Annotated in this window: 37 protein-coding genes and 1 tRNA gene; 21 read left to right on the top strand and 17 right to left on the bottom strand. The window is 64.6% G+C overall.

Annotated elements, in window-relative coordinates:
* The first annotated feature begins 1,013 nt into the window (after nucleotides 1-1,013).
* Complete coding sequence (locus ACE3TY_RS20635) at nucleotides 1,014-2,423, top strand: amidase (RefSeq protein WP_374656550.1); 1,410 nt, start codon at nucleotides 1,014-1,016, stop codon at nucleotides 2,421-2,423.
* 51 nt (nucleotides 2,424-2,474) lie between these two features.
* Here ACE3TY_RS20635 and ACE3TY_RS20630 read toward each other — a convergent pair whose 3' ends face one another.
* Complete coding sequence (locus ACE3TY_RS20630) at nucleotides 2,475-2,972, bottom strand: winged helix-turn-helix transcriptional regulator (protein WP_374656548.1); 498 nt, start codon at nucleotides 2,970-2,972, stop codon at nucleotides 2,475-2,477.
* A gap of 189 nt (nucleotides 2,973-3,161) precedes the next feature.
* Here ACE3TY_RS20630 and ACE3TY_RS20625 point away from each other — a divergent pair, with 189 nt between their 5' ends.
* The 8 genes from ACE3TY_RS20625 (at nucleotide 3,162) to ACE3TY_RS20590 (ending at nucleotide 12,983) form a co-directional block, all read left to right on the top strand.
* Nucleotides 3,162-3,608 carry a MaoC family dehydratase gene (locus tag ACE3TY_RS20625; protein WP_374656546.1) on the top strand — a complete coding sequence of 149 codons (447 nt, stop codon included), beginning with the start codon at nucleotides 3,162-3,164 and terminating at the stop codon, nucleotides 3,606-3,608.
* 153 nt (nucleotides 3,609-3,761) lie between these two features.
* Nucleotides 3,762-4,748, top strand: coding sequence for a bifunctional riboflavin kinase/FAD synthetase (locus ACE3TY_RS20620; protein ID WP_374656544.1), 987 nt, complete (start codon nucleotides 3,762-3,764; stop codon nucleotides 4,746-4,748).
* 27 nt (nucleotides 4,749-4,775) lie between these two features.
* On the top strand, nucleotides 4,776-7,634 hold the full coding sequence (ileS, locus tag ACE3TY_RS20615) for an isoleucine--tRNA ligase (RefSeq protein ID WP_374656542.1): 2,859 nt from the start codon (nucleotides 4,776-4,778) through the stop codon (nucleotides 7,632-7,634).
* A gap of 157 nt (nucleotides 7,635-7,791) precedes the next feature.
* Entirely contained in the window at nucleotides 7,792-8,310 is a 519-nt protein-coding gene (lspA, locus tag ACE3TY_RS20610) for a signal peptidase II (protein ID WP_374656540.1), read from the top strand.
* 2 nt (nucleotides 8,311-8,312) lie between these two features.
* A complete protein-coding gene (locus ACE3TY_RS20605) occupies nucleotides 8,313-8,909 on the top strand; it encodes a DUF3035 domain-containing protein (protein ID WP_374656538.1) in 597 nt (198 codons plus the stop codon).
* A 7-nt stretch (nucleotides 8,910-8,916) separates the two neighbouring features.
* A complete protein-coding gene (locus ACE3TY_RS20600) occupies nucleotides 8,917-10,299 on the top strand; it encodes a M16 family metallopeptidase (protein WP_374656536.1) in 1,383 nt (460 codons plus the stop codon).
* Nucleotides 10,296-11,642, top strand: coding sequence for a M16 family metallopeptidase (locus ACE3TY_RS20595; protein WP_374656534.1), 1,347 nt, complete (start codon nucleotides 10,296-10,298; stop codon nucleotides 11,640-11,642). The genes ACE3TY_RS20600 and ACE3TY_RS20595 overlap by 4 nt, the downstream gene beginning before the upstream one ends.
* Before the next feature lie 129 nt (nucleotides 11,643-11,771).
* A complete protein-coding gene (locus tag ACE3TY_RS20590; RefSeq protein ID WP_374656532.1) occupies nucleotides 11,772-12,983 on the top strand; it encodes a multidrug effflux MFS transporter in 1,212 nt (403 codons plus the stop codon).
* A gap of 11 nt (nucleotides 12,984-12,994) precedes the next feature.
* Here the strand turns inward: ACE3TY_RS20590 and ACE3TY_RS20585 are convergent, their stop codons facing one another.
* Together ACE3TY_RS20585 and ACE3TY_RS20580 are read right to left on the bottom strand one after the other, a co-directional pair.
* Nucleotides 12,995-15,061: a transglycosylase domain-containing protein gene (locus tag ACE3TY_RS20585; RefSeq protein WP_374656530.1), complete on the bottom strand. Its 2,067-nt coding sequence runs from the start codon at nucleotides 15,059-15,061 to the stop codon at nucleotides 12,995-12,997.
* A gap of 139 nt (nucleotides 15,062-15,200) precedes the next feature.
* Nucleotides 15,201-16,328, bottom strand: a complete 1,128-nt coding sequence (locus ACE3TY_RS20580) for a DUF2336 domain-containing protein (protein ID WP_374656528.1) — start codon at nucleotides 16,326-16,328, stop codon at nucleotides 15,201-15,203.
* Nucleotides 16,329-16,895: 567 nt separating this feature from the next.
* Between ACE3TY_RS20580 and ACE3TY_RS20575 the strand changes: the two genes are divergently transcribed.
* Both ACE3TY_RS20575 and ACE3TY_RS20570 read left to right on the top strand, forming a co-directional pair.
* A tRNA-Leu gene (locus ACE3TY_RS20575) sits at nucleotides 16,896-16,981 on the top strand.
* A 143-nt stretch (nucleotides 16,982-17,124) separates the two neighbouring features.
* Entirely contained in the window at nucleotides 17,125-17,466 is a 342-nt protein-coding gene (locus ACE3TY_RS20570; protein WP_374656526.1) for a hypothetical protein, read from the top strand.
* Between the two features lie 352 nt (nucleotides 17,467-17,818).
* Here the strand turns inward: ACE3TY_RS20570 and ACE3TY_RS20565 are convergent, their stop codons facing one another.
* The 3 genes from ACE3TY_RS20565 to ACE3TY_RS20555 are packed head-to-tail and all read right to left on the bottom strand — an operon-like array spanning nucleotide 17,819 to nucleotide 20,559.
* Nucleotides 17,819-19,171 carry a sensor histidine kinase gene (locus tag ACE3TY_RS20565; RefSeq protein ID WP_374656524.1) on the bottom strand — a complete coding sequence of 451 codons (1,353 nt, stop codon included), beginning with the start codon at nucleotides 19,169-19,171 and terminating at the stop codon, nucleotides 17,819-17,821.
* Nucleotides 19,168-19,824 carry a response regulator gene (locus ACE3TY_RS20560; protein ID WP_374656522.1) on the bottom strand — a complete coding sequence of 219 codons (657 nt, stop codon included), beginning with the start codon at nucleotides 19,822-19,824 and terminating at the stop codon, nucleotides 19,168-19,170. Before ACE3TY_RS20560 ends, ACE3TY_RS20565 begins: the two co-directional genes overlap by 4 nt.
* 12 nt (nucleotides 19,825-19,836) lie before the next feature.
* Entirely contained in the window at nucleotides 19,837-20,559 is a 723-nt protein-coding gene (locus ACE3TY_RS20555) for a hypothetical protein (protein WP_374656520.1), read from the bottom strand.
* 173 nt (nucleotides 20,560-20,732) lie between these two features.
* Here ACE3TY_RS20555 and ACE3TY_RS20550 point away from each other — a divergent pair, with 173 nt between their 5' ends.
* Entirely contained in the window at nucleotides 20,733-21,188 is a 456-nt protein-coding gene (locus ACE3TY_RS20550; RefSeq protein ID WP_374656518.1) for a hypothetical protein, read from the top strand.
* Nucleotides 21,189-21,262: 74 nt separating this feature from the next.
* Here ACE3TY_RS20550 and ACE3TY_RS20545 read toward each other — a convergent pair whose 3' ends face one another.
* Nucleotides 21,263-22,177, bottom strand: coding sequence for a dihydrodipicolinate synthase family protein (locus tag ACE3TY_RS20545; protein ID WP_374656516.1), 915 nt, complete (start codon nucleotides 22,175-22,177; stop codon nucleotides 21,263-21,265).
* A gap of 163 nt (nucleotides 22,178-22,340) precedes the next feature.
* Between ACE3TY_RS20545 and ACE3TY_RS20540 the strand changes: the two genes are divergently transcribed.
* Nucleotides 22,341-22,997: a GntR family transcriptional regulator gene (locus ACE3TY_RS20540; protein WP_374656514.1), complete on the top strand. Its 657-nt coding sequence runs from the start codon at nucleotides 22,341-22,343 to the stop codon at nucleotides 22,995-22,997.
* Here ACE3TY_RS20540 and ACE3TY_RS20535 read toward each other — a convergent pair.
* Nucleotides 22,932-23,297 (bottom strand): hypothetical protein, encoded by a 366-nt coding sequence (locus ACE3TY_RS20535; protein ID WP_374656512.1) that lies wholly within the window; start codon nucleotides 23,295-23,297, stop codon nucleotides 22,932-22,934. The two genes, ACE3TY_RS20540 and ACE3TY_RS20535, sit on opposite strands and share 66 nt — an antisense overlap.
* Here ACE3TY_RS20535 and ACE3TY_RS20530 point away from each other — a divergent pair.
* The 3 genes from ACE3TY_RS20530 to ACE3TY_RS20520 all read left to right on the top strand — a co-directional run bounded on the left by ACE3TY_RS20530 (nucleotide 23,296) and on the right by ACE3TY_RS20520 (nucleotide 25,851).
* The gene (locus tag ACE3TY_RS20530) at nucleotides 23,296-23,910 is read left to right on the top strand and encodes a DUF2062 domain-containing protein (protein WP_374656510.1); all 615 of its coding nucleotides are present in this window, start codon (nucleotides 23,296-23,298) and stop codon (nucleotides 23,908-23,910) included. The two genes, ACE3TY_RS20535 and ACE3TY_RS20530, sit on opposite strands and share 2 nt — an antisense overlap.
* Before the next feature lie 58 nt (nucleotides 23,911-23,968).
* Nucleotides 23,969-25,390, top strand: a complete 1,422-nt coding sequence (locus ACE3TY_RS20525) for a glutamine synthetase family protein (protein WP_374656508.1) — start codon at nucleotides 23,969-23,971, stop codon at nucleotides 25,388-25,390.
* 137 nt (nucleotides 25,391-25,527) lie between these two features.
* Nucleotides 25,528-25,851, top strand: a complete 324-nt coding sequence (locus tag ACE3TY_RS20520) for a hypothetical protein (RefSeq protein WP_374656506.1) — start codon at nucleotides 25,528-25,530, stop codon at nucleotides 25,849-25,851.
* 18 nt (nucleotides 25,852-25,869) lie between these two features.
* On the opposite strand, the gene ACE3TY_RS20515 is transcribed toward ACE3TY_RS20520, so the two are convergent.
* The 6 genes from ACE3TY_RS20515 to ACE3TY_RS20490 form a co-directional block, all read right to left on the bottom strand.
* Nucleotides 25,870-26,811: a hypothetical protein gene (locus ACE3TY_RS20515; RefSeq protein WP_374656504.1), complete on the bottom strand. Its 942-nt coding sequence runs from the start codon at nucleotides 26,809-26,811 to the stop codon at nucleotides 25,870-25,872.
* Between the two features lie 10 nt (nucleotides 26,812-26,821).
* A complete protein-coding gene (locus ACE3TY_RS20510; RefSeq protein ID WP_374656502.1) occupies nucleotides 26,822-28,693 on the bottom strand; it encodes a hypothetical protein in 1,872 nt (623 codons plus the stop codon).
* Nucleotides 28,694-28,790: 97 nt separating this feature from the next.
* Nucleotides 28,791-30,572, bottom strand: a complete 1,782-nt coding sequence (gene recJ, locus ACE3TY_RS20505) for a single-stranded-DNA-specific exonuclease RecJ (RefSeq protein WP_374656500.1) — start codon at nucleotides 30,570-30,572, stop codon at nucleotides 28,791-28,793.
* 165 nt (nucleotides 30,573-30,737) lie between these two features.
* A complete protein-coding gene (gene glpX / locus ACE3TY_RS20500; protein WP_374656498.1) occupies nucleotides 30,738-31,697 on the bottom strand; it encodes a class II fructose-bisphosphatase in 960 nt (319 codons plus the stop codon).
* 14 nt (nucleotides 31,698-31,711) lie between these two features.
* Nucleotides 31,712-33,016, bottom strand: a complete 1,305-nt coding sequence (locus ACE3TY_RS20495; RefSeq protein ID WP_374656496.1) for a homoserine dehydrogenase — start codon at nucleotides 33,014-33,016, stop codon at nucleotides 31,712-31,714.
* 56 nt (nucleotides 33,017-33,072) lie between these two features.
* Complete coding sequence (locus ACE3TY_RS20490) at nucleotides 33,073-34,434, bottom strand: OmpA family protein (protein WP_374656494.1); 1,362 nt, start codon at nucleotides 34,432-34,434, stop codon at nucleotides 33,073-33,075.
* A 397-nt stretch (nucleotides 34,435-34,831) separates the two neighbouring features.
* Here ACE3TY_RS20490 and ACE3TY_RS20485 point away from each other — a divergent pair, with 397 nt between their 5' ends.
* Nucleotides 34,832-36,574 carry a PHA/PHB synthase family protein gene (locus ACE3TY_RS20485; RefSeq protein ID WP_374656552.1) on the top strand — a complete coding sequence of 581 codons (1,743 nt, stop codon included), beginning with the start codon at nucleotides 34,832-34,834 and terminating at the stop codon, nucleotides 36,572-36,574.
* 3 nt (nucleotides 36,575-36,577) lie between these two features.
* Here the strand turns inward: ACE3TY_RS20485 and ACE3TY_RS20480 are convergent, their stop codons facing one another.
* Complete coding sequence (locus tag ACE3TY_RS20480; protein ID WP_374656492.1) at nucleotides 36,578-38,659, bottom strand: elongation factor G; 2,082 nt, start codon at nucleotides 38,657-38,659, stop codon at nucleotides 36,578-36,580.
* Nucleotides 38,660-38,890: 231 nt separating this feature from the next.
* Here ACE3TY_RS20480 and ACE3TY_RS20475 point away from each other — a divergent pair, with 231 nt between their 5' ends.
* Both ACE3TY_RS20475 and ACE3TY_RS20470 read left to right on the top strand, forming a co-directional pair.
* Nucleotides 38,891-39,580 (top strand): TetR/AcrR family transcriptional regulator, encoded by a 690-nt coding sequence (locus ACE3TY_RS20475; protein WP_374656490.1) that lies wholly within the window; start codon nucleotides 38,891-38,893, stop codon nucleotides 39,578-39,580.
* A complete protein-coding gene (locus ACE3TY_RS20470) occupies nucleotides 39,577-40,725 on the top strand; it encodes a glycosyltransferase family 2 protein (protein WP_374656488.1) in 1,149 nt (382 codons plus the stop codon). Before ACE3TY_RS20475 ends, ACE3TY_RS20470 begins: the two co-directional genes overlap by 4 nt.
* Nucleotides 40,726-40,840: 115 nt before the next feature.
* On the opposite strand, the gene ACE3TY_RS20465 is transcribed toward ACE3TY_RS20470, so the two are convergent.
* Nucleotides 40,841-41,308: a hypothetical protein gene (locus tag ACE3TY_RS20465; RefSeq protein ID WP_374656486.1), complete on the bottom strand. Its 468-nt coding sequence runs from the start codon at nucleotides 41,306-41,308 to the stop codon at nucleotides 40,841-40,843.
* 100 nt (nucleotides 41,309-41,408) lie between these two features.
* On the opposite strand from ACE3TY_RS20465, the gene ACE3TY_RS20460 reads away from it, so the two are divergent.
* Nucleotides 41,409-42,659, top strand: a complete 1,251-nt coding sequence (locus ACE3TY_RS20460) for a D-amino acid dehydrogenase (protein ID WP_374656484.1) — start codon at nucleotides 41,409-41,411, stop codon at nucleotides 42,657-42,659.
* A 49-nt stretch (nucleotides 42,660-42,708) separates the two neighbouring features.
* Here the strand turns inward: ACE3TY_RS20460 and ACE3TY_RS20455 are convergent, their stop codons facing one another.
* On the bottom strand, nucleotides 42,709-43,512 hold the full coding sequence (locus tag ACE3TY_RS20455; protein WP_374656482.1) for an Asp/Glu racemase: 804 nt from the start codon (nucleotides 43,510-43,512) through the stop codon (nucleotides 42,709-42,711).
* A 191-nt stretch (nucleotides 43,513-43,703) separates the two neighbouring features.
* Between ACE3TY_RS20455 and ACE3TY_RS20450 the strand changes: the two genes are divergently transcribed.
* On the top strand, nucleotides 43,704-44,297 hold the full coding sequence (locus tag ACE3TY_RS20450) for a hypothetical protein (RefSeq protein ID WP_374656480.1): 594 nt from the start codon (nucleotides 43,704-43,706) through the stop codon (nucleotides 44,295-44,297).
* Nucleotides 44,298-44,472: the final 175 nt, after the last annotated feature.

The following is a 44,472-nucleotide window of genomic DNA, read 5'->3' as shown; positions in this document are numbered from 1 at the left end:
AGACCAAGAAACTGCGACGCTTTACATCGGCCCGGCCGGGCCGATGTAAAGCGGATTAGAACAGAACCGGAAAACTGTTACCCATGTCTCCGGTCTAAAATGTCACCTATCTTTCCGGTCGCACATCAGTCTCGCTCTCTCTCATCTACAATCACGCTCATCTGCAATCGCTCGGGCAGCCATGGTCGGCTTCGGGTTCCGCGCCGATGGGCGGTTGCATCGGGATGTACCTGCCCGGCCAGTGACCGGCTTTCACCCGTCCGGTCGGGGGAATCGCGTGTCCATGGCGATCCACAGGGGACGTGTTTGGCCGCCCAACGTCCAGGCAGAACCGCTTCACCCGGTGCGGTCGCGGGAGCCGGTCGTAACACCGCCGGCTAGAGGCGGGGGCGGCGGCCTCCGGGAATCCTGAAGGCCACAACCCCACCGGCCTGCGCCCCCCAAGAAGAGAGCTTGCACCGGCGACAACCGAGCGATTGCAGATGAGCGGAGCGACCGACCCATCCAAGATAATGCGCGCTTCGGTATTAGTAGCAAATTCCTAGGTCGTTGTCAAGAACAAAATAGGAACTATATGCTTCTCCGTTACTTTTGGTTGTAACATTATGTTTCACGCTACCTGAAGAAGTTCCGCGCGTTTTGAAGAACCGGGCTTTCGCACGCTGGGTAAAGGCAATGACCTTGGCGCTGGCGGGCACGATCGCAGACGGGTTGCTGCGGCGGCATGAGATGAAGGTGAAGGGGATGCGTGTCGCAGACGCGGGGAGAATCTTCACTTCCGCCCCCCACCCAACCCTCCCCCCTGAAGGTGGGAGGGCTTTCCAGCCGAGTTCGCAGAAACAGCTCGCTCTACCTCCTCCCACCTTCAGGGGGGGCCGGTTCAGGTTCTGTCCGCGCCGAAACTTGAATCATTACGACATTGCTTGCGTTCGCGCCGCTGTGCAGAGTGCGGCGGGTTTTTCGCGGCATGCGGCGGCGTGAGTGCCGCAGGCAAAGGGAAGGTGGAGACCGTCATGACCGATTATTGGCGCCTCAGCGCGCTGCGGACCGTCGAGCTGCTGAAAAGCGAAGCGGTGACCCCGCTGGAACTCATCGACCATGCGCTCCAGCGCATCGAGGCCGTCAATCCGAAGGTCAATGCGATGGTGACACTCTGCGACGAGCGCGCCCGCGATCATGCGCGGCGGCTGATGCAGAAGCCTGTCGCGCGGCGCGGGCTGCTCTGCGGGCTGCCCTTCGGCGTCAAGGAACTGAATGACGTTGCCGGGGTGCGCACCACTTACGGTTCGCCGATCTTCACCGACAATGTGCCGGAAAAATCCGACATCATGGTCGAGCGGCTGGAAGAAAATGGCGGCATCGTACTCGGCATGACCAACACGCCCGAATTCGGCGCCGGGGCCAACACCTTCAACGAGGTGCATGGCGAGACCTGCAACCCGTGGAACGTGAAGCTCAATGCCGGCGGCTCGTCGGGCGGTGCGGCGGTTGCCTTGGCGACCGGCGAGGTGTGGCTGGCGACGGGGTCCGATCTTGGCGGCAGCTTGCGGACACCGGCGGCCTTCTGCTCGGTGGTGGGTCTGCGGCCCTCGCCCGGCCGCGTGCCCGCCGGCCCCGGCGAGCTGCGCTTCGACACGCTAGCGGTCGACGGGCCGATGGCGCGCGACGTCGCCGACACGGCCCTGATGCTGGATGCGATGGCCGGCTGGCATATCGACATCCCCATCTCGTACCCGGCGCCCGAAGAGCCGTTCCTCGCCACCGCGCTGAAACGGCTGAAGCCCAGGCGCGTCGCCTTCTGCCTGGACCCGGCGGCCCTGCCGATCGAGGCGGAGGTGAAGGCGCTGTGCCGCGCGGCACTGGAGAAACTGGCCGGCGCCGGCATCGCCGTCGAGGAGGCTACCCCCGATTTCAGCGGTGTCGGCAACGCCTTCCAGACCCTGCGCGCGGCCGATTACGCCGCCACGATGCGGCCGCTGCTCAACCGGCATCGCGACAAGCTGAAGCCGGACGTGATCTGGAATGCCGAGAAGGGTTTGGCGCTCACGGCGGAAGAGATCGGCAAGGCGCATCTCAGGCGCTCGCGGCTCTATGCCGACATGGTCAGGTTCTTCGAACGCTATGATTTGCTGGTTCTGCCGGCGGCACCGATCCTGCCGCGCGACATCAAGGAACGCTGGCCGCGCGAGATCGCCGGAGAGACCCTCGACAACTACGTCGAATGGCTGAAGCTCGCGGCCCTCATCACCATGACCTCGTGCCCGGTCCTGTCTCTTCCTTGCGGCTTCTCGCCGGACGGGCGGCCGATGGGCCTGCAGATCGTGGGCAAACCTCGCGGCGAGGGCGCGCTGCTGTCGCATGCCATGCTGTTCGAGGAGATTCTGGGCGTCCGCGACGCGGTGCCGATCGACCCGAAGGGGTAAACTGTACCGGGCCGTCATCCCCGGGCTTGACGATGTTTTATGAACGCGGGCTTAGTCTTCCTCCGCCAGCGCCGCCAGATAGGCGTCGCGCATCTGGTCGCTGGCCTTGGGGCCGGTCCCCGGGCGTGGGATGCCCAGATGCGCCTCGCGCAGTTCAGCCATGAAGTCGGCCCAGAGCGCCGGCCCGCCTTCTTCCAATATTTCGGCGCGCACCGAGAGGGTCCGGGTGGCTGGCAAGTGCCGGCGGCCCCAGGCGCCCATGGCGGCGAGCAGCGGCACCAGCTGGATCGCTTTTTCGGTCAAGGAATAGATCGCCTTCTGCTTATGGCTGGGATCGTCGGCGCGGGTGATGAAGCCGCCTTCGGTGAGGCGCTTCAGGCGGTCGGCGAGGATGTTGGAGGCGATGCCTTCTTCCGAATTGTTGAGGAGTTCGCGGAAATGGCGGCGGTTGCCGAACATCAGGTCGCGGATGACGATGAGGGACCAGCGGTCGCCCAGGGCCTCGAGGGTCAGGTTGATCGGGCAGCCGGACCTTTGCGTCTCGCTCAAATGCGCGCTCCTCACGTAACTGATTGCAATTTAGGAGCGGTAAGGAGTTGAGGCAACAGATTTGATGCTCACAATCTTGCGCCGCCTGTTCTTGAGGCGCTGGGGGGCGGTCGCTATAGTGCCGCGCGATTGTGCGGTGCGAAGCCTCCTTGGCGGCGTGCCGGCGCGGATCCCAAGGAGAAACCGGGTATGAGCGTTGCTTACGCGGATGAGTTGCGCGGAAAATACATCGATGAAATCGATACGGGCATGTCGGCGGTCTTCTCGAAGACGGTGACCGAGGCCGATATCATCCTTTTTGCCGGCATTTCGGGCGACACCAACCCGGTGCATCTCGACGAGGATTTCGCCAAGCCCAGCCTGTTCAAGGGCCGCATCGCCCATGGCATGCTGACCGCCGGCTTCATCTCGGCCGTGTTCGGCACCAAGCTGCCGGGGCCGGGCTGCATCTATCTTTCGCAGAGCCTGAAGTTCAAGGCGCCGGTCAGGATCGGCGACACGGTGGTGGCGCGCTGCACCGCGACCGCCATCGACAAGGAAAAGGGCCGCGCCACCTTCGCCACCGTGGCCACGGTCGGCGACACGGTGGTGCTGGAGGGCGAAGCCATGCTGCTGGTGCCGAAACGGCCGGCGTGAGTTTCAGTCCATGACGGCCGGAATCCGACCAAGATCCCCTCACCCTAACCCTCTCCCCACAATGTGGGGCGAGGGGACATTGGCGCGCGCCGCATTTCGATCGGCCCCCTCGCCCCGCGGCAGCGGGGAGAGGGTCGGGGTGAGGGGCCTCTCATGCGGCTGATCCGGCATCTGGAGGATGTGCCGTTCGAGGCGCAGGGGGCCGTGGTCGCTTTGGGCAATTTCGATGGCGTGCATCTGGGTCACCAGGCGGTCATTCGCCAGGCGGCGGAGATCGCGCGTTCGAAGAATGCGCCGCTGGCGGTGCTCACTTTCGAGCCGCATCCCAGATCCTTCATTCGCCCGCAGGATCCCATCTTCCGCCTGACGCCGTTCCGCATCAAGACGCGGCACCTGCAGGCGCTGGGCGTCGATTTCGTCTTCGAACTGACCTTCGATGCCGAGATGATGGCGCGGAGCGCCGAGACTTTCGTGACCGAGATCCTGGTCGGCGGCTTCCACATCGCGCATGTCGTGGTGGGTTACGATTTCTGTTTCGGCAAGGGCCGCGCCGGGAATGCCGCGATGCTCACCGAGTTCGGCGGGCGGCATGGGTTCGGCGTCACCTCGGTCGCCGCCGCCAAGAAAGGTGATGGGCCGGCTTATTCGTCGACCCTGGTGCGCGAGCAGCTGCAGGCGGGCGATCCCAAGAGCGCCGCCGCCACCTTGGGCCGGCCCTGGGAGATCGAGGGCCGCGTCGAGCATGGCGATGCGCGCGGACGCCAGCTGGGCTTTCCCACCGCCAATATCGCCATCGGCGAATATCTGGAGCCCAGGCTCGGCGTCTATGCGGTGATGGCGATCGACGACAATGACGAGAAACAAGGCTGGATCAAGGGCGTCGCCAATCTGGGGCGCCGGCCCACGGTGGGCGGCACGCGCGTGCAGCTCGAGGTGCATCTCTTCGATTTCGACGGCGATCTTTACGGCAAGCATATGCGCGTGGCGCTGATCGATTTCATCCGGCCGGAGATGAAGTTCAACGGCCTCGATGCCCTGAAGGCGCAGATCGCCGCCGACAGCACGGTGGCGCGCGGGATCCTGGCCGACTATCACGGCCCGCAGCCCGGCGCGCATCCGGGCAGCGCGAAACTGACGTAAAGCTTTTCACGATTGGACCAAGTGACGATGAGTGCCGACAAACCCACGCCCGATTACAAGAACACCGTCTTCCTGCCGAAGACCGATTTTCCCATGCGCGGCGATCTCCCGAAGAAGGAACCCGCGATCCTGGAAAGCTGGGAGAAGGGCGAACTCTACGGCAAGCTGCGCGCGGCATCGAAAGGCCACGAGAAATTCGTGCTGCATGACGGCCCGCCTTACGCCAACGGCAACATCCATATCGGCCACGCGCTCAACAAGATCCTCAAGGACGTCATCAACCGCTCGCAGCAGATGCTGGGCAAGGATGCGCATTACGTGCCGGGCTGGGACTGCCACGGCCTGCCCATCGAATGGATGATCGAGGAGCAATACCGGAAGGCCGGCAAGAACAAGGACGAGGTGGAGATCAACGAGTTCCGCCGCCAGTGCCGCGAGTTCGCCGCCAAATGGATCGACGTGCAGCGCGAGGAGTTCAAGCGCTTAGGGGTCTTCGGCGATTGGGCACACCCTTACACCACCATGGCCTTTGCGGCGGAAGCGCAGATCGTGCGCGAGATCGGCAAGTTCCTGATGAATGGCGGCCTCTTCCGCGGCTCGAAGCCCGTGATGTGGTCGGTGGTCGAGAAGACCGCGCTGGCCGAAGCCGAGGTCGAATATCACGACCATGAGAGCAACACGATCTGGGTCAAGTTCCCGATCGTCACGGGACCCGCGGCGCTCGAAGGTGGCGCCATCGTCATCTGGACGACGACGCCCTGGACCATCCCGGGCAACCGCGCCATCGCCTTCGGCAAGGATATAGACTATGTCGGCATCGAGGTCGGCGCTGTCGGCGACGAAGCCCATGTGAAGGCGGGCGATCGGCTGGTCGTGGCAAGCGATCTCAAGGCCGCGTTCGAGGAGAAGGCCGGCATCGCGGCATCGAGGGAAATCTGGTCCGGCAAGGGCTCAGACCTTGCCGGGACGGTGACGCATCATCCGTTCCATGGGTCGGGCTACGATTTCGACGTGCGCCCCTTCCCCGGCGATTTCGTTTCGACCGAGGCCGGCACCGGCTTCGTGCATATCGCCCCCGGCCATGGCGCGGACGACTATGAACTGGGCATGGCCAACGGCATCGAGGTGCCGCAGACGGTGGGGCCGGACGGCGCCTATTACGACCATGTGCCGCTTTTTGCCGGCAAGCGCGTGATGAACCAATACGGCAAGAAGGGCGATGCCGACGATGCGGTGATCGCGGCGCTGAAGGAACGCGGCATGCTGGTGGCGGCGGCCAAGATCAAGCATTCCTATCCGCATTCCTGGCGGTCGAAGGCGCCGATCATTTTCCGCAACACGCCGCAATGGTTCATCTCGATGGAGAAGAACGACCTCCGCAAGACGGCGCTGGCCGAGATCGAGCAAACCAAGTTCGTGCCGGAAGGCGGCAAGAACCGGCTCTATTCGATGATCGAGAACCGGCCCGACTGGTGCATCAGCCGCCAGCGCGCCTGGGGTGTGCCCATCGCCGTCTTCGTCAACAAGAAGACGCAGGAACCCTTGCGCGACCAGAAGGTGGTGGACCGCATCGTCGAGGCGTTCATGGCGGAGGGCGCCGATGCCTGGTATGCGAGCCCGCCCTCGCGCTTCCTCGGCAATGAATACAGCCCCGACGATTTCGAGCAGATCAAGGACGTGGTCGATGTCTGGTTCGATTCCGGCTCGACCCATGCCTTCGTGCTGGAGGAAGCGACCCGCGCCGATCCCAGCTGGGACATGACGAGCCCGGCCGACCTCTATCTCGAAGGATCGGACCAGCACAGGGGCTGGTTCCATTCCTCGCTGCTGGAAAGTGTCGGCACGCGCGGGGTGGCGCCCTTCAAGGGCGTGCTGACCCACGGCTTCGTGCTGGACGAGCAGGCCCGCAAGATGTCGAAGTCGCTCGGCAACGTCGTGGCGCCGCAGAAGGTGATGGAACAATACGGCGCCGACATCCTCCGCCTCTGGGTCACCGCCTCGGATTATTCGGACGATCTGCGGATCGGCAATGAGATCCTGAAATTCATGGCCGATCATTACCGGCGCCTGCGCAACACGTTCCGCTATGTGCTGGGGGCGCTCGACGGCTGGTCCGAAGCCGAGCGGCTCGATGCAAGCGAGATGCCGGAGCTTGACCGCTGGGTGCTGCACCGCCTCTCCGAGCTTGACGCATGCGTGCGCGCGACGGCGGAGAGCTACGACTTCCACGGCCTCTTCACCGAGCTGCATAATTTCTGCGCGGTGGATCTCTCGGCCTTCTATTTCGACATCCGCAAGGACGCGCTCTATTGCGACCGGACGGATTCGACGCGCCGGCGTGCCACGCGCACGGTGCTCCATGAAGTCTTCTCCTGCCTCACCGCGTGGCTGGCGCCGATCCTGTGCTTCACCGCCGAGGAAGCCTGGCGCGCGCGGCCGTGGAAAGAAGGGGAAGAAAGCGTGCACCTGCGCGTGATCCCGACCCTGCCCGAAGCCTGGAAGGATGCGGCGCTGGCCGAGAAATGGGGCAAGATCCGCGACATCCGCCGCGTCGTCACCGGCGCGCTGGAACTGGCGCGCGCCGAGAAGAAGATCGGCGCCAGCCTGCAGGCGCATCCCAAGGTCCATCTGTCGCCGGAACGGGAAGCCGAATTGACGGGCCTCGATCTTGCCGAGATCGCCATCACCTCCGATATCACGCTCCTGCGCGACGCGGCACCCGACGGCGCCTTCACGCAGAACGATGTGACGGGGGTTGCGGTGACGGTCGAACTGGCCCAGGGCGAGAAATGCGAACGCTGCTGGCAGGTGCTGCCCGAGGTGGGCGAGGATCCCGGCCATCCCACGCTCTGCCACCGCTGCACGCAAGCGGTCGAGGCGGCGTGATGCGTTTGGTGAAATTTGCGGCAGCTTCCCCCCTCACCCCAACCCCTCTCCCGCGAGGGGAGAGGGGCTATAGCACCTCATTCCCTCTCCCCGCGCGGGAGAGGGTCAGGGTGAGGGGGCGGTTGCGACTGATGAAATTTGGGGCGGGGGAATGAAAATGCGCATCGCTTCCGCCGCCCTCTTCCGCTATGCGACCCTGCTGGCGGGCCTCGTCATCGTCGCCGACCAGTTCAGCAAATGGCTGGTGATGGTCGAGATCATGAACCCGCCGCGGGTCATTCCGATCCTGCCCGTGGGCCAGGCCGGCCTCAACCTGGTCATGGCCTGGAATACGGGGGTGAGCTTCAGCATGCTGCGGGGGACGGGGCCCTGGCTGCTGTCGGGACTCGCGGTCGCGGTGAGCGTCGGTCTCCTCGTCTGGCTCTCGCGGCTCACCAGCCGGCTGCCGGCCTATGCGGTCGGGCTCATCGTCGGCGGAGCGCTCGGCAATGTGATCGACCGGCTTCGTTTCGGGGCGGTCTTTGATTTCATAGACTTTTATGTGGGTAGCTGGCACTGGCCGGCCTTCAACCTCGCGGATTCCGCCATCACGGTGGGCGTCGTTCTGCTGTTGTTCGACGCCTTGTTTCAGTCATCGGATAAGGGTAAAAATAGCGCCGGATCGGAGGCCCCCTAACCATGCACGCCAAACACATACTCACGGCCATTGGCCTGCTGGCCCTGCCCGCCTTGGCCGGCGGCTGCTCGACAGCCACCAAGGAAGCGCTGGGGCTGACCAAGCGCTCGCCCGATGAATTCGAAGTCGTGTCGAACGCGCCGCTGTCGATGCCGCCCGATTACAACCTGCGCCCGCCGGCGCCGGGCTCGCCCCGCCCCCAGGAAGGGACGGCGCGCGATCAGGCCCAGCAGGTGGTCTTCGGCTATCCGGGTGCGGGCGGCGTGCCGTCGAAGCTGCCGGAAATCGGCGTCGGCGAAGCCTCGTCCGCCCAGTCGGCCGGCGAAGCCTCGTTGCTGCAATCGGTCGGCATGGCCGGCGTAGATCCCAATATCCGCCAGGTGGTGGATGCGGAAACGGCCGAGGACGAGGCGGATTCGAAACAGCTGGTGGACAGCATCGTCTTCTGGCGCAAGCCCGAACCCTATGGCACCGTGGTCGACCCGACCGAGGAGCAGAAGCGCCTGCAGGAAAATGCGGCGCTGGGGAACGCGCCGACCCAGGGCGACGTTCCCATCATCGAACGCAAACAGAAAGGCCTGCTGGAAGGCCTGTTCTAGGAACTCGATGCCAAAAGCCCGTAAAGTCCGCTTAAGGCCGGCAGCGTTATGCGCCGGCCTTAGTTTTTCGCTTTCCCTCCTCGCCGCCAACCCGGCCGGGGCGGAACTCTTCGAAGCCAAGACCTATACGCTGAAGAACGGCATGGAGGTGGTGGTGCTGCCGCGCCACCTCGCCCCCGTCGTGTTCCAGGTCGTGGTCTATAAGGTGGGCGCCGCCGACGGCGACAAGGCCAAGAACGGCATCGCCCATTTCCTCGAACATCTGATGTTCAAGGCCACCAGGAAAATGGCGGCCGGCCAGTTCAGCCAGGATGTCGACAAGGTGGGCGGCACGGACAATGCCTTCACCAACCAGGACATGACCGCCTACCACCAGGAATTCGCCGCCGAGCACCTGCCGCAATTCATGGCGGCGGAGGCGGACCGCATGGTCAATCTGCAGCTCGACGACGGCGTCGTGCTGCCGGAGCGCGACGTCATCCTCAACGAGCGCGGGCAGACGGTGGAAAGCGATCCGGGAAGCCGCATCGCCGAGGCGATGAACGCGGCCGTCTTCCAGAACCATCCTTACGGCCTGCCCATCATCGGCTGGCGGCATGAGATGGAGCAATACTCGACCGAGGATGCGCTGGGCTTCTATCGCCGCTGGTACGCGCCCAACAATGCCATCCTGGTGGTGGCGGGCGATGTGGAGCCGGACGCGGTCAGGGACCTGGCCGAAAGGAATTTCGGTCCCCTGCCCGCGCGCGCGATTCCCGAACGCGACCGGCTGATGGAACCGCCGCCGGAAGCACCGCGGCGCCTGTCGCTCGCCAGCCCCGAGGTGGAACATCCGGCGGTCTGGCGGCGCTACCTGACGGAGAGCTACCGCACGGCGGCGCTGGGCGAGGATAAGGCGGCGCCTTACGCGCTGAGCCTGCTTTCCGAAATCATGGGCGGCGGCGCCGTGGGCCGGCTCTACCGGCAGATGGTGATCAAGGACGGCGTCGCCATCAGCGCCGGGGCCCGCTTCAACGGCGATCCGCGTGATTATGGCAGCTTCACCTTCTATGCCAGCCCGCGCGACCCGGCGGATCTTCCCAAGGCCGAACAGGCGATCGATGCGGAAATCGCCAGGCTGCTCGAGGACGGCATCACCGAGGAGGAGCTGGCTGCGGCCAAGAAGCGGCTGCTGATGGATGCCGCCAAGTCGCGCGACAGCCTCAACGGCCCGGCTTTGCTGGTGGCCGAGGCGCTGGCCAGCGGCGAAACGATGGCCGACATCCAGGCCTGGCCGGAGCGGATCGAGGCCGTCAAGGTGGCCGACGTGATGCTGGCCGCCAGGGAAATCTTCAGGACCGAGAACAGCGTCACCTCGACCCTGCTGCCGGAAACGGAGACGGCGCCATGATGACGAGATTCTTCCGCCCCACCATTTTATCCGCCATTTTATGCGTGGCGCTGGCGCTGCTGCCGCGTGTTGCGGCGGCAACCGACATCCAGAAGGTCGTGAGCCCCGCCGGCATCGAGGTCTGGCTGATCGAGGACCATACGGTGCCGGTGGTCTCGCTTTCCTTCGGTTTCAAGGGCGGCACCGCCGCCGATCCCAAGGGCAAGGAAGGGGTGGCCAAGCTGGCTTCCGGCCTCTTCGACGAAGGGGCGGGCGAACTCGATTCCTCCGCCTTCCAGCAGCGCATCGCCGATCTCGGCCTCGATTACGGCTTCGAAGCCAGCGCCGACAGTTTCAGCGGATCCTTGCGCTCGCTCACGCAGAACAAGGATGCGGCGGCCGATCTGCTGGCCCTGGCGTTGACCCAGCCCCGCTTCGATCCGGAGCCGGTCGAGCGCATGCGCCGGCAGTTCCTCATCGCCATCGAGGGCGAAGAGCGCGACCCCGGTTCCGCCGCCTATCGCATGCTGGAGACGAAACTGCTGGGCGAACATCCTTACGCGCGCTCGAATTACGGCACCAGGGAAACCATGTCGGCGCTGGGTGCCGACGATCTCAAGCAGTTCGTCAAGGATCGCCTGACGCGCGACCAGCTTCATGTCGCGGCGGCCGGCGATATCGATGCGGCGGCCCTGGGCAAGCTGGTCGACCGGGCCTTCGCGGGCCTGCCGGCGACAGGCGCGCCGCTCGACGTGGCGGAGGCCGATGTGGCGCCGGCGGGGTCGCTCAGCGTCGTCAGCCGCGACATCCCGCAGGCGACCGTCCTCTTCGCGCAGAAAGGCGTCAAGCGCGAGGACAAGGATTTCTTCGCCGTCTATCTGATGAATTACGTGCTGGGCGGCGGCGGCTTCTCCTCGCGCCTGATGACGGAGCTGCGCGAGAAACGCGGGCTCACCTACGGCATCAGCACCGACCTGGTGACGCTCGACCATGTGGGCTTCCTCACCGGCCGGTTCGAGACGCCCAACGCCAAGGTCCGTGAAACGCTGGAGCTGCTGCGTGCCGAGTGGCGCCGCATGGCGGCGGAAGGACCGACGCCGGAAGAGCTTGAGGCGGCACGCACCTATCTGCTGGGCTATTACCCGCGCAACCTGACCACGACCTCGAAAGCCGCCGACACCTTGCTCGGCATCCAGATGAACGATCTGGGGATCGACTATATCGAACGGCGCAAGACGGAGATCGAGGCAGTCACGATCGCGGATGTGAAACGCGTGGCCGGCGCGCTGCTCGACGAAAAGGCGCTGACCATTGTCGTGGCGGGAAAGCCGGAGGGGATCGAGGGGACCGTGCCGGTGCAGTGAGGTGGGTGGCGCCCTGTTCTGACTTGTCATGGCCCGCTTTAGGCGGGCCATCCACGAGTTTCGATCGATCTATTGAAAGTGGCTCGTGGATCCTCCGCCTTCGCGGCGGATGACAATAGAGAATAAGAAATGACCCCCGCTTCCCCCGCCCCCATCAGCCGCGCAATCCTCGCCACCCTCACCGCCCTGGTGGCGCTGGGGCCGTTGTCGACGGATTTCTATCTGCCGGCGCTGCCGGTGCTGGCGAAGTATTTCGGCGTCACGGAAGCGGGCGCGCAGGCGACGCTGTCGGCCTATCTCATCGGCTTTGCCGGCGCCATCCTGGTCTATGGACCGCTCTCCGACCGGTTCGGGCGGCGCCCCGTTTTGGCCGGGGGCGTCGTCATCTTCACCCTGGCGAGCCTTGGCTGCGCCATGGCCGAGAGCATCGGCAGCCTGATCGCGTTCCGCTTCGTGCAAGCGGTCGGCGCCTGTGCCGGGCCGGTCATCTCGCGCGCGATGGTGCGCGACCTGGTGGGGGCGAACGGTGCCGCAAGGGTCTTTTCCTATTTGAGCGCCGCGGTGGCGCTGGCGCCGGCGATCGCCCCCATCATCGGCGGCTTCCTCACCGACGCCTTCGGCTGGCGCGCCTGTTTCGTGGCGCTCACCCTTTACGGCGCGCTGGGCCTTGTCGCCATCTTCACCGTGCTCAGCGAAACCAACCGGACGCGCGACATGAATGCCGCCAATCCGCTGTCCTGGTTCCGCATCTATGGCGCACTCATCGGGCACCGCGAATATTTCGGCTATGTGCTGGCCGCCACATTCGGCTATAGCGGGATCTTCTGCTTCATCTCCGGCTCCAGCTTCGTCTTCATCGACGTGCTGGGCGTGCCGCCGAAATATTTCGGCTTCTGCTTCGGCGTCTTCGTCATCGGCTATATCGTCGGCGCCACCAGCGGCGGGCGCCTGTCGAAGCGCCTCGCGCCGGCGCAGCTGGTGGGGCTCGGCTCCCTCATCGCCCTGGCGAGCGCGCTGGTCCTGGTCGCCGTCAATCTGGTGGTCGCGGCTTCCGTCTGGAGCGTGCTGGCGCCGCTCCTTCCCTACATGATCGGTGTCGGCTTGACCCTGCCGGCGGCGCAGGCCGGGGCGATCGGCCCCTTCCCGCGTTCGGCGGGTGCCGCCTCCGCCCTGCTCGGCTTCGTGCAGATGGCGGTCGCGGCGGGCATCGGCGCCATGCTGGGCGTCATCGGATCGCCCTCGCCCGTGCCGATGACGCTGATGATCGCCCTGACCGGCCTTGCGCAGACCGCCTGCTATTGGCGGGTGATCCGGCCGGCCGCGAAAAATGCGGACGCCTAATCGCGTCCCCCTCAGTCGCGACCTTGGTCGTCGCGCTGCTGGTAGTAGGGCTTCTTCTCCTTGGCGGGCTGGCTGGGCGCGGTCTTCGCGTCCGAACTGCCGCCGCCCAGGATCGTGTCGAGCAGCGAACCGATGCCGCCGGGCTCTTCCTCCGGCTGCGCGGCGGGATTGCCCGGCGCTTCAGGCGCCAGTTCGGTGGGCGCACCGGCACTGGCCACCAGCGCGCCGCCGCCGCGCGGCACATCGCGGGGCGGGAGGCCGGCCAGCGCCCCGGCCATGAAATCGTGCCAGATGAGGACGGGGAGCGAGCCGCCGGTCACCTTGTCCATCGGCGCCCCATTGTCGTTGCCGACCCAGACGCCGGTCACCAGATCGGCGGTGAGGCCGACGAACCAGGCATCGCGGAAATTCTGGCTGGTGCCGGTCTTGCCGTAGACCGGCCAGCCGTCGAGCTTGGCCTTCTTGCCGGTGCCCCAATCGACCACCGAGGCCATGACGTCGAGCATTTCGGCGACCGCGCTGCCGGAGGCGACGCGCCCGGGGCCGGAGCCGCCGCGCTCGTAAAGCACCTCGCCCTCGCGGGTGGAGATGCGGGCGATGGCATAGGGCCAGACACCCTTCCCCTGGTTGGCGAAGACGGCATAGGCCGTGGTCATTTCGAGGAGCGTCGTCTCGGACGTGCCAAGCGCTATCGAGGCATCGTTACCGATCGGCGTGGTCAGCCCCAGACGCTGGGCGGCCGCGATCACGTTCCGGCGTCCGACCTGTTCGGAGAGCTGCACCGCCACCGAATTCAGCGAGCGCGCGAAGGCTTCGCGTAAGTTAACCTCGCCATAGAATTTGTCGTTGTAATTGCCGGGCTGCCATTTGCCGATGCGGATCGGCACGTCGTTGAAGAGGCTGCCGGGCCCATAGCCAGCTTCGAAGGCCGCCAGGAAGACGAAGGTCTTGAAGGCCGAGCCCGGCTGGCGCAGCGCCTGTGTCGCCCGGTTGAACTGGCTGCCGCGATAGGAGACGCCACCCACCATCGCCTTCACCGCCCCGTCCGGCGTCATGGCGACGAGGGCCGCCTGGCTGGCGTTCTGCTTCGGGCCCATCTCGGCGATGGTCCTGGCGAGATCCGCCTCGGCGAGGCGCTGCGACCGCGGGTCGAGCGTCGTCTCGACGATGAGGTCCTGGGTCGTGAAACCGACATAGGACGAGACCTGATCGAGCACCCAATCGGCATAGAACTGGCCGATCTGCCCGCGCGCCTCGGCGCTGACCGAGGGGGCCGTCATGGTGGCGGCGGCTTCGGCCACGTCGGGTGCGATGAACTCGGCCACCACCATGTTCCGCAGCACCAGGGTGGCGCGGTCGCGGGCGAGGGTCTTGTCGTTCAAGGGATTGTAGCGCGAGGGGGCTTTGAGCATGCCGGCCAGCATGGCGGATTCGAAGAGGCTCGCCTCGGCCGCCGGACGGCCGAAATATTTGCGCGACGCCGCATCGACGCCATAGGTGCCGGCGCCGAAATAGACGCGGTTCAGATAGAGTTCGAGAATCTGGTCCTTGGTGAAATTCCGCTCCAGCCACAGGGCCAGCAGGACTTCCTGGCCCTTGCGGTGGATCGAGCGTTCGGGCGTCAGGAAGATGTTCTTGGCGAGCTGCTGGGTGATGGTGCTGCCGCCCTGGACCAGCCGGCCGGAGGTGAGGTTCACATAGATGGCGCGGGCGAGGCCTTTGAGGTCGAGGCCGAAATGGCTGTAGAAGCGCCGGTCCTCGGTGGCGATGACCGCCTGGGGCAGATAGGCCGGCAGATCCTTCAAGGCCACGGCGCTGCCATAGAGATCGCCATAGGAGGCGATGAGGCTGCCGTCGCTGGCAACCAGGCTCACCGAGGCGCGGCGCTTGATCTCGTTGAGCTTGGAGACGTCGGGGAGGTCATAGGCGCACCAGGCGACGAAGATGAGCCCCAGGAAGCCGCCCCAGATGGTGGCGACCAATCCCCATTTCAGGGTGAACAAGGCCAGCCTGCGACGCCATTTGCGCGCGGGTCTGGTCTTCTTTTCGGTCTCTGCCTGCGAATCGCCTGCGCTCATGGCCGCCTTTTAGCAGATCGCGCGCCCGTGGCGCGACCCATACCTCAAGCGGTCATATGGCCATGAAATGCGGCGGCATCAGGGCAGGCTCAAGATCATTTTCCGGTGAGGAACCCGACTTTGGGAAGGGCTTCGCGCCTTAACGGCCGTGAGCGCGGCGGGCGCCGCCTTCCTGTCCGTTATCGTGGCTGGTTCGGCCGACCACCACCAGCAGCGCCTCGGTGATACGCTGCTCGAAGGCCTGTTCGGGATTGGCATCGCCAATCACGTCGTCGAGCACGGGGCGCACATTGTTGCGCCAGCCTTCCGGCGCGAAGCCGAAGCGGCGCACGCGCTCATGGCGGCCGAGCAGGGTGAGCTGGAGGAAAAGTTCGCGGTAGACGGGATCGAGGTGGCAGCGTTCGAAAAGCTGCTGCGGGCCGCGGCCGCCCTCGTCGCCGAGGAGCGCGCGGACGTTGCTGACCTGGATGCCGGCCTTGAGGCTCAAGGCCGGCAGCACGAAGGCGAAATTGCCCAAGGCAAAAGCGCGCAGGATCAGCGTCGAACTCAAGAGGCCGTTCTGGTGCAGCGCGTCGATGAGGGCGCGCATTTCCTCGGCGCGCTGGCCGGGGGCGAAACTGGTGAGAAGGATGTTCTCGCGCCCATGTTCGATGAGGGCGGAAACCCGCGCCGGCTCGAGATCGTATTTGTCGATGAGGCGCTCGAGGATGCGCCCCGTCACCACCGTCGTCATGCGCTCGGCCACCGCCATGGGAAGGGCCCGGCGCTGGGCCACCGCGTCGGTCACGTTGGCATTGTCGGCGAAGCGGTCGAGCATGCGGTGATAGGCCTGCGTCGGAATGGCCGCATTCTCGTTGGCGGCCACGCGCAGCACCACGGTCTCGTCGTCGGTCTTGATCAGCGCCGTCGAGACGGCGGCCGAGAGGATCGGGCGCGTCGCCACGACGCGGGCATGTTCGACCCCGCGCTGCTCGATCACGGCCACCAGATCCTCGTCGGTCAAGGCGAGGCATTCGGCCAGGATCGGCCGCGCCACGTCCATCACATCCTCGGCCAGGCGCCGGGCGATGCCGCGGTCGAGGCCGGGTGCGTTCTTCAGGGTCTCGGCAAGGCGGCGGCGGAAATCCAGCTCCGCCTCGGGCAGGACGGTGTTGATGATCGCGTTGGCGATCTCACGCTCTTCCTGCGTCATCTCGCCCGTCTGGTAGACACCGGCAACCGCCAGCATCGTGGCGGCGCGTCTGGCTGGGGTGGGGTCCGCGCTCAAGCGTGTTACATCTGCTTGGGTCAACCTTGCCACACTTCGTCCCTTCTGCATTCGCGGCGGGCCCTTAATCCTGGAACCCCGACTTTCGGAGTCCGGGCGCCGTCCCGAAATTTACGAATTCTCTTCAACCTTGGCCCGGCGCACCCGTTGCTGCCTCGTACGAACCCTGTGACGGGACCGGCGAGGACAGCTCCAAAGCGCCTGCCCAAACAATAGTTTTTGCCTAGCAGCGACGTCCAGCTTCCATCGCGCGAAAAACCCCGTTATCACGGATAAATCACGCTAATTCAGCAATATAGTGTGAGGTTTTGTTGCCTAAAATATGCCGTGAATCTTCGTTAATTTATCGTAAAAGCGCTGTGGCAAAACTGGGATGCGTGTGAGCGAAAAGTGCGATTTCGACCCGCGCGATCCGGCCCCATCCGCCGCGCCGGAGACGCCCCGTTATTCCCGGCGCCCATCCCGGCACATCAACCCGGAAGCTTGCCAAGCGCCCGCCTTTGGCTAATATGCCGCCCGCGCCGCGCCCCCGCCCGAACGATACGGGTGGAGCCGGCAGACACAGATGCCTCTGTGGCGAAATTGGTAGACGCGCCTGACTCAAAATCAGGTTCCCAAAAGGAGTGCTGGTTCGAGTCCGGCCAGGGGCACCACTTAACTTCTCTGCACATGAATCGCCCAATGGGTCTCCCTGGTCTCATGGATTCCCTTTGCAGGAGAGTTTTGTCTGACGGCCGCATACTTAAACTGCTATCGTTGTTTTTTTGGCCTTCGACCTCTCCTACTGGATAGCCCAATGACTGCTATGCGTCTGATCATCGTGGCCGCGACGTTTCTTGTGGCGTGTTCGCAAACACCGCAACAGCCGAAATCCTGCGGGGCCACTGCGGCTGAGAAATGGTTTGCGATGACTGAAGCCGATCTGATGGGTAACCCTGATTTCCAGGAATTCGCGGCAGGCATAGAAGCTGGGCAGCTAAAATCGGGTGCATCGAGCATGGCCTTCGTTGCCGCTGTTGCCAACCTTGCTACGGCAGAAACGGCCTTGGCCGACAATGAACCAGGGCGCGCATGCCTTCTTATAAAACAGGTGCGGTTGGATCCTCGCCTGCCGATCCAGTTTCGCCCGATACAGTAACTCGGAAGGCAAAGCGCAATCCGACGGCTACTAAAAAATACAGATCGCCAGAGATCACACAACTATCGACAGAAATCGCGCGGGGGCATGTCACGCGCGGGGGCGTTGGGAATTACGGCCTTAGATCCGCGCGCTTTGAGAAGGGCCTGTGCCGAGCAAATCCAGGTTCCGTGGAAAATATCGCGGGACCGCGCGATCTGCTTTCCGGCCGCGCCCGTCGCGGTTCATCTGGCGCATCACCCCTCCACCGCCGAGATACTCTATCTGGGTTTCAGGGCGGGGTTTCCGAGCCATGACATCGCCAGGCGACGGATGCAGGACGGCTCCGGCGGCATGCTGTCGGCGCGGCCGGTCACGCCGCCGGCAGGTCGAGATCGACGCGCAGGCCGCCCAACGCGCTGTCGCCCAGTTCAAGGCGACCGCGATAGAGGGCGACGATTTCCCGGACGATATCGAGGCCGAGGCCGGAGCCGGGCACGCGTTCGTCGAGACGCTGGCCGCGCGCCATGACGGATTGGCGCGCGGCGCTGGCAATGCCCGGCCCGTCATCCTCGATGGCGACCGTCAGGCGACCGCCTTGCCGGCTGGCTCGCACGGCGACGCGCGAGCGCGCCCATTTGCAGGCATTGTCGCAAAGATTGCCGAGCATCTCGACCAGGTCGCCGCGGTCGCCGGCAAAGGCCGTGCCGGGATCGATGTCGAAGCTGAGGTCGATCTGCCGGCCGCGATAGATCGTGCGCAGCGAGAAGGCCAGATCGTCGGCGACATCGGCAAGGTCCGTCCGGCTGTGACCGGCGGCGGACGGGCCGGCGGCGCGGATGCGCTGCAGGATGCGTTCGACCTGCCCGGCGATCGATTGCAGCTGGGCATCGAGTACGTCGCGCCGTTCCGGCTCCAGCGCGCCGATCTCATGCGAGAGGACGGAAAGTGGATTCTTGAGCGCATGCGCCAGATTGCCGGCTTCGTTGCGCGCCCGGTCGATGAGATGGCGGTTATGGTCGATCAGGGCATTCACCTCGTCCACCACGGGCGCGATCTCGTCGGGGAATGCGGTGCTTAGATGTTCGGCGCTGCCGTTGCGGATGTCCGCAATCTCGCCGCGCAGCAGCGACAGCGGGCGCAGGCCGAAACCCACCTGCAGATAGACGCCGATCAGGAAGGCGACGCCCAGCGTTGCAAAGACGATGAAGATGTTGCGGGCGAATTGCGCCAAGTCGGCCTCGAGCTCGTCGCAGGGTGCCGCGACCAGGACCGTGACCGGCCTGGTGCCGCCGGGCAGATTCACATCGCGGCGGAACGCGCGCAGCTCGCGCCCGCCGGGGCCGGCAATTTCGGCGACGCCGGAAACCTGCGACAGCAGCTTGAGCGCGCCGGCACCCATGGGCCCCGCCGAGGTCGATTGGCGCACCACCTCGCCGCCGACGGCCGCCTGCCAGTACCAGCCGCTGAAGACGCGCGCGAAGCGGGGATCGGCCGGTATGTAATCGAGCTTCAATGCACCGCTTTCGTCGATGCTGGCGGCCGCCAGCAATTCGCGCTGATAGGCCGCCAGCTGATCGTCGAGCCGGTCTTCGAGATGCGCCCGGAACGCCCAGAGCAGCAGGATGCCCGCGAGAACCAGCACGGGAACCGCCCAGAGAGCCGCCGCCGCCATCAGGCGCAGTTTCAGCGAATGCGGAAAGAATGTGCCGACGATCCGTTTCATAGCGCCAACACATAACCCTGGCCGCGCCGGGTTTCGATCGCGTCGGCGCCCAGTTTCTTGCGCAGGCGGTTGATCAGCACCTCGACCACATTGCTGTCGCAGTCGAAATTCTGGTCGTAGATATGTTCCGTGATCTCGGTCTTGGAGATGACGGCACCGCGGCGCATCATCATATAGGCGGTCAGGCGGTATTCGAGCGGCGTCATGGCGACCGGATTGCCGTCGCGGAAGACCATGCCCTGCGCGGTGTCGAGTGTCAGCGGACCGATCGTCACCACCGAACTCGCGACCCCTTTGGCGCGGCGGATCAGCGCTTCGATCCGGGCGATCACCTCCTCCATCTGGAAGGGCTTGGCGACATAATCGTCGGCGCCCGCGCGCAGGCCCTTCACCTTTTCGGTCCAGGAATCGCGCGCCGTCAGGATGAGGACCGGGGCCGCCACGCCTTCCTTGCGCCAGCGCTCCAGAATCGAGAGGCCGTCGATCTGCGGCAAACCCAGATCGAGGATGATCGCGTCATAATTTTCCGTGGCACCCAGATGATAGCCGTCCTCGCCGTCGCCGGCCGCATCGACCGCATAGCCGGCAGCGGCCAGAGCCGCCGACAGCAGGCGCTGAATGTCGAGATCGTCCTCGACGATCAGAATGCGCATATGCCCACCGGTTCAATCGTCATTACCGCCCTCGCCCCCACCCGAATCGCCACCCGAATCGCCGCTGCCTGAATCGCCACCTTCACCGCCATCCGAACCGCCTTCGCCGCCATCGGAATCGCCGCCGCTGGAATCGCCACTGCCGGAATCGCCACTGCCGGAATCGCCACTGCCGGAATCGCTGTCGCCCGAACCATCGCCGCCAGAACCACTGTCGCCAGAACCACTGTCGCCAGAACCGCTGTCACCTGGGCCATCGCCGCCCGGCGTGCCGCCGCTGCCGGAATCGGATCCACTGCCGCCGGGCGTTCCGTCGCCGGCATCCGGGCTTTCGGCGCGGCCATTGAGCCGGTCGATCAGCCTGGCGATCTCGGGATCGTCGGGCGATCCTTCGACACGCATCAGGTCGAGGTCGACGAGGTCGAAATCGAGCAGGGCCACATTGCCGCTGACGGTCAGCACCTTGACCTCATAGACCCAGGTGCAGGACCCGCCGATCGCGCGGGCGGCTATGTCGACCGAGAGCGGCTCGGCGCCGACCGTGCTGGCGAGTTCGCCGTAAAGCGCCGAAGTGCCGGCGGCACCGGCCGGGCCGGCGCCCGCGCTGCATTCGGCAGCCCGTACCTGACGCGCGCCAAGGGGGGCGGCAAGGCCGGCGACGCAGATCAGCGCCGCCAGCGCCAGGCGGCGACGCGGCGGCGGATGGATCGGCCTGATATGCGCATAGGGCGGCACGGATGACAGCTTTCCCAACGAGCGGGTGGACGCATGGTTAGCAGTATACTAACAGGCCTCATTCAACCTTAAGCCAAGCTTAAACCGTGCCTCAGGATCGCGTCAGCTAGCGGCTCCTATTCTGTCCAGGTTACGCGGTCGCTAATGCCGCAGCCAGCAAGGAGAAACGGGTAATGACCGATCGAACCGAACAACTCAGCAATCGCGCGACCGCCGGCAAAGAGGGGTTGGCCCGGCGCCTGCTTCTCGGCGGCACCGCGACACTCGCCCTGGTGGCGGCAATTGCCGCCGCGCCGATCGATTTCGAACGCAGCATGTCGGGACATCTCGCCGGGGCCCTGGCCCATGCCGATGGCGGCGAAGGCGGTGACAGTGGTGGCGAAGGTGGCGGCGACAGCGATGGTGGCGGCAGCGAAGGCGGTGGCGACGATAGCGGTGGCGACGACCATGGCGAAGGCGGCGACAGCGGCGGCGACGATCATGGCGAAGGCGGTGACGATGGCGGCGAAAGCGGCGATGACGGTGATGACGGCGACGATGACGGCACGCCCGATCAGGGCACCGGCGATGTTCCGGTCGATCCGAATGCGCCGCCGGCGCCGGTCGTTCCGGTGACCCCGGCCCCTTAAGGGCCCATCCTTCCCGGAAAGACGGAACGGGCCCGATCTCCCCCCGATCGGGCCCGTTTCCGATTGCGGCCCTTTCAGGCCGCCTTCTTCAGCTGTGGCCGGTTGGCAAGCGCCGTTTCGTAAAGAGCGATGACGCGCTTGCGTTCCGCCCCGTCCAGCACCAGGCGCGGCGCGCGCACGGTTTCGGTGCCGAGGCCCACGATCTGCTGGCCCAGTTTTATATGCTGCACCAGTTTGATCTCGGTATCGAGATGGAGGAGCGGCGTGAACCAGCGATAGAGCGCGCGGGCCTCTTCATAGCGCCCGGCCTTGCACATCTTCCACAAGGCGACCGCTTCGTCCGGAAACACGTCGGCAAGGCCCGAAATCCACCCATCGACGCCGAGCACGGCGCTTTCCAGCACCAGATCGTCGACGCCGGCGAAGATCCCGAAGCGCGCGCCAGCCTCGTTGTGGAGGTCGGTGATGCGCCGCACATCGTCCGACGATTCCTTGATGGCGACGATGTTCCTCACCGCGCCATAGGCCTTGAATGCCTCTGGCCGGATGTCGACGCCGTAGACCAGCGGATTGTTGTAGATCATCACCGGCAGGCCGCTTGCCGAGGCGACCTGGGCGAAATGATTGAGCGTTTCGCGCGGGTCGGATTTGTAGACCATGCCCGGCAGGACCATCAGTCCGTCGATGCCGATCTTCTCGGCATCGCGCGCATACTGCATGCCGCCGGCGGTGGTGAATTCCGAGACGCCGGAAAGCACCGGCACCTTGCCGCCCGCCACTTCCTTCGCGGCCCTGAGCACGGCGCGCTTCTCTTCCGCCTGCAGCGAGCAGTTCTCGCCACAGGTGCCCAGCATGATGAGGCCGTCGACGCCCGCCTTCAGCAGCGCCTCGATCTCGCGCTGCGTGGCCGGCAGGTCGAGGGCTTCGTCCGCCTTGAACTGCGTCGTTACCGCCGGGAACAGGCCCTGCCAGCTGACCGGATTGCTCATTTTTCGCTCCACCTTGTTTAACTGATTGAAAATGTGCGTTATTGCTTTGTTGATTTGAATATTGTATACATTATCCAAAGCGAGTCAATGTATCTCTTGCCGGGCGGCGAGTCCGCCGGGCAGAAGCGGGATCGGATTTCGTTTGGACGGAGTGGCGGCGGCGATGGATTCGATCATCCAGAAGCGGACCATGGCGGAGGAAGTGGCCGATGTGCTGCGCGGGCGCATCCTGTCCGGGCGCCTTCGGGCCGGCCTGCCGATCCGCCAGGAGCATGTCGCGAAGGAACTGGGGGTCAGCCGCATTCCCTTGCGCGAGGCGCTCTCGCAGCTTGCCGCCGAAGGCTTCGTGACGCTGGTGGCCCATAAGGGTGCGGTCGTGGCGCCCTTGTCGGCGGCCGAGGTCGAGGAACTGTTCGAATTGCGCCTGGTGCTGGAGGACCGCCTCCTCACCCGCGCCATCCCGCGCCTGACGGCGGAAGATTTTGCAGCGCTCGACCGGCTGATCGAGGAAAGCATGACGCCCAAGGGCCTGAAGCGCTGGGGCGAGTTCAACTGGCGCCTGCACGAGACGATGTATCTGCCGGCGGCGCGGCCGGTGACCTTGAAGCTGCTCAAACGCGTCCACGACAATATCGACCGCTATCTGCGCCTGGAAATCGCCCTGTCCACGGAAGGGCGCCAGCGCGGCTATCGCGAGCACCGCGAGCTGGTCGAGCTGTGCCGCGCCGGCGATGTGGCGGGCGCCCGCGCGCTGCTAGCCGTGCATATCGGCACCACCGCCCGCAACCTCGCCGCCAGCCTCGAGCGCCGGCAGGGCTGAGCGCCGCGGCGCCGGGCCGTGGCGCATCTGCACGTATGACCGCAGCAGCGGGATCTGCTGCGAGAGTATCTGCGGCTCCTTGAGCGCCTTCGAGACGACGATGGCCCCTTCGACAATGGCCGAGACCATATCGGCCAGCGCATCCGTTTCGATTCTGTAGCGCGGGCTGTAATGCGCATCGATTTCGGCAAAGATGGCGGCGAAGCGGCGGCGCCGGTTGGGACAAGCTGTCCCCTTGCGCCGCCGCGCCTGAACAATCACATTCGGGGGCCATTGACCGACCGAGTCCAAGCGCCGCATGAACGCACATAAAATCCGTCCCGCCCCGCGCGCCGACCGCCAGCGCCGGCCGGATATGATGGGCCGGCTGCGGCGCCTGCTGCGCTACCGCATCGTCGTGCCGATGATGCGTTCGCGCCATTCGCCCGAACATGCCGCGCGCGGCAGCTTCGTCGGCCTCTTCTGGGCCTTCACGCCCTCGGTCGGCATTCAGATGCCGCTGGTCCTCATCACCTGGACACTCGCCCGGCGCTTTCCCAGATGGGACTTCAATCTGGTTCTCGCCATCGCCTGGACCTGGACCACGAACGCCTTCACCGCCCTGCCCTGCTATTATGTCTTCCATCTGACGGGACAAGTGATGTTCGGCCATTGGGACCGGCTGGCGGGTTTCGCGAGCTTCCGCCTGATGTGGAACGATATCTTCACCGCCGAGCAGAGCATGCTTGAGCAATTGCAGGCGCTGGCGCGGGTGCTGATTCTCGATTGGGGCGTGACCATGCTGGTTGGCTCGCTGCCCTGGGCGCTCGTCATCGCCTGGCTCGGCTATCGCTACAGCCTCAAATTCGTCCTGGCCTATCGCCATGCCCGCCACGAGCGGATGATGAAGCGGCATCGCAACAGGGTGGCTTGATTCGGCATCGGCGGCTGGCTAGGGTCGCCCCGGTTCATCATTCGGGGTATTAACCATCATGGCCAAGGCAGCGGCAAAGAAGCGCGTCTCCACGGACGGCAACAAGGGTGGCGGCAAGGAATTCGATGCCTTCCTGAAACGCTATCCCAAGACCGCCGAGGTCGATGTCTTCGTCCACGACATGAACGGCTTCCTGCGCGGCAAGCGTTTTCCCGTGGCGGAAGCGCGCAAGCTCTGGGAATCCGGCATCGAGATGCCGCGCTGCCTGCTGTTCCTCGATCCGACCGGCGACGATCTCGATCCCGGCGGACGCTCGGAAGCGCTGGGCGATCCCGACGGCACCGCGCTGCCCATTCCGGGGCGGCTTGCGCCCGTGCCCTGGGCCGATCATCCGACGGCGCAGGTGCTCCTGCAGATGCACGATCCCTATCTCAAGGGCGAAACCAATGCGGGCAAGCCCTCGAAATACTGCCCGCGCGCAGCGCTCCAGGGCGCGCTTGCGCGTCTCGAGAGGCTGGGTGTGACGCCGATGGTGGCGGTGGAGCTTGAATTCTACCTGCTCGACCAGACGCGTGACAGAACAGGCCGGCCGCTGCCGCCGAAGAATCCGCTGACCGGCCAGGTCGAAACGTCGAAGCAGCCCTACAGCATGGACGATCTCGACGCCTATGCGAGCTTCATCCGCCGCGTGGCCGGGAATGCCGAGGCGCAAGGGATTCCCGCCTCCGCCGCCATCACCGAATATTCGCCCGGCCAGTTCGAGATCAATCTGAAGCATCAGCCGGACGCGGTCGCGGCCTGCGACAATGCGGTCCTCCTCAAGCGCTGCATCAAGGGGACGGCGCGCGAGCTTGGGTATAACTCCACCTTCATGTCGAAGCCGTTCCTGGACGCCGCCGGCAGCGGCATGCATGTGCATGTGAGCCTCATCGATAGAGCCGGCAAAAACCTCTTCGGCGAGACGGGAGCGAAGGGCGAGGCGATGCTGCGCCATGCCATCGGCGGGTTGCAGGCCAGCATGGCGGAAGCGATGGCGATCTTCGGCGCCAACCCCAATGCGAGCCGGCGCTATGTGCCGGGCGCCAACGTGCCGATGAGCCCGGAATGGGGCCATAACAACCGCACGGTCGCCTTCCGCATTCCGGCCGGCGGCCCCAAGGCGCGCCGCATCGAGCATCGCGTCGCCGGGGCCGACGCCAATCCCTATCTCACCATGGCGGCGATCCTCGCCGGCATCGCCCATGGGCTGGAGAACGAGCTCGATCCAGGTGCCGCCGCCGAAACCGGCGATTTCGCCAGGCCCGCCGACCCGCGCATTCCCTTCAAGTTCGGCGCAGCGCTCGAGGCCCTCGCCAAGGCGAAGATCCTGCCGAAATACATCGAGAAGGAATGCCTCGACCTCTATGTCGATGCCCGGCGCGTGGAGATGGAGAAGTTCCACGACGTGATATCCCAGCGCGAATACGACTGGTATCTGTGAGTCCCAGACGGCATCGGCACCATAGCAGCCGGCGGCGAAGCCCTCTCTACCGGGCCTTCCGCTACCGCCTGCTCATTCCGATGCTGCGCAGCCGCCACCCGCCAGAATTCGCGGCACGCGGCACGGCGCTGGGCCTCATGCTCGCCTTCACGCCGACCATCGGCCTCCACACGCTGCTGGCAACCGGGCGCATAGGCGATCTCGAAACATCGTGGCGGATCACCGGCGGCAAGGGCGGTTCCCTCTTCGATCTGACGATTGGCCTTCTATTTGCGTCCATTGTGATTGTCGCGATGCTAGTCGTCATCGCCTTCGTCATGCTGCCCGCCTATGTCGGCGACCTCGGTTTTGTCGCCTTGCCGGCCATGACGCTGGCGATACCCGTTCTCCTTCGAACCCTGCAATTGTCTGCCTTTGTTGAACGATATTTTTCTCTTGGCGCTGAGTTCAACGACGTTTGAGATGGCAGCGGCCTAACTCTATTGTCTCACTTTCTTTGGCCTGGGGCCGATCATGAGGGCCGGGCCGTCGCTACGACCATCCAACGGCGTAAATGCGAAATCTACATAGCGCGCTGGTGTCTCCAGCGCGCCTTCCAGAGCCTTTCTTCCGACTAACCGCCAGTGCTTGCCGCTCCAATTTTCAGGGTGGACGATCTGTCGCTCGATCGGATCATAGACAGCAACGTCTTTGGTCGTGATTCGCCGCCAGAGAGCATGTGCACGCTTTGCGAAGGCTGTCGTCTCAGGATCGTTGAGATCATAACATGCAAAGAACTCACTTGCAGCGCCACTTAGCACTGCCATTTCCGGATAGCGATCGATGGGCAGCTTGCTGTGTTCCACGGCGGAAAGACGATAGCGAAGATTCGGCCGTCGTGGGTCTACATAGTCGTCACTCTCGTAATGGAAAGTGAACCACCTGCCTTCATCTCGATATTGAAGCGCCAGCCTGAAGACGTCACTAGGAGTTTCCCGCCCACCGATGAGCCGCTCCGGATCGCCTGTTTCCATTTCTTCAGGCCACGGCCAGCGGCAGTAGATATCGGGGCGATTGAAATTAGGCCCGTTGTAGCTGGGTCGATCTCTTTCAACTTCCAGCGCGGCCCTCACCGCGTCGAGAAGAGAGGTGAAAAGAACGATCGGCAAGTCCGCGGAAAATTTCGATGGCGTTGGCGTGCCGGTTTTGTAATTGGCAAAAAAGTAGACAAGCTCCGGAAACTCGTGCTTGAGGACATCTGAATACATGCCCACGTCTTGGAGATTGATCTTTGCATAGCTCCGGAGTCTGCGATGTTTCGCTTCGGGCTCAGAGGCGAGCATTTTGGCAGTCGCTTCAAAATTTAGCGCGCTCTGACTTCCATAGCGCAGTGCGTCTCGGATCCACGCACGTCGCGCTTCAATATCGGCTCCATGATTCATTTCTTTCTCACTAGTTGTCATTAGACAATAGCTCTGACACTTCTGACGCCTTTTCTATCGCTACCTTGATCAGGAAAGGCCGTTTGCAATCGACCATCTTATTCACGAAATCGTCCATAGCTTTCAGATAGTCTTCCATAGACTGACCGGGTTTTCTTTTCGAAAAGTGGCCAATTCCTGCCGCCTCAATGTCGAGGTCACCTTCCCTAATTCCGCGAGCGATATTGTTCACGAGCTTGTATATTTGATTTACCTCATTCGGCTTCAGTGTAATTCCGTCGGCATATGTAGCCGAATGGTTTGCAAAAAGCCCAATCGAGCGGCCGTTAATGGTAAATGGCACATGTCCATCCGAATAGCTTCCGCCCAGGAACTGCCCAAGGGTTTTCGGAATGAATTTCTCCTTCCTTCCGTAAAATTCGCCCTGAACCTGTCCGCCACATGCTTGTATGGCCGCAGCAAGCTTCTTTGTCATAAGTTCCGCTATATCCCGGGTCTCTTTACTTCCAAGCCGCCCGCCATATGTTTCTTCTTCGGCGATAACCGTGGCTGCCTGAAAAAAGACATCTGACAGATCCGCCCCGGAAATTCTAAGCGGCCTAATAAGCCCCAAGAATGGCTTGGATGCTGCAACCGTTTCATTCGGCTTTATGCCTGCCTCTGTCCAGTGCTGCGCCGGAGCGAATACGATCTTGGCAACGGCATCTTTGATCTCAGCTACCTGTTTAGGTGTCGCTGCTTCATGATAGGCTGTATGGAAATCTGTCAAAGCGACATTCGACAGCTTGTCGACTTCGCCCTGCATCGACCGAAATACCGCATCCGGGTTCTGCTCCAGGAGACGAGACCATTCGTCTTTCATATCCTCGAGATAGGCAAAGCGGCCTGCGTCACTCGCCGCATGGATGGCATATTCGCTGGGCGCGGGCTCCGGATAGCCTTTGCGTTTCCAGTTGAAAAGGCGGTCGTCGATCTGCCTTTCCTCTTCCTCTGCCATTGCTGCGCCCGCAATGATCGGCTTGCCGGGCGACTTCTCCTCGGCTTGACGATCGATGCGCTTGGCCGCACCTTGCCCCGCTACGCCAGGGCTATTGTCATTGGCGACCGAACGATAATTGTCGTTTGCGTGGTAGCCGACGAGTTTTTCGTTATAAGCTCGGCGTTGTCCCGATGGGAGCGATGGGGGCGCGATGAAAGGTTGCGCTTCCTTCACCTCCTTGGGCAATCCGGTAACGGCTCTGTCGGTGCTGGCGACGAGCACGGGCGGTTGCGCCGGTTCCTTCGGCAGCGAACCCCACGCTGCGGCATCGTCTGTCAGATCGAGATCGAGATCGACATCGCCGGCAACACGCGTCAGGTCCGGCCGCTCGTTCGGCTGTGCTCCCATGTCGCGCGTCTTGTTGGGGTAGGTCGCTTCCTGCTCCTTGCTCGCGGCGCCGCGTTTGCCTTGCGCCAGCGCCAGTGCCTCCGCTTCGCCAGGATGCGGCTTGTCGTCGGGATATTGACCGAGCTCGGTCCAGGTGACGCCCGTTCGAGCGAAGTCGTTGAACGCCTTGCCGCGGATCGCCTGAACGTCGCGGTCTTCGCGGAGTGCCGCGGTGATGCTGCGATGCTTGCCGTCCGGCCCGCGAAAGAACTGGCCGGTGCCGAGATGGGGCATGTCATCGAGGAGCGATTGCGTCTGTGCATCAACCGGCGGCTTTGTCTGCCAGCGATCCGGATGGACCGATTGGCGGTAGGCCTGGGCGTGCCATTCCCGCTCCTGCTCGGGCCCGTCAAATGCGAAGGTCGCGCCGTCCCATCGGCCAAGCGGCGTATATGGCGGTCGTTTGGCTACGCCCGCGATGGGGTTGAACAAGCGGTCTCGGTTGTCACGGCTCATTGCGCTCTCCTGCGTAAATTACTCCTATAACGTAACATACGCAAGAGATGTTGTCAATTCGTTCTCATTATGGAAGGTAATTTTTCCTGCTCCAGCCTCACCCCACCAACGCCGCGTCCTCGACGATGAGTTGGACGCCCTGGCGGCCTTGCCAATTGTCGTGGCGGAGGTGGCCGGCAAGATGCAGGCGCGCCCCACGGGCGGTCAGCAGCAGGCGGCCGAGGTCGTTCTCGGCGGCGCGGAAGGCGATGGCTTTGAGGCGCGCACCATCCGCGCCCTCGATCTGCAGCCTGAGATGCGCGCCGCCGACGAGGTCGGCGAAGGCCAGGCGGACATTGGGGAGGACGAAGCGGGGTTCGGCATTGCCGGCGCCGAACGGGCCCATCTGCTCAAGGAGGGTGACGAATTCCGGCGTGGCGGCCCGGGGCTGCAGGGCGGCGTCGAGATCCAGCACGGGGACGAGGCGTTCGCCCTGCATGTGATCGACGAAGCGGGCGTGCAGGAAGGCCTGGAGATCCGGCAGGCGGTCTTCGGCCACTTCGAAGCCGGCGGCCATGGCGTGGCCGCCGCCCTTCCCTATGATGCCGGCCTCGCGCGCGGCGATGATGGCATTGCCGAGATGCAAGCTACCGACCGACCGGCCGGAACCCTTGCCGATTCCGTTCTCGACCGCCACCACGCAGGCCGGGCGCTGATAGCGTTCCTTCAAGCGCCCGGCAACGATGCCGATGACGCCGGGATGCCAGTCGCGCCCACAGGCGAAGATGAGATAGGGGCTGTCGGCGGCATGGGCTTCGGCTTCGGCGATGGCGGCATCCAGCACCTTGCCTTCGATGTCGCGGCGTTCGGTATTGAGCGCGTCGAGCTCGGCGGCGGTCCGCCGCGCGAAGGCTTCGTCGTCGGTGGCGAGGAGTCTCGCGCCGAGGTCCGAGCGTCCTACCCTTCCGCCGGCATTGACGCGGGGGCCCAGCAGGAAACCCGCATGATAGGCGCTGGGGCGTTCATTGATGCGGGCGACATCGGCAAGGGCCGCGAGACCTATATTCTTGCGCCCAGCCATCACCTTCAAGCCTTGCGCCACCAATGCACGGTTGATGCCGGTCAGCGGCACCACATCGGCCACCGTGCCCAGCGCCACGATATCGAGCCATTGCATGAGGTCGGGCTCGGCCCGCCCATCCCGATAGAAGCCGCGCTGGCGCAAGATCCGGTTGGTGGCGACCACGACCAGGAAGGCTACACCCACCGCCGCGAGCTGGCCGTGCTGGCCGCTCTCATCCAGCCGGTTGGGATTGACCACGGCATGGGCCGTTGGCAGGCGCGGCTCGGCCACATGATGGTCGACCACCAGCACGTCGAGGCCGGCTTCATTCGCGGCCTCCAGCGGCGCGAAAGCGGTGATGCCGCAATCGACCGTGATGATGAGGCGCGCACCCTGCCCGGCCAGCTGGCGCATCGCCGGTGCGTTGGGGCCGTAACCCTCCGTCAGCCGGTCGGGGACATAGAGGATCGGCGGCCTGGCCCCCACGGCTTGGAGAAAGCGCATCAGCAGGGCGGATGACGTAGCGCCATCGACATCGTAATCGCCGAAGATGGCGATCTGCTCGCCGCTTGCCACCGCGTCGGCGAGGCGGCTGGCGGCCAGATCCATGTCGCGGAAGCGCGAGGGGTCGGGCATCTGGTCCCGGAGGCGCGGCGAGAGGTAGGCGGCGGCCTTCTCCAGGTCCTGGCCGCGGGCGGCCAGCAGCTGGCCGATCAGTTCGGGAAGGCCGAGGCGCTGGGCGATGGCAAGCCCCAAGCGGTCGTCATAGGCGCGCTGGCGCCACAGCCGGCCGCTGGCCGAGTGGGCGACGCCGAGGAAGGCGGTGGATTCGGTCATGGCGCCGCTGTCCGAAAAAGCCGCACCACCCCTCACCCCAACCCCTCTCCCCGCAAGCGGGGCGAGGGGCTTTTTGCAAAGGCTCGATGGAGGCTCCCTCGCCCCGCGATAGCGGGGAGAGGGCCGGGGCGAGGGGTGTGACGCTGGATCAGCGCGCCCGACACATCAGATGCCTTGCGGCTTCTTGATGGTCCAATTGTGCTGGGCTTCGATGAGGCGGACCGTGCCGGTCTTGGAGCGCATCACCATGGAATGCGTGCTGGCGCTGGTCGAGGAGCGGCGCACGCCGGTCAGCATCGGACCGTCGGTGACGCCGGTCGCGGCGAACATCACGTCGCCGTTGGCAAGATCGATGAGATTGTATTTGCGGGCGAAATCGGTGATGCCGATCTTGCGGGCGCGGCCCTTCTCGTCCTCGTTCCGGAAGACGAGGCGGCCCTGCATCTGCCCACCGATGCAACGGAGCGCCGCCGCAGCCAGCACGCCTTCGGGCGCGCCACCCTGGCCCATATAGATGTCGACACCCGTGCCGGGCTTGGCCGTGGCGATGACCCCGGCCACGTCGCCGTCCGAGATCAGCATGATGCGGGCACCCGTGGCGCGCACCTTGGCGATGAGGTCGGCATGGCGCGGGCGGTCGAGGATGCAGGCGACCAAATCGCTGATATCCATGCCCTTGGCCTTGGCGAGGTTCTTCAGATTCTCGGCCGGGCTGGCATCGAGATCGACCACGCCCTCGGGCAGGCCCGGGCCGACGCTGATCTTTTCCATGTAAGTGTCGGGCGCGTTGAGGAAGCCGCCGGCTTCCGCCATGGCGATGACCGCCAGCGCATTGGTGCCGCCCTTGGCCGTGATGGTGGTGCCCTCGAGCGGATCGAGCGCTATGTCGATGCGCGGGCCGCCGGAACCGACCTTCTCGCCGATATAGAGCATCGGCGCTTCGTCGCGTTCGCCCTCGCCGATCACCACCGTGCCGTCGATGGGCAGGTCGTTCAAGGCGCGGCGCATGGCATCGACGGCGGCCTGGTCGGCGGCCTTCTCGTCACCCCGCCCCATCAGGCGGGAGGCGGCGAGGGCCGCTGCTTCGGTGACGCGGACGGCCTCTAGGGCCAGGTTGCGGTCCATTCGTTAAATCTCCTTCAACTCAGTGTCTCGATCGGCAGAACATGCGCCGGTTCCAGCACCGATTTGATGTCAGAAAGCCGTCCGACTACACGGCCGATCGCCGCTTCGGTCGTTTCGTGGGTCGTGAACACCAGCGGCACCGGGTCATTCGGCGAGCGCCCGCGCTGGATCATGGATTCCAGCGACACGTTCTCGTCGCGCATGACGCCGGCGATATCGGCGATGACGCCCGGCTTGTCGATGACCATCAGCCTCAGATAATAGGATCCGGCGTGGAGCCCAACAGGCGCCTGGGCCGCCGGTTCCAGACTTTCCGCCGGCGCCGAGAAAGCGGGCAGAATGAAGCCCCGGGCGATGTCCATGAGGTCGGCCACGATGGCCGAAGCGGTGGGCCCCCGGCCGGCACCCCGGCCAATGGCGATATTCTCGCCCACGAAATTACCGCTGGTGACCACCGCGTTATAGACGCCGTCGACCTTGGCGATGGTCGATGCCTGGGGGACCATGCAGGCATGGACGCGCTGCTCGACGCCGTGCGGCGTCTGGCGCGCCAGCCCCAGCAGCTTGATGCGGTAGCCCAGTTCGTCGGCATAGGCGATGTCCATGGCCGAGACGTTGCGGATGCCGGAAATACGCACGCCCGCGAAATTGACCGCGCAGCCGAAGGCAACCGAGGTCAGGATCGAGAGCTTGTGCGCGGCATCGATACCGTCGACATCGAAGCTGGGATCGGCCTCGGCATAGCCCAGTTTCTGCGCCTCGGCGAGCACGTCGGCGAATTCGCGGCCCGTTTCGCGCATCTGCGTCAGGATATAGTTGCAGGTGCCGTTGAGGATGCCATAGACCTGGGCGATGCGGTTGGCGGCGAGGCCCTCGCGCATCGCCTTGATGACCGGAATGCCGCCCGCCACCGCCGCCTCGTAGGCGAGCCCCACGCCGGCGCGTTCGGCGGCCAGCGCCAGGGCCGTGCCGTGATGGGCGAGCAGCGCCTTGTTGGCGGTCACCACATGGCGCTTGTGGGCGATGGCTTTCTCGACAACGTCCTTGGCCTTGCCCTCGGACCCGCCGATCACTTCGACGACCACGTCCACCTCCGGGTGGTCGGCGAGCTTCACCGCATCCTCGACCCAGTCGATGCCGGAAAGATCGATGCCCCGGTCCTTCTTGCGGTCGCGCGCCGAGACGGCGGTGACCAGGATGGGCCGCGGGCAATGCTTGGCCAGGATGTCGGCGTTCTGCCGCAGAACCTCGATCACACCGGCGCCGACGGTGCCGAGGCCGGCCAAGCCCACCCGTAACGGTTTTCGATCAGCGGCCACAAGCACCGCCCCTCGGCTGCGCCGAGCCATCAAGCATGTTCATGATCGTCCAGAACTCAGTAGGCGGAGAGATAGATCTCGACGCGGCGGTTGTTCGCCTCGCCCGCCGGCATGGTTTCCACCGCGATCGGCGTGGTGGAGCCCGCCGCCGCCACCTGGATGAGGCCGGCCGGCACGCCCCGCCGGGTCAGCGCGCGGGCGATGGAGTTGGCGCGCTTCATCGAGACGGCGTAGTTCACCTGATCCTGGGCATAGGGGTTCATGTTGCCGGTGCGCTGGCTGGCATGGCCGACGATGCGGATGACGCCGCCGTAATAGCGGTGCATCTCGGCGATCTGCTTGACCACGCGCTGGTCGTCGCGCCCGAGCTTGGCCGAACCGTTATTGAAGAACACCACGCCGACCGGCTGGCCGGCGGCCGGCAGCGGCTGCACGGCGGCTGGCGCGTAGGACTGGTAACCCGGCGCCGCATAAGGCTGGTAGGGCGAGGCCAGCGCGGCGCCGCCATAGGCCACGGGCTGCGTCGCGCCATAGGGCGAGCGGTAATAGGCCTGGGCCGGATTGTTGCGCTGATAGGGGCTGTAGCTGGCATAGCCATAGGTGCCGCCGGCGGCGACGGAGGAATAGTCCACCATGACCGGCGTCGCCACCACGGTGGGGGCGCTGGCCTGGGGCAAGGCACCTGGCTGCACGACATAGGCGGCCTGGCCGGCGGCACCACCCAGCGGCTTCGAACCCGGCTGCGGGGTGCCGATATAGCCTTGGGAGACCGAACCCAGCGGGGTCATCTGCGGGGCCGGATACTGGCCGACCACGGCGGGAGCGAGCGGCTGCTGGCTGACGCCGGCCACTTGCGGGGCCGGTGTGCCGGCCGGCGCCGCCGCGGCGGCGGGCTGCACCGAAGCTGACGGCGTGGAAGCCGGGGGGACCGCAGCCGGCGCCACGGGGGCGGCCGGGCGGGCGGCCGCTTCACCGGGGGCGGTCAGGGTCTCGTCGGTATATTGGGCATTGGCGCGGTCGGCGGCGAGGCCGGGCTGCACGCCGGCCTCGAGATCGGCCGGGACGGGGGGCGATTTCGGCACGCTGTTGATGTCCGGGACACTGCCACCGGAAGCCGAGCTTGCCGCGGCATCGGCCGTCGAGGCGGCCGCCGCTTCGCCGCCGGCCTTGGCGGCATCGGTCGCCGCCTGCTTGGCCGACGCGTCCTGGGCCGGATATTGTGTGTCGCCGGTCGAGCAGCCGGCGATGGCGATGAAGGCCGCGGCTGTCGCCCATTGCTTCAGGCCGGGCTGGCGCAGCGAATGGCGCGAATAGGGCAGGAAAGGCCTCAGGGCCGAACCGGACATGAGCGCCAGGCGCCCCACCGCCTCGGCAACGGCGACACCGCGCGACGCGGCCAGATCCGAAAAATCAACCATCGTTTCCTCCCCACAGCGCCGGCCCTGGCGCATAAAACGCAGGAACCGATAGCGGCTCCCGAACGCTCATCCTAGCGCGCAAACTACTGGCGCAAAATAAAAGTTCCGATTTTTTAGACTGCGCTACTATAACAAACAAGCGAGATCGTGGACGTGAAAAAGCGTTAGCCCCTAAATCTTTGTTATTTTTGTCCTTTCGACAGGACGAGCCCAAGGATAAGCGATGGCGAAGAGCGATTCCGGCGACCAATCCCCCAGGGCGGCAGGCGCATCCCCCAATGCCCCCGCCGGGCGGGCGCCGGCCAAGCCGGCCCGTTCAGAGGCTTCCGCCGCCGATCCAAAGCCGAATCCGGGGGCGGAGGCGGGTGACGCGGACGCCAGGGACCTGCACGAATCCATGGCCCGCATCGCCGAGCAGTCGCAGCGCCTGATGCAGGATTTTCTCGGCCGGCATGCCAAGGATTTCAGCATCGGCCCGGACGCCGCGAGCCTCGGGCGGGCTTTCCTCGAAATGACGGCCCGCATGATGGGCGATCCCGCCAAGCTGATCGAGGCCCAAGTCTCGCTGTGGCAGGATTACATGAATCTGTGGCAATCGACCGCCGCACGCCTGATGGGCCAGGAGGCCGAGCCGGTCATAGCGCCCGCCAAGGACGACCGCCGCTTCAAGGATGCCGCCTGGAACGACAACCAGGTCTTCGACTATATCAAGCAATCCTATCTGCTGACCGCGCGCTGGCTGCAGAACACCGTGCGCACGGTCGAGGGGCTGGACGACAAGACCGCCAAGAAGGTCGATTTCTACACGCGCCAGTTCGTCGACGCGATGGCACCCAGCAATTTCGTCATGACCAACCCGGAAGTGCTGCGCACGACGCTCGAAAGCCGTGGCGAGAATCTGGTAAAGGGACTGGAGAACCTGCTGGAGGATCTGGAGCGCGGCAACGGCAAGCTCAGGATCTCGATGACCGACCATGAGGCTTTCGAGATCGGCAAGAACATCGCCGTGCAGCCCGGAAAAATCGTCTTCCAGAACGACCTCGTGCAGCTCATCCATTACACGCCGACGACGGCAAGGGTGGCCCGGCGTCCACTCCTCGTCATTCCGCCCTGGATCAACAAATTCTACATCCTCGATCTGAAGCCGCAGAATTCCTTCGTCAAATGGGCGGTCGACCAGGGGCACAGCGTCTATGTCATTTCCTGGGTCAATCCCGACGAGCGGCTGGCGCGGAAGACCTTCACCGATTACATGCTGGAAGGACCGCTCGCCGCCATCGAGGCGATCCGCCGGGATACCGGTGAAAAGAGCGTCAATGTCATCGGCTACTGCCTGGGGGGCACGCTGCTTTCCTGCCTGCTCTCCTATCTCGAGGCCAAGCGGCAGAGCGATATCGTCGCCAGCGCCACTTTCTTCACGACGATGATCGACTTCGCCGAAGCCGGGGAACTCTCGGTCTTCATCGACGAGGAACAGCTCACCGCCCTCGAAACCAAGATGAACGAACGCGGCTATCTGGAGGGGGCCGAGATGGCCGCCACCTTCAACATGCTGCGCGCCAACGACCTCATCTGGTCCTTCGTCATCAACAATTATCTGCTGGGCAAGGAGCCGTTCCCCTTCGACCTGCTTTACTGGAATTCAGATTCCACCCGCATGCCGGCGGCGATGCACAGCTTCTATCTCAGGAACATGTATCAGAAGAATCTGCTCATCAAGCCGGGCGGCATCGAACTCGACGGCGTGAAGATCGACCTCAGACAGATCAGGCAGCCCGTCTTCGTGCTGGCGACGCGCGAGGACCATATCGCCCCCTGGGTCGCCGCCTATGCCGCGACGCAGACCTATCGCGGCCCCGTGACCTTCGTGCTGGCCGCTTCCGGACATATCGCCGGCGTGGTCAATCCGCCGGCCGCCGGCAAATACTGCCACTGGATCGGCGACGGCAAGACCTACCCGCCCAAGCCCGAAGACTGGCTGGAAGGCGCCAAACAGCATGCCGGCTCCTGGTGGCCGGAATGGCAGAAATGGATCGCCACCCACAGCGACGGCGAAGTGCCGGCACGCCAGCCCGGCGCCGGCAAGCTCAAGGCAACCGAGGACGCCCCGGGATCTTATGTGAAGGTCAAGGCGCAGTAAGCCTTACGCCGCTCCCTTCTGTGCCACGGCCTGGCGCTGTTCGATCACCTTGTCGGCCAATCGGCCGGACAGCTCCTGCAGATGATCGAACTGGCAGGCGAAATTGCCGATGCCCAGCGTCAGGCTGCGCAGCTCGATGATCATGTCATGGAGTTCCGATTGCGGCACCAGGGCTTCGACCACTTCCCAGCCGGTCCAATCCTCCTTGGCCTGGAAGTTGAGGATCTGCCCGCGCCGTCCGGTCACCAGATTGTGGACGCGCGCCGTGAATTCCGCCGGCGCCGACACCTCGACCGCGAAGATCGGTTCCAGCAGCACCGGCCCGCATTGCGGCAACGCTTCCTGCATCGCCTGCCTTGCCACGGTCTTGAAGGCCATGTCGGAGGAATCCACCGAATGGAACTGGCCGTCGAAGAGCGCCACGGCCACATCGACCACGGGGAAGCCGAGCGGCCCGCGCACCAGCGATTCGCGCGCGCCGTCCTCGACCGAGCCGATGAACTGGCGCGGCACCGAGCCGCCGACGACGCGATCGTGGAACTCGAAGCCCTTGCCACGCTCCAGCGGCCAGATTTCGATATGCACATCGGCAAACTGGCCGTGCCCGCCCGACTGGCGCTTGAAGCGGCTGTGCTGCTTGATGCCGTGGCGGATGGTTTCCTTGTAGCTCACCTGCGGCCGGCGATGCTTGAGCGGCAGGCCGAAGCGGTTCTTCAGCCGGTCGAAGGCGATGGCGAGATGAATCTCGCCCTGGCCGGAGAGCAGCAGCTCATGCGTGCCGGCATCGTGCGTGAAAGCGAGCGACGTGTCTTCCTCGATGAGCTTGGCCAAGGCCGCGGTCAGCTTCACCTCGTCGGCGCGGTTCTCCGCATCGACCGCCAGCGCAAAGAGCGGCTCCAGGGGTGAAGGCCAGGTGAAATCGGGATTCTTCTTGCCCGATGCGGTCAAAAGGTCGCCCGTCTTCACTTCCTCCATGCGCGCCAGTGCCGCCACTTCGCCGGTCCTGGCTTCCGCCACCTTGTCGAAGGCATTGCCCTTGGGCTTCAGAACGCCGGCCACGCGCACGCCGTTGAGGACCGAACCTTCCGCGATCTTGCCGCCGAAGACCCGCACCAGCGACAGCTTGCCGGCATGCGGCTGGTGATAGGTCTTGAAGACCAGGGTCGAGGCGTCGAAGCTCGATATGCCCAGACGCTGCGCCGTCGCTTCCGGGCCCGGCACTTCATGGCGGAGCGCCTTCATCAGCCGGCGCACGCCGCCATCGCGTTCCGCTTCGCCCAGCAGGACCGGCACGATGAGGTCGGCCGCGAGATCCTTGGCGAATTGCTGGTATATCTCGTCCCTGGGCGGGACCACGTCGCCGAGGATTTCCTCCATCAGATGGTCGTCGAAATCGGCAAGCGATTCCAGCATGCGACCGCGCGCTTCCTGTTCGCGCGGCAGGACTTCCTCCGGCATCTGGATGAGGTCTGATTCCTGCCCTGGATGATATTTGTAGGCACGCTCGCTCACCAGGTCGACATAGCCCGCGACTTCCCCGCCATCCTTCCCGGCACCGCGGATCGGCACCTGGCGCAGCACCAGCGGGCGGGCGGAAACCGCCTGCAGCGCATCGAGCACTTCGCGCACCCGATGCGTGCCGATATCCATCTTGTTGATGAAAAGGACGTGCGGAATCTGATGGTCGTCGAGGAATTTCAAGGTGGGCGCCAGCATCAGCGCCTTTTCGATGAGCGGCTCGGCGACGACGATGGCGACATCGGCCACCATCAGCGCGTTGCGCGTCTCCTGCGCCAGTTCGACCGACCCGGGACAATCGAGGAAGCACCAGCGTTCGCCCAGATAATCGGCGGTGGCCGCCGTCACTTCGACCGACATCTTGCGCGCCCGCGCCTCGGCCGAGCTGTCGGAGACTGTATTGCCTTCCTTGGCGGTGCCTTTGCGCGAGATCGCGCCGGTAATGAAGAGGAGGCTTTCGAGAAGAGCGGTCTTGCCGCTTAAATATGGACCCACGATCGCGGCGCAGCGTGGCGCCATGGATAGTCTGCCGTTCGGGGTTCCAGTGCCTTGCGAAATTGTCGCCATCTTGACCTCCGTTTCGCTGTTGGAATTCCGCGTGAGAGGTCCGGTCTTCTGTGGGGCCGGTAGAAGCAAAGTGTTTCAGCCACGGCCACGGGCCGCAAGGATAAAAGCTGCGGCAAAACCGCCTCAATTGCATTGCATCGCAAAATGAAGGTGAGCCTTGCTGACGCTTGGCAAGGCGCGCCGGATCGGGCAATCTCGTGAACGATTGTTCACCGCTGCTTTGGGGGAAGCATGCCGCGCGGGCTCGCCACCAGGAATCGGATCAAACAAGCGGCACTCGAACTCTTCGTCGCCAAAGGTGTACTCGGCACGTCGGTGCGCGACATCGCCGCCCTGGCCGGAATCGCCGAAGGCGGACTCTATCGCCATTACGCCTCGAAAGAGGATCTGGCGTGGAAACTGTTCTCGGAGAATTACGCGGGTTTTGCCAAGGAATTGTCGGACCTCGCCAAGGCGAAAGGCAATTTTGAGAGCCGCCTTGGCGCGATGATCCACCGCTTCTGCCGCTTCTTCGACGAGGAGCCGCTGCTGTTCCGTTTCCTGCTGCTGACGCAGCACCAGGAACTCCCCAAACTGAAGTCGAAGTCGCAGTCACCGGTGCAGGTCCTGCATCGGCTGGTAAGCGATGCGGCAAGGAATGGCGAGATCGCGGTCGCCGACATCGATCTTGCCACCGCGCAACTCCTTGGCCTCATCCTGCAGCCGGCAACGTTCATGGTCTACGGATTGCTGACGCCTGGCATGCAGAAGGTGGAGGCGGAGACGCTGGCGGCGTGTTTGAAAACTACAACACCGACAGATAAAATCCTGCCCCTTCAGGGGGAGGGCAGGATAGGGGCTGTGGGTGACGGGTCGGTGAAAGCCGTGCGTCGTCGCCCCCCTCCCGGCCTCCCCCCTGAAGGGGGGAGGAGGTCCGCATGAGCTGCGAACTCACCATCCTCATGCCCTGCCTCAACGAGGCGGAAACGCTGGCCGTCTGCATAAGGAAGGCGCGGCGATTCCTGGAGGAAAACCGGATCGGCGGCGAAGTGCTGATCGCCGACAATGGCAGCACCGACGGTTCGCAGGAAATCTCGCGGGCCGAAGGTGCGCGCGTCGTCGATATTCCGGCCAAGGGCTATGGCGCGGCACTTATCGGGGGGATCGAGGCAGCGGCCGGGCGTTTCATCATCATGGGCGATTCCGACGATTCCTACGACTTCTCCAACCTCATGACGTTCGTCACGCAGTTGCGCGCCGGCTTCGATCTGGTGATGGGCAACCGGTTCAAGGGCGGCATCGCACCCGGCGCCATGCCGCCCCTGCACCGCTATCTCGGCAACCCGGTCCTGACCGGCATCGGAAAGCTGTTCTTCGGATCGCCGCTGGGCGATTTCCATTGCGGCCTGCGGGGATTTTCACGGGATGCCGTGCGCGGGCTCGATCTGCGGACCACGGGCATGGAATTCGCCAGCGAGATGATCGTCAAGGCGACCCTGAACGGCCTCAAAGTGACCGAGGTGCCGACGACGCTCGCGCCCGACGGCCGCTCGCGCCCGCCGCATCTCCGGTCCTGGCGCGACGGCTGGCGGCATCTCAGGTTCCTGCTGATGCTGAGCCCGGAATGGCTGTTCTTCTATCCCGGCCTTCTCATCGGCTTTTGCGGGTTCGTGCTGCTGGTGGCACTCACCCTGGGCCCCTTGCGCATCGCCAATGTCACCTTCGACATCAACACGCTGCTGCTGGCCGGCATCGCCGTCATCGTCGGGGCGCAGGCCGTGGGTCTGGCGGTCCTTGCCAAGCAATTCTGCATCGCCAACCGGCTGCTGCCGCCCAGCGCGCGCTTCCGCTCATGGGCCGACCGGCTGTCGCTGGAATTCCTGCTGGCGATCGGCGGGCTGCTGACGGTAGCCGGCCTCATCGGCATCGCCATCGCCATCCTCGCCTGGAGGGAAGCCGGCTTCGGCAATCTCGACACCGGCGCCATGATGCGCCTGCTGGTCCCCGCTTCGACCGCCCTCTGCGTCGGCCTGCAACTGGCCTTCACCGCCTTCTTCAAGGGCGTGCTGGGATTGGCGCACCGGTAAGAACCCCTCACCCCAGCCCTCTCCCCAGAGGGGCGAGGGGCTTGCTGCCAAAACTCGGTCGGAACTCCCTCGCCCCGCGATAGCGGGGAGAGGGTCGGGGTGAGGGGTCTCTCGATCAGGGCAGCGGGCAGACCAGATCCTTCTTCGCCATGTCCACGTCATAGGCATAGCGCGGGCGGTTGACGCAGGTCTCGGTATATCTGGCGGCCAGCGCGTTGTAGTCGGCCACCGCCTGGTTGAGCGAGAGACGCGTGTCCGACTGGATGAGGTCGCGTAAAGATGCCGCCTGGGCCATGGTGTTCTTCAGCAATTCCTGGCCGATCACGTCATTGGGGTCGAGCGTTTTCCGGCGCTCGGCGATCTGGGCATCCAGCAGATTGAGCTGCGCCTGCCGTTCGTCCAGCATGGCGCGGCGCGTGGCGATCTCGTTGCGCATCGCCTCCAGCTGCGGCTCCTGGCACAGGCACGTCTTCAATTCCTCGACCGACAAGGCCGGTCCCGCCGGCGTGGCATTTTGCGCCAGGGCGACACCGCCGGTCATGACAAGCCCGGAAAAGAGGGATGCAAGAAAGCGATAAGTCATTCGATGGGTTCCGTCTTTCATTCTGTCGCTGAGACCTTATGCTCTAGCGCCGGTTTATGGCAATGTTGCGGCCAATAAGCAAAGAAGCAGGTGGGGCTGAATGCGGACCGTCGTTCTGGGTGCCGGTCTTCTGGGCGTTACGGCGGCCTATTATCTGGCCAAGGATGGCCATGAGGTCACGGTTGTCGACCGGCGGCCGGAACCGGCGCGCGAGACCAGCTTTGCCAATGCCGGGCTGGTGACGCCGGGCCATGCCAGTTCCTGGGCCAGCCCCAAGGCACCGCTGATCCTGCTGAAATCGCTGTGGCGAAATGACACGTCGCTCCGCTACCGCCTGCGCCTCGACCCGCGCATGTGGCTGTGGAGCCTGCAGTTCCTGCGCAACTGCACGCTGGCCCGCAACCGGCATGCGACCCGGGTGAAGATGAAGCTTTGCGTCTATTCGCAAGGTGAGACATTGCGCGTCGGGCGTGAGGAAGGGCTGGAATGGGACCGCACCGCGAAGGGCGCCATCTACCTCTACAGCGATCCATCCGCCTACAAGGCCGGCAAGGAGAATATGCGCTTCCTGATGGATCAGGGCGTCGAGATGAACTTCCTCGATCCCGACCAGCTGGTGGCGCTGGAACCGGGCTTGCGTCACGCCAGGGACAAGCTTGCGGGCGGCATGCATACGCCGGGGGACGAATCAGGCGATGCGCGAAAGTTCACGCTGGGCCTGGCCGAGCGCTGCAAGGCGCTGGGCGTCACCTTCCGTTTCGGCGAAACGATCGCACGCATCGATGTGCAGGGGAGGCGCGTCACCGGTATCCATACCGACAAGGGATCGCTTGCGGCCGATCAATATGTGATGGCACTGGGATCCTATGCGCCTTTGCTGTCGCGCAAGATCGGCTTCGATCTGCCGATCTTTCCGGTGAAGGGCTATTCGGTCACTTTGCCCGTGGCCGATTCCGACGACGCCCCCACCATCGGCGGCGTGCATGAGGAGCATCTGGTGGCCTTCTCGCGCCTCGGTGACCGGCTGCGATTGACCGCCACCGCAGATTTCGCCGGCTACGATACCGAGTTCGAGCCGGGAAATTTCGCGCACATGCTGCGCGTGGCGCGCGATCTTTTCCCCAAGGCAGCGCTCTATGACCGGCCCGATTACTGGGCGTGCCTGCGGCCCATGACCCCCGACGGCCCGCCCATCATGGGCCCATCACCCATCTCGAACCTGTGGCTCAATGCCGGCCACGGCCATATGGGCTGGACCATGGCCTGCGGCTCCTCGCGCCTTCTGGTCGATCAGATGATGGGGAGAAAGCCGGAGATTGATCCGGAACCGTTCCTGTTCAGCCGGTATTGAGGCGCTAATCGATTAGCTGGCCCCCTTTTCAGTCCCTTGCGGGGCATCCTCAAATCCGGAACAACCTTCCCCAGCCCTCGATCGGCCCCGTGATGCCGGCAAGGCGTAAGGCATGCCAGGCCATGGCGTGGTTGGAGGAGGTGACGGGCTTGCCGAGTTCGCGCTCGAGGCTCTCGGCGATTTCGGCGACGCGCAAGGATGTGCAGGAGACGAAGACGCCATCGACGGATGGATGACGGCCAAGCTCGAGGGCGGCGTTGTAGATGGAGCGGGTCGAGATGCGCGCCACCTCATTATCGTCCTCGTGATTGAAGGAGCCGATCACCGGCACCTCCAGCCCTTGCGCCTCGATATAGGCTTTGAAGCGGACATTGACCGCATCGATATAGGGTGTCAGCAGCGCGATCCGCTTGGCGCCCAAGGCTTTCAGGCCCTTGATGCCGCCCGTGATGGGCGTCGTGCATTTGGCTTCCGGCCGGGTTTCGTGAATGCGCTTGAAGACATTCTCCTCGCCGATCACGACCGAGGCCGAGGTGCAGCCATAGCCGACGACGTCGAGCGGGATGCCGGGCAGGATCACATCGGCCGCTGCCGAGAGGCCTGCTTCCATCGCCGCCAAGGTGGCGGGATTGATCTCCGCCGCGTTGCAGATGCGCGTGCCGTAGAGGGCGACGCCCGGCATGGTGAATATCTTGCGGAACTCGTATTCGAGTGTGTGGTCGGTCGCCAGGATGATGAGACCGATTCGCGCCCGCGCCGCGACCCCGCCATCGAGCTCAAAGGGAATGTGCTTGCGATTGACGAGCAACCCGTTCCCGGATGCAACCGCTGCTCGTGCCTGAACGGGCGCCATGCCGCCAACTCCCTTCGAATTTGGGGCGACGAGCCATGCCAAACCGGCATGGGGGAAGGCCGCTCCTGGGGATTATGATGGCGTGAGCCGGAAACTAAAGCAATTCCCGCTTGTTGTCAGGAACGCCCGCTTTCCGCTATGTGGGACGGCAGCAGGCCCGGCCTCTTGCCCGACTCCTGAAGGATCAGACCATGCTTATCGCCCTTTTGCGCCTTGTTTCCCTGGTCGCCCTGTTCGCCATTTCCCTGGCCGGAACCGCCCTGGCCCAGGCGAGCAAGGTCGAGAGCAGTGCCAGGATCGACGCGGTGTCGTACCAGCCGATCCCGCCGGGCGCGGCGCTGGAGACCCAGCCGGAATCGCAGAGCCAGATGGACGAGGATGCCTGGCATCAGGTCGATGCCGACCTTTCCGGCCGGGGCTATGCCATCGGTCCCGACGGCAATCTGGTCGTGACTGTCGCGACACAGCTGGTCTCGCGCCTCAATGCCGACCAGAGCGTGGGCGACGTCAATGCCAGGAAGAGCGATCCGAAGAATTCGGCCTTGTTCAGCACCGGGGGCGGTACACTGCTCAATCCCGACGCCCCCATCAACACCACCGACCGCGTGTTCCGCGTCAACCTCACCGTCTATGACAAGTCGAGCGGCCACTATCTGTGGCGCGGCACGGTCGAACGGGCCGACGCCGCCATCGACCCCGCAACCGCGCTCCGCGAGATGCTGCCGGCCCTGCTCGATCATTTCGGCGAGACCGTCGAAGGGGTCGACGTGCCGCTAGTGCAGTAGGGACGAGCTTCCCCTCCCCTCACCCCGCCCCTCTCCCCGCAAGCGGGGCGCTACGAGATTCACACATTTCGGAGGTTCCAGCCATGCTTGATTGCATGGAACTGATTGAGACCTCTGAGCATGACGATGGGGCCTGGCTTTCCGTAGTATCCGGTCCATCCGCCAAGCCTTGCAA

The organism is Dongia sp. (assembly GCF_041918875.1).
Taxonomy (GTDB): Bacteria; Pseudomonadota; Alphaproteobacteria; order Dongiales; family Dongiaceae; genus Dongia.
This window is presented reverse-complemented; position numbering and strand designations above follow the sequence as displayed.

What these genes read in the sequence shown, in the direction of transcription:
- ACE3TY_RS20550 (WP_374656518.1), top strand. Translation starts at nt 20,733, where the DNA reads ATGACCGATCGAACCGAACAACTCAGCAATCGCGCGACCGCCGGCAAA.
- ACE3TY_RS20635 (WP_374656550.1), top strand. Translation starts at nt 1,014, where the DNA reads ATGACCGATTATTGGCGCCTCAGCGCGCTGCGGACCGTCGAGCTGCTG.
- ACE3TY_RS20545 (WP_374656516.1), bottom strand. Translation starts at nt 22,177, where the DNA reads ATGAGCAATCCGGTCAGCTGGCAGGGCCTGTTCCCGGCGGTAACGACG.
- ACE3TY_RS20625 (WP_374656546.1), top strand. Translation starts at nt 3,162, where the DNA reads ATGAGCGTTGCTTACGCGGATGAGTTGCGCGGAAAATACATCGATGAA.
- ACE3TY_RS20460 (WP_374656484.1), top strand. Translation starts at nt 41,409, where the DNA reads ATGCGGACCGTCGTTCTGGGTGCCGGTCTTCTGGGCGTTACGGCGGCC.
- ACE3TY_RS20535 (WP_374656512.1), bottom strand. Translation starts at nt 23,297, where the DNA reads ATGCGGCGCTTGGACTCGGTCGGTCAATGGCCCCCGAATGTGATTGTT.
- ACE3TY_RS20565 (WP_374656524.1), bottom strand. Translation starts at nt 19,171, where the DNA reads ATGAAACGGATCGTCGGCACATTCTTTCCGCATTCGCTGAAACTGCGC.
- ACE3TY_RS20590 (WP_374656532.1), top strand. Translation starts at nt 11,772, where the DNA reads ATGACCCCCGCTTCCCCCGCCCCCATCAGCCGCGCAATCCTCGCCACC.
- ACE3TY_RS20490 (WP_374656494.1), bottom strand. Translation starts at nt 34,434, where the DNA reads ATGGTTGATTTTTCGGATCTGGCCGCGTCGCGCGGTGTCGCCGTTGCC.
- glpX (WP_374656498.1), bottom strand. Translation starts at nt 31,697, where the DNA reads ATGGACCGCAACCTGGCCCTAGAGGCCGTCCGCGTCACCGAAGCAGCG.
- ACE3TY_RS20530 (WP_374656510.1), top strand. Translation starts at nt 23,296, where the DNA reads ATGAACGCACATAAAATCCGTCCCGCCCCGCGCGCCGACCGCCAGCGC.
- ACE3TY_RS20450 (WP_374656480.1), top strand. Translation starts at nt 43,704, where the DNA reads ATGCTTATCGCCCTTTTGCGCCTTGTTTCCCTGGTCGCCCTGTTCGCC.
- ACE3TY_RS20595 (WP_374656534.1), top strand. Translation starts at nt 10,296, where the DNA reads ATGATGACGAGATTCTTCCGCCCCACCATTTTATCCGCCATTTTATGC.
- lspA (WP_374656540.1), top strand. Translation starts at nt 7,792, where the DNA reads ATGCGCATCGCTTCCGCCGCCCTCTTCCGCTATGCGACCCTGCTGGCG.
- ACE3TY_RS20475 (WP_374656490.1), top strand. Translation starts at nt 38,891, where the DNA reads ATGCCGCGCGGGCTCGCCACCAGGAATCGGATCAAACAAGCGGCACTC.
- ACE3TY_RS20560 (WP_374656522.1), bottom strand. Translation starts at nt 19,824, where the DNA reads ATGCGCATTCTGATCGTCGAGGACGATCTCGACATTCAGCGCCTGCTG.
- ACE3TY_RS20520 (WP_374656506.1), top strand. Translation starts at nt 25,528, where the DNA reads ATGCTCGCCTTCACGCCGACCATCGGCCTCCACACGCTGCTGGCAACC.
- ACE3TY_RS20480 (WP_374656492.1), bottom strand. Translation starts at nt 38,659, where the DNA reads ATGGCGACAATTTCGCAAGGCACTGGAACCCCGAACGGCAGACTATCC.
- ileS (WP_374656542.1), top strand. Translation starts at nt 4,776, where the DNA reads ATGAGTGCCGACAAACCCACGCCCGATTACAAGAACACCGTCTTCCTG.
- ACE3TY_RS20515 (WP_374656504.1), bottom strand. Translation starts at nt 26,811, where the DNA reads ATGAATCATGGAGCCGATATTGAAGCGCGACGTGCGTGGATCCGAGAC.
- ACE3TY_RS20455 (WP_374656482.1), bottom strand. Translation starts at nt 43,512, where the DNA reads ATGGCGCCCGTTCAGGCACGAGCAGCGGTTGCATCCGGGAACGGGTTG.
- ACE3TY_RS20465 (WP_374656486.1), bottom strand. Translation starts at nt 41,308, where the DNA reads ATGACTTATCGCTTTCTTGCATCCCTCTTTTCCGGGCTTGTCATGACC.
- recJ (WP_374656500.1), bottom strand. Translation starts at nt 30,572, where the DNA reads ATGACCGAATCCACCGCCTTCCTCGGCGTCGCCCACTCGGCCAGCGGC.
- ACE3TY_RS20485 (WP_374656552.1), top strand. Translation starts at nt 34,832, where the DNA reads ATGGCCCGCATCGCCGAGCAGTCGCAGCGCCTGATGCAGGATTTTCTC.
- ACE3TY_RS20620 (WP_374656544.1), top strand. Translation starts at nt 3,762, where the DNA reads ATGCGGCTGATCCGGCATCTGGAGGATGTGCCGTTCGAGGCGCAGGGG.
- ACE3TY_RS20570 (WP_374656526.1), top strand. Translation starts at nt 17,125, where the DNA reads ATGACTGCTATGCGTCTGATCATCGTGGCCGCGACGTTTCTTGTGGCG.
- ACE3TY_RS20585 (WP_374656530.1), bottom strand. Translation starts at nt 15,061, where the DNA reads ATGAGCGCAGGCGATTCGCAGGCAGAGACCGAAAAGAAGACCAGACCC.
- ACE3TY_RS20525 (WP_374656508.1), top strand. Translation starts at nt 23,969, where the DNA reads ATGGCCAAGGCAGCGGCAAAGAAGCGCGTCTCCACGGACGGCAACAAG.
- ACE3TY_RS20600 (WP_374656536.1), top strand. Translation starts at nt 8,917, where the DNA reads ATGCCAAAAGCCCGTAAAGTCCGCTTAAGGCCGGCAGCGTTATGCGCC.
- ACE3TY_RS20605 (WP_374656538.1), top strand. Translation starts at nt 8,313, where the DNA reads ATGCACGCCAAACACATACTCACGGCCATTGGCCTGCTGGCCCTGCCC.
- ACE3TY_RS20540 (WP_374656514.1), top strand. Translation starts at nt 22,341, where the DNA reads ATGGATTCGATCATCCAGAAGCGGACCATGGCGGAGGAAGTGGCCGAT.
- ACE3TY_RS20510 (WP_374656502.1), bottom strand. Translation starts at nt 28,693, where the DNA reads ATGAGCCGTGACAACCGAGACCGCTTGTTCAACCCCATCGCGGGCGTA.
- ACE3TY_RS20470 (WP_374656488.1), top strand. Translation starts at nt 39,577, where the DNA reads ATGAGCTGCGAACTCACCATCCTCATGCCCTGCCTCAACGAGGCGGAA.